Genomic DNA, 56,826 nt, shown 5'->3' with positions numbered 1-56,826 from the left:
CAGGGAAAAGAATTAATTTTCTTTTCTTTGTTCTGAAAAAATATTTCATCTTCATTTGCGATTCCTGACTCTCGCATTTATTAATTGAATTCAAGTTCTTTTTGAATCTAGTTTAGAAAAAGAAGCAAGCGATTTACAGAGTAACTTATTAAAATTTCAATTAAAACCAAAAAAAACAACCCAAATAAGTTTTATTGTGAGTGATGAAAAAGGGCTTACTACCAAGAATATTGAAGTTAAAAAACCTAAAGTAAATCTAGATCTACATTATAATGATGATTTCAAAAATATACATCAGTTAATTGTTAAGAATTTAAAAAAAAGAGATACTAAAGGTTTATATTTATTTCATGGATTACCTGGTACAGGAAAAAGCACTTATATAAAATACTTAATCCATCAACAAAATAAGAAGGTAATTTTTTTATCTCCTAAAATTGCGGGTAATTTAGATGATATGTCGTTTACCAAGTTTATACTAGATAATCCAAATTGTGTTTTGGTTATAGAAGATGCAGAGGATTTAATACTTTCAAGAGATAATCATCATAATTCCAGACTTTCATTCTTACTGAACTTGACAGATGGTCTACTTGCAGATAGTCTAGGGATTCAAGTAATCGCTACATTTAATACTGATTTAAAAAATATAGATATGGCTTTACTTCGAAAAGGGAGACTAACTTCAATTTATAATTTTAAATTACTTGCAACAGATAAAACTAACGTGCTTTTGGAAAAGTTGGGTCATGATATTGTAGTAGAGAATTCCCTATCATTGGCGGATATATTCAATTTTAGAACGGATCTAAATTATCAATCGATAGCAAGAAAAGCTGTTGGTTTTGGGAATTGATTAGATAGTTCAAAAAATATTGCTAGTATATCATATATTTGGATAATATTAAAAAATTAAAAATTTGCTTCAAAAACTTTATTAAATAATTATATAAAAAACATCTTTATGACTAATCCAGAAAATAACAAGCAGACACACGAATCTGACTCTTCAGTACAAAGAAAAGTTGAATCACAAGTAAAAATATATCTTCACAAGAAACATGGTTGGAACCTTTCTGCAAACAAAAGAGAATATAGCTCAAAGTATGAATTAGATTTCTGTGATCTTGAGAACAAAATTATGGGTGAAATTTATGCTGGAATTGACAAAGTGAATCCAGCTCAAAAAAATAAAGTAAAAGCCGATCTTTTAAAACTTATTGCTGCTGAAAAGGATTTTGGAAATAAATGGGAAAAGCATTATGTATTTGTTGATAAAAATGTAGAGAAAGCTTTTATAGGTGATAGCTGGCTCGGAGAGGCTATAAAATCATTTGAGATTAAGTTGTCAACTGTTTCTTTATCAGATTTAGAGCCAGGTATTGAAGCGGAATTGCGTGCGGCAAAAGCAAAGCAACAAAGGGGAAATCAAACTAAGTGAAGGCCAGATCTCAGAAAAAAATGAAAGAATAATGTCTAAAAAGCAATTTATAAAACGGCACCATCTTATTATAAACAAACTGCGATCCAATCCTTGTTCGTTTAAGGATTTACTTGAGTATTTAGAAAAGCATTCAATAGATTGCGAGGAGAATTATGTGATTTCAAAACGTACTTTTGAACGTGATGTCCAAGAGATAGGAGAAATTTACAATATTGATATTGAGTATTCCCGTTCGAATAATGTGTATCAAATTGTACAAGATGCCAACGAAGGAAAAACAGATCGATTAATTGAATCATTTCAAATATTTAATGCATTAAATATTTCTGATTCTCTTTCAAATCATATTATTATTGAAAAAAGAAGATCAGTAGGAACTGATAATATGCATGGTTTACTGCATGCTATAAAAAACCAATTTATAATTGATTTTACTCATGAAAAATTTTGGAAAACCAATAACGAAATAAAGATTCGTACTGTTTATCCGTTGGCTTTGAAAGAAGCTAGAAATCGTTGGTATTTGGTTGCTAAAGACTCTAAAGATGGTATTTTTAAAACTTTTGGATTAGAACGAATTACAAATATGCAGATAACAAGTAAAAAATATCCATATCCAAATGATTTTGATGCTAATGAAAAATTCAAATATTCTTTTGGAATAATTACAAATGAAATTCAACCTGAAAAAATTAAACTTTGCTTGTCACATGATCAAGCCAATTATGTGAAGACATTGCCATTGCATTATTCTCAAAAAATAGTGGAAGAAACCGTTAAAGAATGTATTATCGAATTGCACTTGAGTCCAACGGTAGATTTTATCATGGAACTTTTATCAATGGGTTCCGAAATGGTAGTTCTCGAGCCAGAATCACTTAAAATAAAAATCATTGAGACACTTGAAAGAAGTTTAAATAATTACAAACCTCTTTAATGCAGACTACATCTTCAAATAAAAATCCTTAGTCAAGCCAATGTATTCTGGAGTATAGATATGTCTAGCGGTTTCAATAACTAGTTCATCAATAGAGAAATCAACTTCTTTTTTTCGGCTAAAAGCCAATAAGCTACGTTTGATTTCTGTGGTTGGAATGCCTTTTACGCGAGTGATTTTCATGGGGTACAACTCATATTCTTTGGCTATAGCCAAAAATCGATCTTCCTCTTTGAACGGAATGATTACTGAAAAAATACCATTTTCAGACAATAATAAATCAGCAGCTTCAATTAAATCCTCAAAAGGCATCGCATCTTGAAAACGGGCTAAATCGCGTTGTTCGTTTTCTGTTTTGTAATCTTCGCTGTAAAAAGGGGGATTAGAAATAATTAAATCATACTCATCTTCTGGTTCTTCTACAAACTCATCTAAACCGGCATGGAAACAAAATAAGCGGTCACTCCAAGGGGAGTTTTCAAAATTATCTACGGATTGTTCATAAGCTTCTCCGTCAATTTCTAGCGCGTCAATTTGCTCTGCATTGGTTCTTTGTGCCAACATTAAGGCTATGATACCTGTTCCTGTACCAATATCTAATATGCCGAAAGGATTGTTCGTTATTGGCGTCCAAGCACCTAGCAATACACCATCAGTACCAACTTTCATGGCACAACGATCCTGTTCGATAGTAAATTGTTTGAATTGGAACAAAATGATTTTAGATTGAGGATTAACGATTGCAGATTGCAGATTTTTTTTAATAGAATACTAAAAACTGAATACGGATCACTTTTCTAGATGATTAGCGATTGGTGATTGCGTATTTGTTAGACTGAGCACTTTTTTTATAAGTACATCTCAATCAATCCTTCTGGTAAATCCATGATGACTTTCTTATTTTCTCTGTCAATTTTCACAAGAAAATGGTCAATCATAGGAATGAGGATTTCTACTTCGCCATTAAGTACTTCAAAAAGAGGTTGGGCAGTAGTGTCATTTATGGATTGAATTTTTCCAACAACGCCTAAGCGTTTGTCTTCAACTTCAAATCCTATTACTTCGTGGAAATAGAATTTGTTACCAGTAAGTTTTGGTAACATTTTTAAAGGAAGGTAGATTGCGTTCCCTAGTATAGCATCTGCATCTTCTTCAGTATTCATGTCTTCAAAACGAATTCGGAGGAAATCGTTTTTGTGCAGGGAACTGGTTTCAATAAAAAAAGGAACCAAGTGTTTGTTGCATTCAACAAACACTGATTCCAAGTTTTCGTATAACTCTGGTTCGTCCGTGTCTAAATAGGCAAGAACTTCCCCTTTGAAACTAAATTTTTTAGCGATTTTACCTAAGTAGAAACAATCTTCTTTACGCATCTTCGCTTCTTAAATTATGCTTCAGTAGTTTCGTTATTTTCTTCTGCAGCAGGAGTCTCTTCAGCCGAAGCTTCAACTTCTTCCTCTACAGCTGGATTTGCAGCGGCAATCGCATCTGCTTCAGCTTGTGCAGCTGCAGCTAAACGTTTTGCATTTACATCTTGTTCTGCTTTGAAAGCTTTAGCTTTAACATCAGCTTGCGCCTTAGTTAAACCATCTTTTTTAGCATCAACTGTTCCTGTTTTTGCTTCTAACCAAGTCGCTAATTTTGCGTCAGCTTGTTCTTGAGTTAAAGCTCCTTTACGGATACCACCATCAAGGTGATGTTTCAATAAAGCTCCTTTGTAAGAAAGAATTGCTTTTGCGGTATCAGTTGGTTGAGCACCATTGTGCAACCATTTTACTGCGCTATCAAGGTTCAAGTCGATAGTTGCTGGGTTTGTGTTTGGATTGTAAGTACCTATTTTCTCTAAGTATTTACCATCTCTTTTTGAGCGTGCATCTGCTGCTACAACCCAGTAAAAAGGTTTTCCTTTTTTACCGTGTCTTTGTAATCTAATTTTTACTGACATAATCTTGTGATTAAATTTTGAGGTACTCGACCTCGATTAATTAAGGGTGCAAAGATACATTTTTTATTGATAATCGCTAATCCAAGTCGTGTTTTAATGAATGGTATTGGGTTTCGTCTGATTTTGATGGCTATTTTTTTCTACGGAGTTTAATTTTTTAAACTTTAATATCTTATTTTTGTTACTTCAAAATAGGTTTTATGAAAAAATATATCTTGTTTCTTGTGGTGCTTTTTGTAGTAGTTTCGTGTGAGGAAGACGTTAGGTTTAATAATCCTTCTTTTCAAGGTATGAAAAACAATGTGTTTTGGAGAGCCGTGCAGGCTAAAGCGACCTTAGCGTCCGATGGATCTTTATTAATCGAAGCCTACACTGGAACCGAAGTAATGTCCTTGAAAATGACTTCTACCACAACGCAGAAATTCCCTTTGGGCACAAGTAATTCAAAAACGGCTGTTTATGTGATAAATCAAGGAAATAGCGAAATCAAATATACAACAGGCATTGGTATTGGGAGTGGTGAAATAATACTAACCGAATATGATGATCTAAATAGAACAATATCAGGAACTTTTAAATTTAATGCTAAAAATATCGATGACAATTCCTCATCGGATCCGGTATTAAATTTTCAGCAAGGTGTTTTTTATAAAGTTCCGGTAAGTGTTCTTGTTCCTTAAAATATAGGCTTTAAGGTTTACTAATCACATGCGCTTACTGTTGTATCCAGACTACTTTCATTTTTAATTTAAAATAAAATCATAAATAAGCTAATATATAGTAGATTAGAAAAAAAATGCACTACATTTGTTGTATTATTTAAATAAGGACATATGAATATTTTTGTTGGAAGCCTTCCATTCAGTATTGAGGAAGCAGATTTAAGAGAGTCTTTCGAGGCTTACGGAGCAGTTGATTCAGTTAAAATTATTACTGATAAATTTACTGGAAGAAGTAAAGGATTTGGTTTTGTTGAGATGCCAAATGATGACGAAGCTCAAAAAGCTATTGACGAATTGAACGGTGCAACTGTTCAAGGACGTGCAATTGTAGTTAACAAATCTGAGCCTAAACCAGAAGGCGAAAGAAGAAGTTTTAACAATAACAGTCGTGGTGGAGATTCTCGCGGTGGTTATGGTGGTGGAAACAGCCGTGGTGGAGAAAACCGTGGTGGTGGAAACAGAGGAGGATATTAATATTTTTTTCTAGCTATAAAAAAAGGTGTCAATGAAAATTGACACCTTTTTTGTTATTTATTATTTTTCTTAAAGTTGAGTAAAAGCTAAAAAGTGTGTTGTTCTTCAGGTTGTAATATTTAGCTATTACTCAATTTTTAAACAATATAATTTTTTATAATTTACAAATTCGCAACTAACCAGTCACCAACTTCGCTAGTTTTATAGGTTTTAGCATCTTTGGTGGCCAAATCCTCGGTTACAATTCCTTGTTCTAAGGATTTATTCACCACTGCTCTAATAGCTTCTGCTTCTTCTTTTAAACCAAATGCATCTTCAAACATCATCGCTGCAGATAAAACAGTCGCTAACGGATTCGCAATATTCAATCCAGTTGCTTGCGGATAGGAGCCGTGAATGGGTTCGTATAATGAAGTATGTTCTCCCACAGATGCGGATGGCATCAGTCCCATCGATCCTGAAATTACGGATGCTTCATCCGTTAAAATATCTCCAAAAAGGTTTTCAGTAATCAATACATCATAGGAATTAGGCCATTGCACTAATCGCATGGCGACTGCATCTACAAATTCATAGCTCACAGTTACTTCTGGATAGTCTTTTTCCATTGCTTGCACTGTTTCTCTCCATAAACGGGATGTTTCTAAAACATTTGCTTTGTCAACACAGCAGAGTTTTTTAGTTCGGGTCATAGCTAATTCAAAACCTTTTTTGGCTAAGCGTTGTACCTCAACTCTTGTATAAGTACACGTGTCGTATGCGGTTTCGCCTCCATCTAGTCTTCCTTTTTCTCCAAAATAAATCCCACCAGTTAATTCTCTTAGGAAAACCAAGTCCGTTCCTTCGATGCGTTCTCTTTTTAGAGGGGAATTGTCAATTAGCGAAGGAAATGTAAAAGTAGGACGTACATTAGCAAATAAGCCCAATTTTTTTCTCATTAATAACAGTCCTTGTTCGGGACGAACAGGAGCACTTGGGTCATTATCGAATTTTGGATGTCCAACAGCTCCGAACAAAACCGCATCTGCTTTCATACAAATTTCATGCGTTTCGTCTGGGTAAGGAACTCCAACGGCATCAATGGCACAAGCACCTGTAAGTGCTGGTGTCCAAATAATTTCGTGATTGAATTTTTTTGCAATAGCATCGGAAACTTTTACGGCCTCATTGATTACTTCGGGTCCAATTCCGTCCCCAGCTAAAAGTGCGATTGTATATTTCATGTCTTAAAGTTTGATATTTCTGTTCTCAGCCACTTTCGAAGGAAAGAAAGCTGAGATCTAGTAGAAATGTTTTTTTTAGTGTTTCAGTTCTTTTTCAGTTTCGTCTCTCTGTACTTCGAGTACGGTTGGGGAGGGGATGACATTCAACATTTTTTGCGTAGCTATAATTGCTGCCACCGTTTGATCTGAATCTAATCCTCTTGTTTTAAATTCTTTTCCGTTGTTGATCCAGGTAATTATGGTTTCACATAATGCATCTGAACTACTTCCCGGTGGGATTCGTACTGCATAATCAATCAATTTAGGTAGTTCTAAATTTTTGCTTTTGTAAATTTTTGCTAATGCATTCATAAAAGCGTCAAATTGTCCGTCCCCTTGTGCATGCTCTTCAATAACTTCTCCGTCTATTTTTAAAGAAAGCGTGGTGGATGGGCGCATTCCTTTAGCATGGGATAAAATATACGATTCCACTACTATTTTCTCTTCATAGGTCTGGCTGTCTAAAACATCTGATATGATATAGGGTAAATCTTCCTTTGTGACCGTTTCTTTTTTGTCGCCTAATTCGATAATTCTTTGGGTAACTAATTTTAGGTCTTCTTGATTCAATTGTAATCCCAATTCTTGCAGATTTTTCTCAATATTAGCTTTTCCCGATGTTTTTCCAAGTGCGTATTTTCGTTTTCTCCCAAAGCGCTCTGGCAGTAAATCATTAAAATATAAGTTGTTTTTATTATCACCATCAGCATGAATTCCAGCTGTTTGTGTAAAGACATTATCGCCAACTATAGGTTTGTTAGCAGGAATTCTGTAGCCTGTAAAAGTTTCAACCAACTTACTGACAGAGTATAAGGAAGATTCTTTTACGCTGATTTCTATTTCTGGTAAAAAGTCATTGATGACAGCAACTGTGCTTTCTAGAGGGGCGTTTCCAGCACGTTCTCCCATTCCATTTACAGTGACATGAAGCCCCTGAATCCCTGCTTTTACTGCTTCCATCACGTTAGCAATACTCAAATCATAGTCGTTGTGTGCGTGAAAATCAAAATGGGTATTTGGGTATCTCTTTATAATTTTCGAAATAAACGCAAACGTTTCAGATGGAATTAAAACGCCTAATGTATCAGGTAATAAGATTCTTTTAACGGGTTGTTTTGTTAAAAAATCTAGATATTGAAAGACATATTCGGGTGAATCTCGCATGCCATTGCTCCAATCTTCGAGATACACATTAGTTTCAATATGGTGAGCTGCGGCCAAAGCTATCGTTTGGGCGATTTCAGAAAAATGTTGTTCTGGTGTCTTTTTTAATTGATGTGTTAGGTGATTTAGGGAGCCTTTAGTCAATAAGTTTTGAACTTTAGCACCTGTTTTTTTCATCCATTCGATAGAAAGCCCGCCGTCTACAAATGTCAAAACCTCGATTCGGTCGTTGTATCCTTTGGCAGAAGCCCATGCCATAATCCCTTTGACTCCTTGAAATTCGCCTTCGCTAACTCGTGCAGAAGCGATTTCGATTCGATCAACATTTAATTCTTCCAGCAACAATTGTGCAATGGTTAGCTTTTCGGCAGCAGAAAAAGATACTCCAGAGGTTTGTTCCCCGTCACGGAGTGTCGTATCCATTATTTCAATCTTTCTTTTTTCCATTTCTAATTTTGAGGCTATTACAATCTTTTTTCTGTCGATTTTAAACCGTACAATTATATTTTATAAAACAATTAAAGGAGTTGCCGCAGCCAGCACTATTTTCAAACGATAGCAACTCCCTTTTTAGTTTTTTTAGTACGGAAGTTCATTTGCAAATGTGATCACTTCCTCTTTTATGTTTTGTAAATAGTCAATATCATCAAATCCATTGATCATATTATCTTTTTTGTATCCTGAAATGTCAAAAGATTCTTTTTCTCCAGTTGCTTTAAGTATAATGGTCTGTTCTGGAAGGTTGACTTCTATTTCTGTTTTAGGATCTGCTGCTATCGCTTCGAAAATTTTATCGGCAAATGGAGCGCTTACTTGAACAGGAAGGACACCTACATTTAAGCAGTTGTTTCTAAAAATATCAGCAAAAAAACTAGATACTACACAACGGAAGCCATAATCATAAACTGCCCAAGCCGCATGTTCTCTGGAAGATCCAGATCCAAAATTCCTCCCGCCCACAAGGATTTGTCCGCTATAAGTAGGATTGTTTAAAACAAAATCTAATTTTGGTGAATCATCATTATTGTATCTCCAATCGCGGAAAAGGTTGTCACCAAAGCCAACGCGTTCTGTTGCTTTTAGAAAACGTGCGGGAATAATTTGATCGGTATCTACATTTTCTATAGAAAGTGGAACTGCTGTGCTGGTAAGAGTCGTAAATTTATCGTAAGCCATTGTAATTTTTGATTTTTGATTAACGATTTTTGATTTTCATTGAAAAAATAAATCTTGGTCGCCACTATTTTTATATATCTATTAAAAAGCGAAGTTGAAAGTGGAGTAGATTTTCGATATTTGAAATCAAAAATCCTTAATCTACATGCAGCAATCTTTTACAACAACTCTCGTGGATCCGTCAATATTCCCGTCACTGCCGCTGCCGCTGCCATAAATGGACTAGCTAATAACGTTCTGGAACCAGGTCCTTGACGTCCTTCAAAATTCCTGTTGGAAGTACTAACTGCGTATTTTCCAGCTGGCACTTTATCGTCGTTCATCGCAAGACAAGCAGAGCAACCTGGTTGACGCAATACAAAACCTGACTCAGTCAATATATCAAGAATTCCTTCTTCTTTTATTTGTGCTTCGACAACATGTGATCCTGGAACGAGCCACGCTGTAACATTAGCGGCTTTTTGGCGGCCTTTTACAATCGAAGCAAAAGCTCTAAAGTCTTCAATACGACCGTTAGTACAACTCCCTAAAAAGACGTAATCAATTTGTTTGCCTATCATGGCTTCTCCTTGTTGGAATCCCATGTACCCTAAAGATTTGGCATAGGTTTCTGCTCCTTCAACAACATCTTTAGCATTTGGAATACTTTTAGAAATTCCCAAGCCCATTCCTGGATTAGTTCCGTACGTAATCATTGGTTCAATATCTGAAGCTTCAAAGTTGATTTCTTCATCAAATTTAGCATCCACATCTGTTTTTAAGGTTTTCCAGTAGGCTACTGCGCTATCCCAAGCATCACCTTTTGGAGCATATAAACGTCCTTCTAAGTAGTCAAAAGTTGTTTGATCTGGAGCAATCATTCCTCCACGAGCTCCCATTTCGATGCTTAAATTACAAACGGTCATACGGCCTTCCATGGTCATGTCTTCAAAAACTTTTCCTGCGTATTCTACAAAATAACCAGTAGCACCTGAAGTGGATAGTTTTGAGATGATATAAAGCGCAACATCTTTTGGCGTAACTCCTAACTGAAGATCACCAGCGACATTAACGCGCATTTTTTTAGGCTTGGGTTGCATGATGCATTGGGTAGAAAGTACCATTTCTACCTCAGAAGTACCGATTCCGAAAGCAATAGCGCCAAAGGCACCGTGAGTCGAGGTATGTGAATCGCCACAAACGATGGTTGCGCCTGGTAATGTAATTCCGTTTTCAGGGCCCACGACGTGAACGATTCCATTTTTTGAGTTTCCTAATCCCCAGTGGCTAATCCCGTATTCTTTGGAGTTTTCTTCTAAAGCTTTTAGTTGGTTAGCAGATAATGGGTCTTCAACGGGTAAATGTTGGTTTATGGTTGGGGTATTATGATCGGCAGTGGCAAAAGTACGCTCTGGATATAAAACCGAGATTCCTCTTTCTTTTAAACCTAAAAAAGCAACAGGGCTTGTAACTTCATGAATAAAATGACGGTCAATAAAGAACACATCTGGTCCATCTTCAATTTTACGCACCACGTGCGAATCCCATACTTTGTCAAATAATGTAGTACTCATTGTAATATTTTTTTAAGTGTATTTCTTCTTTTACAACTCATATAACTTTAGTAGTTGTAACGGTCAAAGCAAATTTAATAAAAGTAATAAAGGCGTCAATTTGGATTACTCATTATATACGATGCCCAAACTGTTTTTATTGCGTGCTATAGTTGCGTTTCAATAATTATCTTTTTGTGTTCCTTTTGTGTTTTTATTTTGTTCCATGGTAAATGGGCTTAAATTGTTTTTTGCTATTGTTTTAACAAATTATTGATCTGTCTTATTTTGGCCTTTTTTATTCGTTATTATTGATGATGTTACACTAAAAGAGGATTTAAATGATTATTATTTAGTGATTGTTTATAATTAGTTTTTTTTAAGGAATGCCGTCAATTATATTTCATTAAAAAAAAACAATTTTTTTTATTAAAAAAACAATTTTTTTTTAATGAAATACTACGACATCCAATAAACTATTTTCTCTCGCTTTCAGAACTTTTCAAGAGTCACATAGAGATTGTGAATGCACAAGAATATATTGAAATTACCAGTATGTTTTTAAGTTTAAATCTAAATGGTGATCTCTATATGAATTTAAATAGCATTTTAATCACTCACATTTAAAACCACGTAATTCTACGTGGTTTTAAATGTGAGTGAAGTATTAACTTCGCAATGATCATATTAGGAGTAAGTTAGTAATACCTATTATATTCAATTGTTGTTAATGTCCTGTTTTTCATAAGTGTTTTACTATTTAAATAATTAACATTTAGGAACAGCATTTCAAGCAGCTTTTTTATAAAATATGCGGCGGTAAAATGGGTAACTCTATTGTGCCATACATCTGTTAACTCATAAGCTTTGTTAAAAAAAATGAATAGAATTAAATAATTAAAAACATAAAAATGAGAGAAATTTTAACAATTTTATTGTGCTTTTTTTTAGTCCAAATGCATGCTCAAAGTGCATCAAATAAGCTGTTGCTTAGATCTACTACTGGAGTTTCGGGTTCTTCTAACCAAGTAAGTCTAGGCAATCAAAATTACGTTATTCAGCAAAGTGTTGGACAAGCAAGCGTTATAGGTACGTTCGCCAATGGAAGTTTGATATTTCGCCAAGGTTTTATACAACCTAATGTTCTTACAAAGATAGTGGATAAGAAAACACTTTTAAGTCTTGAAGCCATTGTTTACCCGAACCCTTTTATGGAAAGCATCAACATAGTATTTAGCGAGGAAATTACAGATAAAATTTCAGTCGAAATTTATGATATGCTTGGAAGGTTAGTTTTCGCCAAGATATATTCGCCAAGTCAAAATGTTTACGTGATGTTAGGAAGTTCTCCAGTCGCTAATTATATACTAAAGGTGATTGCGAACAAAAAACAATTAGTAAAAAAAATACTTAAAAATTAAATAAAAAATGAAGCACGAAACTCGCAGACAAACTAATACTAAATCAAAAAAATGAAAAAAATTACTTTATTATTCCTGTTAATGATTGCAAGTACGTTTGCAACAGCACAACAACTTTACCTTGAAACAGGGAAAACGATGTCGTCTTTTGATTACACTAATTCTCAAAATGAGAAACTGGGTAATCTTCAGCAAACAGCTCATACTTTTATGGAAATTGGATACCGAGATAGAGTGATATCTAATCAGCAGCAGTTAAAGGGTTCTTTAGGAATACGATATGCCGGATACGGTGCTATTGGTAGTGATAATGAAGTCGGTAATTTTATGGAATGGAATGTTAACTATTTAGAGCTTAGTGTTGGGCTTGATCAACAACTTTTTAAAATTAAGAAAGCTTCAGTTTACTTGAAGGGATCAGCTTCGTATGGTTTTTTAGTTCAGGGAACCCAGACGATCAATAATAGGGTTATTAATTTGAAAAAGATTGAGGAATTTGATAAACCCATATTAAATTTTAGAGTAGGAACAGGTTTCTCACATCCTATTTCAGAAAATCTATCCTTTTATGTTCAATATATGTATGGGAAAAGCGTGGTTTGGGTTGCAAAACCAGAGAAATTGAGAATAGGAAGTAACAATGTAAGTTTTGGGTTATTGGTTAACCTATCTAATAAAACAAGATAATAATATTATGAAAAAATTATTCGTATTTGCTTTCATCTTGTTTGCATGCATCAAACTTACAGCTCAAACAGATGGAATTAGCTATCAAGCCCTAATATTAAACCCTAAAAATCAAGAAATTCTAGGACAAGATGTTAGTGGGAATATCTTTCCAAATAAAAAACTGGAAATTCGGTTTACAATCATCAATGCAGCAGGCGTAGTTGAATATACGGAAGTGCAATCCACAATGACTGATTCTTATGGTATGATTAACCTCGTGATTGGACAAGGTGCTCCTTCTTATGGCGTTTTCACAAAGATTATGTGGGACGGAACCAAGAAGGATTTAAAAGTAGAGATCAATTTGAATGGCAGCTACACAGATTTGAGCAATCAAGCGCTTTTGTTTACTCCATACGCTTATCATAGGGATATTATGGCGACGGGTGATTTATTAGTGGCAGGAAAAGTAGGGTTTTCTGGAGATTTGATTGTCGAGGGAACTACTGATTTAAATAAATCCTTAACCGTGAAAAACGGTTCAGCAACTCAACTTACAGGATCCTTGGATGTTGATGGAGCAGTTGCTATGAATAATGCGGTAACAGTAGGAGGTGCAACTTCCTTAAAAAGTACATTGACAGTTGACGGTGCTATGCAAGTCAATAATTCATTTACTGTAACGGGTCCCGCGGTATTTAATGACCTTGGCGTTAGAACTTTGAATGTAAAAAGTGATAATTCCGCTTTTGTCGCCACCTTCGAAAACCAAAATGGAGGGAACGGAGATGGTTTGTTAATAAAACTAGGAAGAACTCATGGGGCTTGGAATGGCAGCAGTTATTTGAATATTGAAAACCCTTTAGTTAACGCTTTTGATGGCCAAATAAACACAGTTAAAGGCTGGTTGAATGGGGGGTCATTTTCACCTATCCAACTTCTTAATTTAATGCCCGCAACATTTATAGCAGGAGCCATGGCACAAATAACAAATAGCATTACAAGTTCAATAAATGATGGATTAAATTTACCTATTGGTTTTGATGCTGTTGTAGTCCCTAAAACACTAATTCTTCCGGAAGTAGAAATTTTTCCAGGAATAACTATGCCTCCTGGTATTCCAGACATTCCGAAAGTTAGGACTCCAAAAGTGGAACTTCCCTCGTTTGAGATACTTCCTGCGATTCCTAATCTAATTCCAAGAATCCCGAATATTCCAACTGATGGATTACCCAATTTGTCAATCCCAGAAATACCGTCACAGGTAGTAACTAACTCATTAACTAAAGAAAATCAATATGTTACCTTTCAAGATAAAGAGGGAAGGACAACAGGGACCATCAGAGCACAGTCTACAAAAGATTTCAGAGACAACACTATATTAGATAATGTTTATGTGTTAAATGTCGTTGCCAGCTTTACTGGAATTGATTTGTTAGGTGGTATTGCATCAGGTTCTGCGCAAATCTCAAATTTGACGGATAGATTCAATAAGTTAGGAGTAGAATATTCTTCAGGTAACGGAGATTATGCAGAGTGGTTAGAGCGTATAGATCAAAATGAATACTTATCAGCAGGTGATATTGTTGCTGTAAAAGGAGGAAAGATTACAAGGGATTTAAGCAATGCCGAACAAATAATGGCAGTATCTCATCATCCTATTATATTAGGAAATACTCCCGAAAAGGGAAAATCATTTATGGGTAATGATATTGCTTTTATGGGTCAGGTGCCCGTAAAAGTAATGGGGTCCGTACAATCTGGTGATTATATTGTAGCAAATTCTAAAATAAAAGGATATGGAATTGCTATTCATCCAGATAAAATGAAGGCAGAAGATCATGTACTAGCTGTAGGACGTGCTTGGGATAACATGCCTAACGAAGGACCTAAAATGGTGAATACGGTTGTAGGCGTTCACAACGGAGACTGGGCTAAAATTATCACGAAAATTGAAGAGAAACAAAAATTATATGAAGATAAATTCGACAAGATAGAAGCTACTATGAAAATTCTGGATAAAAAAGCAGATAACTTATTATTAATAGACCAAAATAATTAATGTGATCGGTATGAAAAAATTACTATTATTTATGTTGTTCTTGTTTGCTAGTAGCACACTTATGGCACAAACAGATGGAATGAGTTATCAGGCCATACTATTAAATCCAAAAACACAAGAAATACCCGGAGCTGATCCTGGTGGAAATATTTTACCTAACAAGACGATAAAGCTGCGTTTTACTATTTTGAAGTCCGCAGGAGAAGTTTTATACCAAGAGGTTCATAGTACATCTACTGATGCCTATGGGATGATTAACGTGGTCATAGGCCAAGGATTAGCGTTTTCAGGTATTTACACAAATATTGTTTGGGACGGTAGTCTAATAGATTTAAAAGTAGAGATTAACATAGATGGAGAGTATACAAATTTCAGTAATCAATCTCTATTATTCGTTCCTTATGCTTATCATAGAGATGTTTTAGCGAGTGGAAATTTAACAGTGGCAGGGAAAGTAGGGTTTTCTGGAGATTTCATTGTCGACGGAACGGCTGTTTTAAATAAATCATTGACTGTTAATAATGGCTCAGCAACTCAACTTACAGGATCGCTGGGTGTTGATGGAACAGCTTCGATAAATAATACGTTAATAGTGGCAAGTGCAACGGTATTTAGAAATACAGTAGCAGTTGATGGAGCTACTCAAATCAATAATTTAGTTACTGTAACAGGTTCTGGCACCTTGAATGATCTTGCGATTGGAACAATAAATATAAAAAGTGACAATCCAGATTTTGTAGCCACCTATGAAAACCAAAATGAAGCAAATGGAGATGGTTTGCTGATAAAATTAGGACGGACCCACGGAGCTTGGAATGGAAGTGGTTATCTTAATATTCAAAATACTTTTGCACAGGCCTACGACACTCCTATAAATACGGTCAAAGGGTGGCTTGATGGAGGTTCATTTTCACCTGAACAGCTTTTCAAATTAATGCCTGCAAGTATTCAAAAGGGAGTCATGGCTCAAATAGGAAACGCCTTAATCAAAGTCATAAATAGCGGTTTGCAATTGCCAATTGGTACTCCTGAAATCTTTATTCCAAAAACAAAATTAGTAAATAAAATAACTTTCTTCGCAGGAGGAAGAGGGTGTTTACCTGAGGTTTGTTTTCCGGAAATAGGGATATGTCCAGTTTGTACTCCAGAATTTTGTATTACAATATGCACACCAGAGATTCCAAGTATTGTTACTCCGGAGATAGTTTTTCCAAGAATTACACTTATTCCAGCGATTCCAGAGCTATTTCCAACGATTCCAGAAATTCCAACTGCGGGATTACCAAGTTTGTCAATACCAAATTTCACATTTTCAACGGTTACTAATTCATTAACTGTTGAAAATCAATATATTACATTTCAAGATAAAGATGGGAGGGCAGTGGGAACGATTAGAGCTCAGTCTACCAAAGATTTCAGAGATAACACGGTATTAGATAATGTGTATGTCCTAAATACATTGAGTAGCTTTGTTGGACTTGATTTAGCGGGAGGCGTTGCATCTGGTGTTGCACAAATCTCAAATCTAGTCAATAGTTTCAACAAAATAGGCGTTGAATATTCTTCAGGACACGGTGATTATGCGGAGTGGTTGGAGCGCATTGATCAAAACGAATACTTATCGGCAGGGGATGTCATTGCTGTGAAAGGCGGTAAAATCACAAAAAATTTGACTAATGCTGAACAAATAATGGTTGTTTCTCATAAGCCAATTATCACCGGAAATGTTCCTGACGAGCATAAATTAGAGATGGGCAATAATGTAGCTTTTACGGGGCAGGTTCCAGTAAAGGTAACAGGGCCAATACAATCTGGAGATTATATTATAGCAAGTTCAGCAATCAAAGGGTATGGAATTGCAATCCATCCGAAGGAGATGACTTCTATACATTTTTCTTTAGTAGTGGGGCGTTCTTGGGAAAATCAATTAAATGCTGGACCAAAAATGGTAAATATTGTTGTTGGTGTTCAAAATGGAGATTGGAATTTGCAAGTAAGTAAAATTCAGCAACAACAAGAACAATTGGATGCTAGAATCGAAAATTTAAATACAAAACTGAATCGCATTGCTATAAAAATAAATAATGAAAAAACTAATAAAACCAAATATGCTAGTAGAAATTAGAAAGTTAATGTTAATTACTGTTGGTAGTTTAGGAATATCGCTAACCGCATCAGCTCAGGATTTTGATAAGGTAGGGAACACTAAAGAGGTTATTATTACAGCAGAACAGGCAGAAATCCTTAGTAATAATGAAAAAGAGACTAAAAAATGGATAGATGAACTTCAAACGCCTGGTGTTATAGTTGACGGCAATCAGATGAAATTTAGCAAAGAAGCTTTAAGACTTATTAATGATCCCGAATATCGAATAGGAGTATATAAAGAAGTGTATGACTTTAATGATATAAAGGAAACTCTTATGAACGCGGAATATTTAAAGGCCTTTTGGCAATTGATATCAATTTATCCGAAGGACAAAATATCTGCCATGAAATATATTTATGCTTTTGATAAGGCATTACCAGCGGATAAAATGGTAGTAAGTGCCTTTTATACTTATGCTTTTTTTGATCCTAAAATCACCTCTATTGAAAATGGAAAACCGAAGGTTTATCGTCCTGATATTTTTGAGGAGTATTTAAGACGAACCAAAGAAATTGTTTCTTATATTGCTTATTTTAGAGAAGAGGCGATAAAAGAAAAGGAAAAAAAAGCCAGTATTAAGGAATGAAATTTATCATTACCATTTGGTAAGTAGACAGTTTTGATAGTTTCACTATTCCTTGTGATTAGGGATTGATTAGTAAGTAATATAGGGCCTAGAATTTAGGCCTTTTTTTATTGTCTTCGTTCAGTGTTAGCAATAGATTTATGATAATTATCTGATTATTAGAGTAACATCTTTAACTGATGATCATTGGATTTCATTCCTATAAATATCCATTAAAAATAAGATTATACTACTAATTAAATAAATTAGAAGCGAATTCTGGATATGATAGAATTTTTACTAAATCTGGTTTAAAAATTTTACAGCAGTACCTTTTAATGAAGTCTGTACTAAATGTTGATTTTATAAAACGCTAGTGCTTCCAATACTATTTTTTTTTCAACATAAAAGCATTTTCTTTTGATTTTATGCTAAGTTCTAAATTAGAACTGGTTATCAGATACTGTTAGAAGAATCATTCGGGAACTTTTTTGGAAAAGTAATGAAATTAAGCCATTTCATTTTGTTCATGTGGTGTTTATAGATTTTTATAATCATCAATACAAGAGGTTTTTTAATTAATAATTTTTCCTTTAAGCGTTTGTAAATCCTTTGTAAACAAATGTAACAGCCAATTATTTTTTAGATTTTAACAGTAGAAGCACTTGTAATAATGTAATTCTGATGCCGTTGTTTTTTGTGCTGTTAAAGACATGTTGGAATGCTCCCTATCAAAGATTTCTGAAGTTTTGACTTTTTTGTAGCAGCAACTTCCGTTTTATTATTACTACCACCTTTTGCTTGAAATGAAAATTTGTAAAGTAGTATTGTTCCCTTTCTCAGCGTCTTTATAAATTTGAACAATCTTTTCGAGCGTACTTTTTATTTACTCAAATATTAGAATTAAGGCACTATGTAATTCGCTTAGCGAGAGGCTTTCGAAGCTACTTGAATTATTTGTTTCATTAGCTTTACATAGAGACAGTCGGTTTGATTATATATTCTATTTATGGTAGTTTGTTGCTTATTATTTGGATTTAATAAGACGGTATGAAAGCGCTCCTTTTTTCTCCAAATGAAGGCAAAACAAAACATCCTGATTCAGAACGTACCGCTTATTTTTGCTATTTTACTTCGTGCAATGACTTTGACAAGCGGGAGTAGGAATTGATTCTATATGTTATTTAGTTCTTTTGATAGCTTTGGTTATCCCATCTAAAGGTCTTTCAAAACTTTTTTAATTCGCTGTATTTCTGGATTTTAATAATGGTGAAAGGAGACAATGATAAAACGTATAAAAATTATTTATGTTTTGAATAATAAATATAAATAAAAATTTATGAGTTTAATGTGTAATCTTTGTACCCGAATTAAATGCCTAGACACTAGCAAACCATGCATGTGTACAAACGGATTAAAATCATCGAACAGAAATAAACCAAAAAATTCAATTGATAGAACGAACTTTTAGTCCATTTGAATCTTTAATAAAATTGCCTCTTCAACGGTGAAGAATTCAAGTATGTTGAGACACCAAAACTTCTAATGAGACTCAGTTGAATCAGTTGTGGACCAAATCTACATTAACAAAGAAATGCAGTTGAGCAAGAATTTATTTTGAGTGCAAACAGGCGAAAAAACAAATTAAGTGTAAATGAAAATCCTCAAATCAAAAATTGTAGACAATCAAAATTAAAATCTTAAAAAATGACATTTAAAAAGGATCAATTCCAAGCTATTCCTCAGCTTATTCATTACGCATTATGGTTGCTGTTTATAATTAATTTGACTTATTTAGTATATAACTTCGCAAACATTCCCGAATGGCATTATAAGAATGTTTTAAAAATTAATGGTTTCACGGTTCTTATTTGGACGCTAGTAACATTTTTTAGTGCACTCATAAGCAGTTTCGGAATAAATTATTTGCGGGGGTTTAAGTATCATGCCAAATTTTCCTTGTTGTGTTTAGGGTTCACGTTCTCTATTATGGTTTTTGTAATGTCTAATCACGTATCGCTTTTACTATTGATGTGGCTATCAATGGGTGTTTTTATGTCTCGATTAATAGGTGTAGATACGAAATGGGGTGAAGCAAAAGAAGCCTCTAAATTTGCCCTAAAGTTTTTCGTAGGAGGGAGTTTTTTCTTAACTGTAGGAGTACTATTGTTGGCTTTTCAAACGGAAGCTTTCACTTTAAGTGGTATTATTTCGAATTTAAGTGCTGTGCCTCGGGGTATTACCCTTGTCGCGGGTTTATGTGTCATCACGGCCGCGATTATTCAATCCGCAATTTATCCCTTCCATCGTTGGTTGCTTTCCGCTATGACGGCGCCAACACCAGCATCGGCTTTAATGCATGCTGGATTTGTAAATGGTTCAGGAATTTTATTAGCTTTGTTTTCTACGGTTTTATTTGCCTCAAATACTTTGATTATTCTTTTTATCATAGGAGGTTTAACGGCTGTTATAGCGCAATTCGCTAAGCTTCTTCAGGTAAATGTGAAGCAAAAATTAGCCTGTTCAACTATTGCCCAAATGGGTTTTATGATTATGCAATGCGGGTTGGGATTTTTTAATGCAGCTGTGGTTCATTTAATACTTCATGGGTTTTATAAAGCATATTTATTTTTATCTGCAGGGGAGGAAATAGGACTTTCGAAACCGCAAAAACCAACACCAATTAAAATCAAACCATCACAGGCTATACTTGTACTTTTCTTTGGAATTCTGGGAGCTGTTTTGTTTTCATATTTAACGGGGAAAGGAACAGAATTAAACAGTGGTATTTTTCTAACACTTACTGTTGCCATTACTATTGGTCAGGCTACTTACAATATTGTAAAAGAGCAGTGTCTTGGCTTTTTCCAAAAATTAATTGTACCTCCATTTTTATTTCTTTGTGGTATCGTGACTTACGCCTTAATGTATAAGGGTGTAACAATGTTAATGAGTGACATGCCGATGGTGGATGAGCCAATAGCACTATCTGCAATTGAAATAGCGTTTGGTATCCTTTTTTTAGCTGGATTTTTTATAATGAAGTTGGGTATCTATCGCAACTATCCTTGGCTCTTTATGAAATTGCTGAACCTATCTCAACCCTATAAAAAAACTGTTTTAATGTATAAAACAAAATCATTATGATCGATCCAATCATTCAAAAAAGTATAGATGAAGCTGCCTTAGTTATAGGAAAAACATGGCCTTTGTATTCATTTGTAACTTCAAATCCGTTATCAGGTTATGAGAGCGTCCCTTTTGAAGAAGCGGCAAATCAGGCACGAGAATTTCTAAATGCGACTGTATTTCCAGAAACTACTTTATTTAGACAAGCATGGAAAAAGGGCGAAATTGATAAGAACGTTCTTGTAGAATTGCTTAAAGAGAACAAACTTTCAGAATCTCCAGAGTTTTATTTGCAAGAAATGGCATCTCATAAAAAAACAACTGCAAAAAATGGTCATCATGATTTAGATAGAATCATGGCTAAATGGCTTGCTGCATTCATGGATGAAGGTTTGGCTGAATGGGAAATGCCAAATAAAAGCGAAGGGTTTTATAACGCATGGCGTAAATTGGCGGTGTATGATACTGAGATGCCAAAAACAACCGCTGACGAGATACCAAAAACAAGCGCTGCAGCACTAACAGTTCTTCTTGATGGTTATGCAGCAGCCGATTTTACTAAAATATTTACTTTTCATTTGGCCGCATTACCAGGCTGGACAGGGTATATAAATCATAGAAATAGCTATCATTCGCTTTGGCAACAAGAATATCCCATAACATTAGAGGATTATCTAGCGGTTAGACTTTGGGTGGCCAAAAAAATAGATGCGGAGATCTTTCCTGAATATATGGCAAGGTCAGGAACATCATCGCTATCAAAGTTGCAGTACATTTGGTTACAAGCATGGGAAAAAAGCTGGCAAAACCAACTTTTACAAGTAGTAGCAGAGCAACAGTTAGTTAGTCAAAAATCGGTTCAAGAAAAACAAGTTCCAGAGGCTCAAATGGTGTTTTGTATTGATACTCGATCAGAGTTAATACGAAGACATGTTGAAAATAAAGGGCTTTATGAAACTTTTGGGTACGCAGGTTTTTTTGGGATTGCTATGGATTATGAAAGTTTAGATGATGGCTTAATACGTAAATCGTGTCCCCCAATTTTAAACTCTGCCTACCAAGTTTCCGAATCTCCGCAACGGAATAATACTGAAAAAGTACAAGTTTACCGGCGAAAAAAGGAGATTTCAAACTTTACGGAATATTTTCTAAAAAGAATGAAAAATATGCTTCCTTCTGCTTTTGGATATGTAGAAGGTTCGGGGTTTTTTTACGGCCTGTCATTATTAGCAAGAACACTTATGCCTGGGTTTTTATATAAGTTGAACAAAAAAAGCATCACGAATTATGAATCTATTTGTGAACCGCAGATTAGTAATATTGGTGCTCCTGAGCACACACACTTTGAAATTACACTAGCAGAAAAGGCAGCGATTGTAAAAGGGGCTTTTGATTTAATGGGATGGAAAAGTTTTGCTCCATTGGTTCTTTTTATAGGTCATGGAAGCCATTCTGCGAACAATCCCTTTGGCTCTAGTTTAGATTGTGGTGCCTGTGCCGCAAGTCCCGGCAGACATAATGCAAGAATGCTTGCTAAAATAGCAAATATCCCAGAAGTCCAAAAGTTCTTGAGAGAGAATCATTCTATTGCTATTCCTGAAAACACTGTTTTTATTGGAGGGGAACATAATACGACTACGGATGAAATTTTACTGTTTGATTCAGAAGTTCCCGATTCTCATAGCGAGCAATTGCAAAAGTTGAAATTGAATTTACTGAAGACGCAACAAACGGCCACTCAAGAAAGACTGTATATCGCTAATAACAGTGTAGCTTTTGCACATAAAAAAGCGAATAACTGGGGAGAAACGAGACCAGAATGGGGCTTAGCTAAAAATGCAGGATTTATTGTTGGCCCGCGAGAATTAACAAAAAATAAGGATCTGGATGGACGATGCTTTCTACATTCCTATGACTGGGAAACCGATGAAAGTGGGAAAGCGTTAGAAGCCATTATGCAAGGTCCTATGGTAGTGACGCAATGGATAAACAACCACTACTATTTTTCAACGGTGGATAATGAGGTTTTTGGAGGAGGTTCAAAAATCACCCATAATATTACTGGTAAATTTGGCGTGGTGCAAGGCAATGGAGGAGATTTAAAAATGGGACTTCCGCTGCAATCGGTAATGGAGTCTGACCTAGAAATGTATCACCAGCCTTTACGATTGTCAGTACTAATACAAGCGCCACGATCAAGGGTCAGCACTATTCTTGCAAGAAATGAACATCTTAAAAATCTTCTAGATAATAAATGGATTTATTTAATGGTTATGGATCCATTACAAGCCAATAAAATAATTCATTATCAACACAAGTTCAATTGGGTTGTTGCTAATCAAGAAAGTGCCACTAAAAAAGAGGTGGAGATGATGACTGTTTAGATACTACGCTATCACATAGAGAAAGCTATTTCATAATTTGAAGCAGCTTTCTTTGTTTTCAACGATTCCCTTTCGCAATAAAAGTACAGATCGGTTTCGAGCCGTAAGTACTTTTATACTTTTAATTGGTGGTTCGTCAATCCTAATAATAGGATTTAAAATTCTTTTGGTTGTTGATAACTTACCTCAATATGTACCTCAAAAAAAACTAAATTTGAACTTCTATTTTTGTAATTACTACTAATTTTAAAGTGTTTAAAACCAGTTAAATGCACGGTCTGATGTTTTTATAATCAGGCTCCATCCCTTTCGGGGAAGGTTGGGAAGTGGACTTATGTACTTAATATTCGATACTGAAACTACAGGATTACCAAAGCGTTGGGGCGCTCCCATTTCTGATACGGACAACTGGCCAAGATGTATTCAAATCGCATGGCAGTTGCACGATGACATGGGGAAACTCATCGAGCATCAGGATTATTTGGTCAAGCCTGAAGGTTTTAATATTCCGTATGATGCGGAACGAATTCACGGAATTTCGACAGAATTGGCGGAAGCCGATGGAATTTCTTTGAGTGAAGTTTTAGAAAAATTCAATATTGCTTTAGGCAAAGCCAAATTTATTGTGGGTCAGAATCTAGGTTTTGATATCAATATTATGGGCTGTGAGTTTTATAGAATGGGTGTTGAAAGCCAAATGAGTTCTATGCCTATTTTGGATACATGTACTGAAGTTACTGCATCATTGTTAAAATTGCCAGGTGGTCGTGGAGGGAAATTCAAATTGCCCACGTTAACAGAATTGCATTCTTATCTTTTCAACAAACCTTTTGGTGAAGCCCATAATGCAACCGCCGATGTCGAGGCGACTACACGTTGTTTTCTAGAGTTAATTCGACGTGATGTTTTTACCAAAGAAGAGCTGGATGTACCTGCTAGCTATTTTCAAGATTTTAAAAGTAAGAATCCAACTGAGATAAAACTCATAGGGTTAAAACATATCAATCTCAAGGAAGCTTCCGATAAAATTCGTCAGCAATTTGGAGAGAAGCAAGATCCAGCGGTTTCAAAGGCAGCACTTTCTGAGAATAAAAAAGTACTGGTGGACACGCCTTTTGTTCATTTACACAACCATACGCAGTTTTCAGTTTTGCAATCTACTATTAGTATTGCGGCATTGGTAAAAGCAGCAGCGCAACAAAAAATGCCTGCGGTAGCCATGACGGATCATGCCAATTTAATGGGAGCTTTCCATTTTGTTCGGGATATTTTATACCATAATAAAGCGGCTGAAGCCAAAAATAAAGCGGCAATTGAAAACGGCGAAGAACCTACCGAAGTTCCGATGAAACCTATTGTGGGTTGCGAATTTTTTGTTTGCGAAGATCATAAAAATAAGTCGGTTAAGGATAATGGTTACCAAATCGTGCTTTTGGCGAAGACCAAAAAAGGCTATCATAATTTGGCTAAAATGTCTTCGATTGCTTACACAGAAGGGTTTTATTATGTACCCAGAATCGATAGGAAAGTTATTCAGCAATACAAAGAAGATATTATTGTTTTGTCGGGAAACTTGTATGGTGAAATTCCAAATAAGATCCTCAACATAGGTGAAAATCAAGCTGAGGAAGCACTAATTTGGTGGAAAAACGAGTTCAAAGAAGATTTTTATATTGAGGTGATGCGTCACAATCAAGAAGATGAAAATCGCGTAAACGCCTCTTTAATTTCATTGGCAAGAAAACATGCTGTTAAGATAATAGCAACCAATAATACCTTTTACATAGACAAAGAAAACTCGAATGCACACGATATTTTACTTTGTGTGCGTGATGGTGAAAAGCAAACTACGCCTATCGGTCGCGGCCGAGGCTATCGTTACGGATTACCCAACCAAGAGTATTATTTCAAGTCGGGAGACGAAATGAAGCAACTCTTCAACAATTTACCAGAAGCGATTTCGAATATTTCAGAGATTGTCGATAAGATCGAAATTTTTGATTTGGCACGTGAAGTTTTGCTGCCAAAATTTGAAATCCCGGTGGAGTTTAATAATCCTGAGGATGAAAAAGACGGCGGAGTACGAGGCGAAAATGCCTATTTAAGGCATCTTACTTTTGAAGGAGCTAAAAGGCGCTATGCTGAAATTACGGAAGAAATACAAGAACGGCTGGATTTTGAATTACTGACTATTTCTAATTCGGGTTATCCTGGATATTTCCTAATTGTACAAGATCTTATTGCAGAAGCAAGAAGCATGGGCGTATCGGTAGGACCAGGAAGGGGTTCGGCAGCGGGCTCTGTGGTGGCTTATTGTTTGAAAATTACCAATATCGACCCGTTGATGTACAACCTGCTTTTTGAACGTTTCTTAAATCCGGATCGGGTGTCACTACCCGATATTGATATTGATTTTGATGATGAAGGACGTAGCAGTGTCATGGATTATGTGATCAGGAAATACGGGTCTAAACAAGTGGCGCAGATTATCACGTATGGGAAAATGGCAACAAAATCAGCGATTCGAGATACGGCTCGTGTACTGGATTTGCCGCTATTTGAAGCCGATAAAATTGCGAAATTAATTCCGGGGATGATGCCTTCTAAGTGGAATTTGGCTCGTTTTTTAAATGAAAAAGAGGATGTAATTAAGAAAGCAGTTCGTCCCGAAGAATACGATAAAATTAAAGAATTAATAGGTCTTGCTAATGAAGATGATTTGGGTGGAGAAACCATTCAGCAAGCTAAAGTTTTAGAAGGAAACCTAAGAAACACAGGGATTCACGCTTGTGGAGTGATTATTACACCAAGTGATATTACTGATTTTGTACCTGTGGCAACTGCCAAAGATTCCGATTTATATGTGACTCAATTTGACAACTCGGTAGTAGAAAGTGCCGGATTGTTAAAGATGGACTTCTTGGGTTTGAAAACCCTGACTTTAATCAAGGATACGGTTAAATTAGTAAAATACAGAACGGGTATTGATCTGGATCCGGATACCTTTCCTATTGATGACTTGAAGACATACGAACTGTTTCAGCGTGGAGAAACAGTAGGTATTTTTCAATATGAATCTGCTGGAATGCAGAAATATATGAAGGAATTGAAGCCGACAGTTTTCCCTGATTTGATTGCCATGAATGCACTGTATCGCCCTGGTCCAATTGCTTATATTCCTAGTTTCGTCAAGCGAAAAAATGGGGAAGAGGAGATTATTTATGACTTAGATGCTTGTGAAGAATTACTGAAAGACACCTACGGAATAACTGTTTACCAAGAACAAGTTATGCTTTTGTCCCAGAAACTAGCAGACTTCTCCAAAGGGGATGCCGACGTTTTGCGTAAAGCGATGGGGAAAAAGCAGAAAGATGTTTTGGACAAAATGAAACCTAAATTTATCAGTCAGGCTGCCGCCAAAGGGCATGCCGAAGATAAACTGGAAAAAATTTGGAAAGACTGGGAGGCCTTTGCAGAATATGCTTTTAATAAGTCACACTCTACCTGTTATGCTTGGATTGCCTACCAAACCGCTTTTTTGAAAGCCAATTATCCAGCAGAATACATGGCAGCGGTTTTGTCTAATAATATGAGTGACATTAAACAAGTTTCTTTCTTTATGGAGGAATGTAAACGGATGGGGCTGCAAGTTTTAGGTCCAGATGTTAATGAGTCCTTTTACAAGTTTACCGTAAATGATGATTATGCCGTTCGTTTTGGTATGGGAGCTATTAAAGGAGTTGGTTCCGGAGCCGTGGCGACGATTGTAGAGAATAGAAAAGACGGAAAATATAAATCGATTTTTGATTTGGCCAAACGAATTGATTTGCGTGCGGCCAATAAGAAAGCGATTGAAAATTTAGCTTTAGCAGGAGGTTTTGATTCGTTTTTAGGAACTACGAGAGCGCAATATTTTCATGATGATGGGGACGGAATTACGTTTTATGAAAAAGCAATTCGGTATGGCTCAAAGTATCAGGAAAACGAGAATTCCTCGCAAGTAAGCTTATTTGGGGATGCGAGCGAAGTACAAATTGCAGAGCCTATTGTACCACCTTGTGAAGATTGGAGTACAATGGAAAAGCTTGCCAAAGAGAAAGAGGTGGTTGGTATTTATATTTCGGGACATCCGTTGGATGACTATAAATTTGAAATGAAATATTTTTGTAATGCCAGATTAGATGCATTGAGAAATATGGAATTACATCTGAGTAAAAATTTAACTTTTGGGGGAATTATCAATAATGTTCAACATCGTGTGGCCAAGAACGGAAAGGGTTGGGGGATGTTTACTTTAGAAGGGTACGATGAGAGTTATGAATTCCGGATTTTTGGTGAGGAGTATTTAAAGTTTCGTCACTTTTTTATTCAAAATAATTTCACATTCATGAAAGTATTAGTGAAAGAAGGTTGGACAGATCGAGATACAGGAAAAAAAGGAGAGCCGAGACTGCAATTTGTAGAAGTAAAGCAGTTGCAAGATGTTTTGGAAACTTTTGCCAAGAAATTGATTTTGCTACTTAATATATCGGATTTAGAAACCGATTTTATTCATAGACTAAGTCGTCTTTTTCAGGAGAATAAGGGAGATAATACGGTGTCTTTTGAAATCATGGAATTGGAAAAAATAAAGAGACTCGTTACTGTTGCTCCCATTGAATTAGAAAATGATGAGGTTGGTTTTGTTGATGTTAGTGAGGATGATCCTGAAATGGAAGTTCTGGAAATTCCAGGGAGTACTAGTGCTGTAGCAAAAGTGGAAGAAGTTGAAGAGATAAAGGTGGTCACTAAATTGACGATGCCGAGTAGGAAATTGAAAATTAAAATCTCAAATGAATTATTAGTTGAGTTAGAGAAAATGCAGATTAACTTTAAATTAAATTAAAATCATAATTTTTAATAAGATGAAAAATTTGAGAGCGTAAAAATGGATGATTTTGAAAATTATTTGTAAGGTGTTTGTTCTAGCAATTCCATCACAATTTATGCTTCAGGTGTGTAGTTTTATTTTTATACCTAAACGTTTGCAATAGCTTGACTATTAAACTTTAATCATTTTTAACATATAATTGACTGTGTTTGTTATTAAATTTTAAGTAAAAATGAGTTATTTTTGTATAAATGATAATAAACGAAATTATGAAAAAGCAGTTATTTTTACTAGGATTTATGATTTGTTCCATGACGATGATAGGGCAAACCGAAAAAAAGGAAAGTTGGTATTTTAAATTGGGCGGATCTTATTTTATGCAGACTGCTGCAACTGAATTTCCTACTGTAGGCGGACAAGCAGCATTAAGCAAGGTTTTTGTGGGTGGAAATTTAATTTCAGAAGAAAGTATTACAGGTTCTTTTGGGGAAGGTTTTAGAACTGGAGCTGGAGTGGGTTATCGTTTTACAGATCGTTTGGGTGTAGAAATGGGGATTAATTATTACAATAGTAATGACAAGACCATGGTGAAAAGAGTAGATGACGGGGCAGTAACCTTGAGATCTGTGGGTCAGATTAGAGCTTTTGATTTAGCTCCAGCTATTGTGTTATTTTTAGGTGAAGTGAAAGGATTTGAGACTTACTCAAAAGTTGGGGTGATTGTTCCTGTGCATGGTGATTTGACCATTAAAACAAATGCAGTTGCTGCACCCGGTGTAAATGTGTTTAGCAAAGATGTTATCAAACCAAATCCTACTTTAGGTTTTCAAGCCGCATTGGGGACTTCTTATAAACTGGCTAAAAACCTTTCTGCTTTTGCAGAATTAGAATACCGTAACTTTACCGTTCATGGAAAAGATAAAGAAACTACTGAGTTTACTGTTAATGGAACAGATCGATTAAATACGCGTACCACGGCACAGATTCATTCTAATTATTCTGATCGTTTGGATAGTAATTCGAATAATTCACAGTTTAATACGATTGATAGTACTAGGCCAACAGATGAGTTGAGTTCTTACGTTGGAATTAGTGGATTGGGATTAACACTTGGAATGAAATACAGCTTATAATAAAATAGTTTTGAAGTATAGATTGAAAAGCTGCCTTTAGAGGCAGTTTTTTTCATTTTGAAAAAAAACACTTTGCTTTTTGAGTTGAGTTTCTTGTAGTGCAAAATGGACTTTGCCTACTAAAATGGAAATTTTTCCACTTTTTAGCGCGAATAGCACGTGTTGAATTTTTAGGGAGAAGAAACCCATTGATCGGCAGGCTAGATCGCTTTAGAAAAAAAAAGGTATAATTTGTCCAATACTATAGATAGAAATTGGCAATAGATTAATAGTCAAAACTAATTTGTGAATAGTGTTTGATTTGTTTTTAATTTCTAAATTTGTATTCTAGTTTGAAACAGTAAAATAATCAAACGATAAACTTTAAATTAAATATTATGGCATTAGCAATAACAGATGCTACTTTTGAAGAAGTAGTTTTGAAATCAGACAAACCGGTAATGGTAGATTTTTGGGCAGCTTGGTGTGGACCATGTAGAATGGTAGGTCCAATCATAGATGAATTAAGCAATGAGTACGAAGGAAAAGTTGTTATAGGAAAAGTAGATGTTGATGCAAATCAAGAATTTGCAGCTAAATATGGAGTGAGAAACATCCCGACTGTATTGGTTTTTCATAATGGAGAAGTTGTAGGTAAACAAGTAGGAGTAGCTCCAAAGCAAACGTATGCAGATAGTTTAGACGCGTTGTTGTAATCGGTAGATTATGATTTATATAGAATCCTTTTGGGTTCAGAGAGAAGGTTTGGCGAAAGTCAAACCTTTTTTTTGTTTAAGCGGAATTGATTTAAGCTTCTTGATTAAGTTTTGTTTAGGTAATTTTTTAAATCATTTAATCTTTTAATATATTTGGTAGATGAAGATCGAATCGCAAATAGAGAAAATTTCTAGTTTCCAGCATCTGGAGTTATTGGCCAATCAGGTTGTGGAAGGTTTTATTTCAGGAATGCACAAAAGTCCTTTTCATGGGTTTTCAGCAGAATTTGCTGAACATAAAGTGTACAATGTTGGCGAAAGCACCAAGCACATTGATTGGAAGTTGTTTGCCAAAACGGATCGTTTGTATACGAAACGGTTTGAGGAAGAGACAAATTTGCGTTGTCATATTATTATCGATAATTCGTCATCGATGCACTATCCAGTATTAACGAAAAGCCAGCCGTTTTTTGAAAATAAGATAGGGTTTTCGGTCTTGGCTTCGGCGGTTTTAATGAACTTGCTGAAGAAACAACGTGACGCTGTAGGCATGAGTGTGTTTTCGGATACTTACGAGTACTACGCGCCTGAAAAAGGCAGTGATCGCCATCATCGAATGATTTTAAATGCTCTTGAAGGACTGCTAATAAAACCTGTGGTCCAAAAAAGTACCGATACGATTACATTTTTACATCAAATAGCGGAAAAGATTCATCGACGCTCTATGATTATCTTATTTACGGATATGTTTCAATCTGGAAATGAAGAAGCACTGTTTAATGCATTGCAACATTTGAAACACAATAAACACAAAGTAGTCTTATTTCACGTCGTAGATAATAAAACAGAGTTAAATTTTGATTTTGATAACGCTCCAAGGAAGTTTGTTGATGTTGAAACAGGCGAGGTAGTAGCTGTTTTTGCCGATACTATAAAAGAAGAATATGAAAAACAGATAGAAAGTTACTTTAAAAAGTTGGCCCTGACTTGTTCTCAGAACAGAATAAAGTACATTCCGGTGAGTGTGGATGAAAGTTTTGAAAAAATATTAATGACATACTTGGTTGAAAAACAAAACTTTGGATAAAACGGGGAATATTTATCAAATATTTTTTCAAAAAACGCTTGTGCAAACGGAAATCTATTGTATCTTTGCCACCGCAATAACGCAGAGGTTTGGTAGTTCAGTTGGTTAGAATACATGCCTGTCACGCATGGGGTCGCGGGTTCGAGTCCCGTCCAGACCGCAATATTGGGGAAAGCCTTTCGTAACAGAAAGGCTTTTTTGCCCCTTAAGGTTTTTAACGTTAGTTGTGTTGTTTGCTACGAATTTGTAACTCGTAGCGGGTTTAGTAGTTAGACCAATGAAAAGCTTTTCGCCTCGGCGAATAGCTTTTTTGATTTAAAATAAAGGATGTTGGTTAGTAAACATGTCAGTCATCTCGATGTTAGGGTGGAGGCAGTTTCCGAAGAATTCTTGGAAAAGAGCATTAAAGCGTTGCAGTTTAAAAAAAAATACTGGTTTGGTAGTTCAGTTGGTTAGAATACATGCCTGTCACGCATGGGGTCGCGGGTTCGAGTCCCGTCCAGACCGCTAGTAAGAAAAAAGTCTTTCGTAACCGAAAGGCTTTTTTGTTTTTGATAACTTTAGTAAACAGGAATGGTAACGAATACGGATGAAGTACAAAACTTTCGGATTTGGATATCAATCTAAAATGCAAAAATCAATGTTTTAATATTTCTCGAAAATTTTTAAAATTGATCCAAATTTACTAGATTAAATAGGTAAAAATTATCTTTTTAAATTCGTACCTTTATAAACCATTTTTACACTTGCAGGTTCATCATAAAAAAAAGGACAATCATTACAATAGTTCCTGTTTTGTTGATTGTTCAATGTAAATAATACATTTAATCTTTGTTTGATTTTAAAATTAATAGGTATGGGTTTTATAATTATTTTTTTAACTTTTTGGGGAATGGAATTTATGGCTTGGCTTACACATAAATATGTAATGCACGGTTTTTTATGGAATTTACATTTTGATCATCATACCCCCAATAAGGAAGTCTTTTTTGAAAAAAATGATGCTTTTTTCCTAATTTATGCGATACCATCTTGGCTTTGCATTATGTTAGGTTCAATGTACGGGTACTGGACAGTGATGTATGTCGGTTTTGGTATATTAGCGTATGGACTAGCTTATTTTTTAGTTCACGAAGTTTTTATTCATCAAAGATTTAAATGGTTTAGAAATACTGAAAATGTTTATTTAAAAGCGATCCGTAGAGCACACAAAGTGCATCATAAACATAGAGGGAAAGAGGAAGGCGAGTGTTTTGGAATGTTGATTGTTCCCTGGAAGTTTTTAAAACAAGAGCTTAAAAAAGTAAATGTTTAAAATGGGAAGTTTATAAAATAGTACTCAACAATTTTTTCTTAGCTTATCTTTTAAATCATAAATATTTTCAACAGAACCGCGGTTTCTAGTCTGGAAAACTAATCGTCAAAACTATCTTTTTTATCGACATTTTTTTAATAGTAAAACCTTTATGAAGCAGGCAATCATTGTTGGTTCTGGAATTTCGGGACTAGCCGCGGCAATTCGGTTACAAAACAAGGGTTACGCTGTTCAAGTTCTTGAAAAAAACTCTTATCCTGGTGGAAAACTAACCCAAATTAGTGGGAATGGTTTTAGGTTTGATGCTGGACCTTCGCTTTTTACAATGCCTAATTTAGTTACCGAACTTTTTGATCTCTCTGGAAAAAAATCGACTGATTATTTCAATTTTGATCAACTTGATGTTTTATGTAATTATTTTTATGAGGATGGAACACAGATAGTAGCAAGTTCAGATATCGATGCTTTTGCAGCAGAAATGGAACGAAAAACAACTGATTCTGCCGAAAAGGTGAAGAAGCATCTAAATAAATGTGCCTTTATTTATGGTGCTACTAAAGATCAATTCCTTAACAAATCACTTCATAAAATAAATTCATTTCTTTCTTTTTCGACTTTAGTGGCTATATTCAAAATGCCGTTTTTGAATATTTTTAATACAATGAATCAGGTCAATGAAAATACCTTTACCGATTCGAAAACGATTCGGTTGTTTAACAGATATGCCACCTATAATGGATCAAATCCATATAAAGCGCCGGGAATATTGAATATAATTCCGCATCTGGAGTTTGGTCTTGGTGCTTACTTACCTCGAGGCGGAATGCACGAGATTACTAATAGTTTAGTAAAACTAGCTAAAGAAATTGGTGTTGAATTTCATTTTAATCAAGAAGTTATTGCGATTGGAACTGAAAATAATGTGGCAAAAAGCGTTACTACAGCCTCTTGTATTTACGCTGCTGATCTTGTTGTATGTAATGCTGATATTCATACTGTTTATGAAAAATTAATTCCTTCTGCAAAAAAATTAAAAGAGGTAGATAAACAAGAACGATCGAGTTCTGCACTTATTTTTTATTGGGGAGTTAATAAAGAATTTCCGCAATTGGATGTGCATAACATTATGTTTACAGAGGATTATAAAGCCGAATTTGATCATATTTTTGAAACCAAAACAATCTACGAAGATCCCACTATTTATATCAATATTACCAGTAAAAAAAATGAAGGAGACGCTCCCAAAGGAAAAGAAAACTGGTTTGTAATGATTAATGTCCCGTCCGTTTACGGTCAAGATTGGGATAGTTTAATTGCCGAGGCTAGAAAAAATATTTTAAGCAAAATTTCAAGAAATTTAGGTGAAAGTATAGAGGATCTGATTCAATTTGAGCAACAATTAACTCCACAACTCATACAAGATAAAACATATTCGTATAAAGGATCGCTATACGGGACATCAAGCAACAATAGGTTTGCCGCTTTCTTTCGCCACAAGAATTTTTCTTCGCAGTACAATAATCTGTTTTTTTGTGGTGGTAGTGTACATCCAGGTGGTGGAATTCCTTTGGCCTTATTGTCCGCAAAAATTATTGATAAACTCGTAAAATGATAAAAACCATATCAATAGAAAATCGTTGGATTGGAATTTTGCTCTTGTTCTATTTTTTTGGAACACTCGGAATAGCGCTGCAAGAATATAAAAATTTCTTTTTGCCGCTCACACCTCTTAACTTACTACTAACGCTATATGTTTTTTACAAAGTTAATAATGATTTTAGTAAAAAGTTTTTAATCCTATCGTTGCTAATTTTTTTGATAGGATTTACAGTTGAGGCAGTTGGAGTAGCGACAGGCGTGTTATTTGGGAGCTATTCGTATGGTGATTTGTTTGGATTTAAAGTTTTTGAAACACCGCTAGTCATTGGTGTCAATTGGTTATTTTTGTCATTAAGTTCTTATGGTGTCGTTCAATATTTTACTAAAAAGCCATTTTTATTAGTCATTTTCCCTTCTATGATAATGACTGCCTTGGACTTTTTCATTGAACCTGTTGCTATGAAATTGGGTTTTTGGGGTTGGGAAAATAGTGTAGTTCCATTTCAAAACTACGTGATGTGGTTTGCTACCAGTAGTTTTATTCATGGGTTGATTTGCTTTTTTCGTCCTAAAATAAATCCTAAAATTAGCGTGGTTATTCTACTTGCACAATTTGTCTTTTTTGTTGCATTGTATTTTTTAATCACTTGAATCTAAGTGTCGAATAAAAAAGCATTTGCAACCTATATTCCTAACTTCCAACTATAATTAATTAGAAATTATTTGATCATGAGCAAACAAATTAGTACAATTACCTTTTTTAGATATGCTTCGTTTAACGATAAAGCTTGGGGCTTTGGGATGATGCAATTCGCTAATAAAGATTTAAAAAAAGTAAACGGTTTGACTTTTTACAGATTGATGGGCAGTGGAAAAGGAAGAGGTTTTAACCCTTTGCCTGATTGGTCTGTATATTGTTTACTACAAGTTTGGGAATCAGAAGAAGCAGCTCAAACCTTTTTTACGTCTTCTGATTTAATGAAACAGTATGAGAAACATACAGCGGAACTATATACACTTTATATGAGAAATATTGCAGCAGTTGGGACTTGGGTTGGTAAAAATCCTTTTGAAAAAGGGGCGGAACTAGAACAAAATTCACCAATTGCAATTATTACTCGAGCAACCATAAAATGGAACTGGCTTATAAAGTTTTGGAAATACGTTCCCACTTCTGAAGAGGGTTTAGACGGAAATGAAGGCTTGATCTACACTAAAGGAGTAGGTGAGGTTCCCATTATTCAGATGGCGACTTTCAGTTTGTGGAAGGATTTTGACTCGGTAAAACAATTTGCCTATAAAAGCAAGCAACATCAAGAAGCCATTAAGAAAACACGCCAATATGAATGGTATTCAGAAGAACTTTTTTCTAGGTTTCAACCCTATAAATCATCCGGAACTTGGGAGGGTAAAGATCTTTTAAGTTTATAAAATTCGTTAATTTGGTGTTGCAATTACGGTCATAATGCCGAGAGATGATTTCTTTTCCATCCATTTTTTGGGCATGAATTGTACCATTCCAACCATAAAATTCCAAAATTCGTCTTCCATATTTTTATCCCACTGTATTCCCTTTTTTTCCATTTCACTCATCCAATAAAGCAGGTAAGGATCCATGGTCCCATGAGTTAATAGTTTGGTGACTTTCCATCCGCTTTTATTAAGTAACAATTCTATGTTGTTAGGCGAAAACAATGAAATATGACGCGGTGTGTGCCAACCAGCCCAATTTTCGTTGTGTTTTTTTCGACTGGCAGAATCGAAATTGGGAACTTCAATAACAAGTGTTGTTGATGGTTTCGCAAAAGATTTTAAATAGGTAAGATTTTCTAATGGAGTGTAGTCGTGCTCCAGATAATGCCACATCGTGATAACATCGGGTCGCAAATTACTTGGTAACTCTTTAATTTCTGCTACTCGCAAATCTAATCCTTCAAAGCTGGCCTCTTGCTCTTTCCATCCTTCGTCGCTAAAGTCAATCCCCATTGTTTGGCAATGTAACTTTTGCTGACACGCTTTCAAAAAAGATGGTTTACCACAACCAACATCCAAAATTAACGACTCTGATGAAATGAAATGAGCATCTTTTACCCGCTGCACTCGTTTTAAATCTAACTTTTGCTGGCTTCCTTCAACTAATTTTTCAAATTTCCCCCACGCTTCAGAACCCCTGTAAGGTAGGTAATGAGAAGTGTAATAGTTTTTTAATACGTCTAATTCTACTCTTGGGTTCAAAAAAACCAGTTGACATTCGGCACACTGATCAAAATTAAACAACTCTTTGCTTGAATGCATTTGAGCTGTCGTTTGAATAAAAGAATTAATAGTCTGCGAGTTGCAAATGGGGCAATTGTGAAGTTGGTGCATGATATAGTCCGTAATTTTTTATAGATTTAATTGATATTTTTGAAAATTAAAAATTGTATCGCACGATAATTTGAACTTTTAGGATAAAAAAAATTTATCTTAGTTTACTAAAAGTATCATTTTGCAGATAAATTAATGTTTCTTTTTTTTTAATGTTGAAATTTAAAAAAGCTAGTATAGCACGTTACATTGGTCAAAGTTCAAACTTAAACTTCGTTATTTTAGTTATTAAAGACAATTTATTATTCATCTAAATTAGCAATAAATTTTATCTTGATTACTAAAAAGGAAAGCATTCTATCGTAGTTGGTGATTTCGACAGCTATTTTTCTGATAGAATAATATTTAGCATGATTAAAATAGTAATCTTCAATTTTTTTTATCACAAGTGGACTAAAAATAAAGTAGGTAAGGAAACTTTTGTCGCCTTATAAATAGTGACACCTCCCTTTTTATAAGCTGTTAAAATAGTTCAGATTTATAATGCCAAACAATCGAGCCGTATAGTCCCAGAAAAAGTACACAAATCAAAAACTTCATAAAAGTAGACGCTAGAAACCCAACAAAGGAACCTGTAGCGGCTTTCAACGCTCTGTTGTGGTCTTTGTAATCAAAAATAAGTTCTCCTATCAAAGCACCCACAAACGGACCTATAAGGAAGCCAAAAGGAACGGGAGCAATAATCCCAACAACTAAGCCAATGTTTGTCCCCCAAATACCGTAAGAACTGCCTCCAAATTTTTTAGTGCCTTTAGCTGGAATCACGTAATCCAAAACGGATACAATTACAGTAATAACCAAAGTAATCCCAAGAATCCAATAATTAGCAGGAACAGCATTTGTAAAATAGAGTAGTGCTAAACCAATCCAGCTCATACTTGGCCCTGGCAAAACTGGTAAAAAACTCCCTAGTAAGCCTACCATAATGCACACGAAACCAAGAATTAAAAGTAAGATATCCATAAATTTATTTTTAGTAATTTTGACAACATCAAAGCAACACGTATGTATCAAATAAATGGAATTAAATTAATACAATTATTGACATTAACGCTTTTCTTTTCTATTTCTTCACTAAAGGCTCAGGAAAAAAAGGAAGCCGATGCCGACATGCTCTTGAAAGAGACCATTTACAATGAAAATAGGGTAAAAGTATTAAATTTTTCACTGAAAGAGTTTGATGCACTTTTTTTTGAATTTTTTGACAAAAAAGCCAGTACTGATGTAGTTTTGACAAAGCAGGAGTACTATAATTATACCATTCAAATTGCGATTTTTTCAGACCGACTTGCGGCTTTGTACCCAGATCAAAAGGAAATCGCTTACAAAAATAAAAAGAAATGGTTCGCTGAATCCTACGAAGATTATTTAATTTACAAAGCATCTCAAAAAAAATAATTGTATTTTTATAAAATATTAGTTCCATTGAAAAATAAAACCTTGAAGCACTATTACCTTTTTTTAGTAATTATACTTTTTAATTCCTGCCACTATTTCGAAAAGCAAGTGCCTTCAGAAAAGGAATTGCTGCAAAAGGAACTGAAATCAATCAACTGGAAAGAAGTTGATGAATACCCATCCGTTGTAGATTGTGAAAAAATAGACAATAAAGCGCAACGTCAGCAATGCTTTTTTGAGGTTTTAACGCAACTAATTCAAGAAAAACTAAGCGTTGATACCCTTTCAGTTCTTTATCCGGAATTAGATACCATTGAAGTGAAGGTTACAATTTTCCCTAACGCTACCATGCAATTTGAACCACAATTCCCCAGAGATTCGGTGGCTTATGACACGATTAAAATTGATAGTATCTTGAAGGCACGTTTGATTGATTTTCCTAAAATTAATCCCGCTTTAAAACGCGGAATTCCCGTAAAAACGCAATTTATTCTTCCTGTAATTCTTAAAGTAGAATAGTTTTGATTTCAGATTAACTATTTTTATTTTTAAATTACGTTATCCATACACTTTTAGATCCCGTTAAAAATTGTGATTTCTGTAACCATATAGGGATTTTTAATAATGATGTGCTGGAAATGAGTGATTGTGGTTTTTTTAACTCGTTAACACCTTAAAAATCTGCTGTCTAAAATTTTCTTCCTTTCCATTCATAACTTCCAAATAACGAATATAAACCTACAGCAGTACTAAAAAAAGGATAAATTAAACTGCTAAGTACTACGTAATGCATTTTGTTATTTGTTAGAAATTGATTCGATTTGTAAAGTAAAAAGAAGTCAATAAAAAACTTAACAATTAAAATAAAAAGCACGTTTTTTAGCGCAACAAAGCCCACCGTCCAGAGACCAAAACTTACAACGATAGCTAAATTACCCCCAAAAACAATTAATCCCAAAGCCTTCCCAAAACTACTTTGATACGAACTTGTTTTTGAAGCCCAACGTACTCTTTGCTGAAATAAAGAGTTCCAATTATCCAGCGGTTTTGTGTGTACAATGGTGTTTTCCGACTTCAAATAATGCACTTTTTCAGGAAATTGTGCTATCGCTTTTTGCAACAGGAAAACATCATCTCCACTAGCGATTGAATCATTTCCTTGAAAGCCATTTAGTTTTTGAAAAAAAGATTTGGTATAAGCAAAATTAGCGCCATTGCACATAAATCCTTTCTTAATGCCAAAACTACCGATGGTCGCACCCTGTAAACTCGCTAAATCCAATTGCTGAAAATGATGTAAGAGCGAAGGAGCACAATCATAGGTAACGGCCCCAGCAACCATGCTTGTGTCATGAAGCTGAATGTAATTGTCCAAGGTCAACAGCCAATTTTTAGTCACCCTACAATCTGCATCAGTGGTGACAATCCAGGGAGTATTAACGATTTGCATTGCGGTTACTATTGCATCTTTCTTGGGCGATTTTGAAACCCGAGTGTTTTTTACAATACAAACTTCGTATTTCGTATCGGGAACTTCATATCTTTCGTCGGATTCATCATCGACTAAAATCACTTTAAACAATTCTTTTGGATAATCTAATTGGGATATACTGTTCAATAAAATAGGTAAATTTTCGGCTTCATTCCGAAAAGGAACAATAATCGAGAATTTTGTTTTTGGCTTTAAGCCAGTATAATTAATTGTATTTACTTTGGTAAATCCATAAATTAATAGTCCAATTGAAATGGAATAAATAGCAAGAATCATAAATAAAATAACTGTAATCATAATTACTTTATAAAGTGGCTTCTCTTTTTCCATCGAAGATGGATGGGATGAGGATTTTAAAATTTAGGACATAATAGCTACCAATTATAGCAGGTAAAACTACATTTAAAAACCACATCAATGTAGAAATAAAAATTACAATCCATTCATTTACTCCAAGGATTCCAAAGAAATAAACGGCAACACTTCCTTTTACGGCAAAGTCTAAAAATTGAAAAGTAGGTATGGAGGATGCAATAAAATAAACGCTAGTTATTGCCGACATTACTATTAGATAGGGTAAATCAACATCAAAAACGAGGAACAAAAAATAGTATTGATGGGAAAAAACCAAATAGCGACAAATACTCAAATAAATGTTTTTTTTGTGGATTTGTTTTGGAATTTCATTTATTTTATGAATCAGTTTTTCAATAGAATAGCCTTTGATTTTTATTTTTTTAATCGAAAATAAAACAATAAAAGCAAGCGTCAGAATTGCAAAGAGGATTATAACTGTTCTCGTCGTAATTACATGGAATTGCGTGTTAAAATACAACAAACCAACGATCCCAATGACAACGGTTACAATCATTTGGATTTCGTTGCAAATTAAGTTTAGGAAAATTACTTTTTTAGTTTCTGATTTATCAAAAAACAGTGCTTTTCCGGCATATTCGCCTATACCATTTGGAGTGAAAATCCCTGCTGTTTGCGCTGCAAGAACTTGTTTTGTAGCTTCATCTGCAGAAATAGGTTTGAGAACAGAAGCCAAGTTTTGCCATTTTAAAATTTCAAAATACCTATTGAGTACACTTAATACTAGAATGAAACTAATTCTAATTACCGACTGATTTTTATTGAATAGTGCTAGAAACTGGGCCCAATCGAGCTTGTCATTATGCATCAGCTGGTTGTAAATAAAATAAAAGGCACCGCCTACAATCAGAAGTTTGATTAGAAGTACGAGGAATTGCTTAGTTTTGTGAGGAATCGAAATCATTATTACAAAGAAAAGAAAACTATTGTAATAATGCTATTTCGCAAAGATTCGCCATCGCTTTGTAGTAGATGATAGGTTTCCGGAAAGATTCACAAAGTGAAAGCAAAGCTGGACTAAGATTTTAAAGTAATTTTGCGAATCTCTGAGCCTTCTTTGCGAGGCTCTGTGTAATAATAAAAAAATGCATAAAAATAAAAATGGCAAACGAACGCATTATTTTAGGAATTGATCCAGGAACAACGATAATGGGTTTTGGTTTGATACGAGTGGTCAATAAAAAAATGGAATTTATTCAATTGAACGAATTGCAATTGAATAAAATGGATGACCACTATATGAAATTGAAACGTATTTTTGAACGCACTATTGAACTAATTGATACGCATCATCCAGATGAGATTGCTATTGAAGCGCCTTTTTTTGGTAAAAATGTACAATCGATGTTGAAGTTGGGACGCGCACAAGGTGTAGCAATGGCAGCAGGTCTTTCGAGAGATATTCCCATTACCGAGTACGAACCGAAGAAAATAAAAATGGCTATTACCGGAAACGGAAACGCCAGTAAGGAACAAGTCGCTAAGATGCTACAACAACTTTTAGGGTTGAAGGAATTACCTAAAAACCTTGATAGTACGGATGGTTTGGCAGCTGCTGTTTGTCACTTTTTTAATTCTGGAAAGGTCGTTGGAACGAAAAGCTATACTGGTTGGGATGCTTTTGTCAAACAAAATGAAGAGAGAGTGAAGAAGTGATCAGTATGCAGATTTTTAGTGGTCAGTAAGGACTGTAAAAGAACAATGATCAGTGATCAGTTGTTTAGTAGTCAGCCGAAGTAATTAAAAAATAGTATTCAGTTTATAAAATGTAAAGATGAGATTTCAAGATTTATTAGCTTATAAAAAATCATTTGCATTAGCAATGAAGGTTTTTGAAATTACAAAATCATTTCCAAAAGAAGAAACCTATTCATTAACAGATCAAATTCGGCGATCATCTAGAAGTGTTCCTGTTACAATGGCTGAAGCATATAGAAAAAGAATTTACCCAAAACATTTCTATAGTAAATTAACTGATTCTGACGGAGAAAACTCAGAAACACAAGTTTGGTTAGAATTTGCTTTGTCTTGTAAATATATTTCAGAAGATATTTATAAGGAACTTATTTCTGAAAGCATTGAGGTTGGAAAACTAGTTAATTATATGATTTTAAATCCTGAGAAGTTTGGAGTAAAAAAAGAGTAGTTAGTAGATGCAGCTGAATACTTAAATTCTGCTCTCTGAACACTTCTAAATAACTGAACACTAATAAACTGACCACTGAATACTAATTATGAGCGGAATCTACATTCATATCCCATTTTGCAAGCAAGCGTGTCACTACTGCGATTTCCATTTTTCGACTTCCATGAAGAAGAAAGAAGAGATGGTTTTGGCTATTGCCAAAGAAATCCAAATGCGCAAAAGCGAATTTGAGCTTCTCGACGGCGCTCGAAGTGACACCCAAATTGAAACTATTTATTTTGGCGGAGGAACGCCCTCTGTTTTGCAGATTTCTGATTTGAAATTTCTGATTGATACGATTTATGAAAATTACACTGTTGCTCCAAATCCCGAAATCACACTTGAAGCCAATCCTGATGATTTGACTACTTTGTCAGTTCGAGCGCAGTCGAGAACAATTTTTGAAGAGTATCGTTCTATCGGAATCAATCGACTTTCCATCGGGATTCAATCGTTTTTTGAAGATGATTTGAAGATGATGAATCGCGCGCATAATTCAGAGGAAGCCCAAAAATGTTTAGAAGAAGCCACCAAATATTTTGATAATATTTCACTTGATTTGATCTATGGCGTTCCGGGGATGAGTAATGAAAAATGGAAGCAGAATATCGAAAAGGCCCTTTCGTTTGGGGTGCCACACATTTCGAGTTATGCTTTAACGGTCGAACCCAAAACAGTAATGAATAAAATGATTCAAACCGGAAAAATGGAAGCGCCCAAAGACGAAGTGGCTCAGGAACATTTTATGATATTGGTTGAGATGCTTGAATCGAAAGGGTTTATTCACTATGAGTTGTCAAATTTTGGAAAAGAGAATTATTTTTCAAAAAATAATTCGGCGTATTGGTTGGGAAAAAAATACATGGGCATTGGCCCTTCGGCGCACAGTTATGACGGTGTTTCTAGAAGCTGGAATATTGTGAATAATTCCCTTTATTTAAAATCCATTCAAGAGAATAAATTACCAAACGAAATGGAAACGTTATCAGAAGCGGATCGTTATAATGAATATATTATGACCGGTTTACGAACGATTTGGGGTGTTTCACTGGATCGAATTCAGGCTGAATTTGGACAAACCTATTTGGATTATTTGATGAAACAAACTCAGAAATTCCGAAATGATGGGTTGGTTTCTATCGACAATAATGTTTTGAAACCAACAAAAAAAGGAAAATTTCTGACAGATGGGATAGCGAGTGATTTGTTTTACTTAAATTTGGAATACTAACTTAACCGTACATTACGCAAAGATTTGTGCAAGGTTCAAAAAGTTGCCTTTAGCATTAAAAATGAAGCAGTAGACTTGTGTTTGATTGCGCTTTAAAATTTAAAAAAGCAATTAATCTTATACTGTGCGCCAGTGCCTACGAAGCATGCTCTTCCAATAAACTGAAAAAATCTAGTGTAGATATTGAAAACCCAAAGTCCCTGCTCTTGGTTTATGAAGAGGTTAATTTAGATGTTGGACACAGAACTGCTAGTATTGTTGAGAAAAAATTGATTTTGGAAATAAATTCAGTAGAAGCATTAAGCGATAATCCTGTTGTTCGATTAGTGACGTATTTGAAGTTGACTAATTGTAAATTAGGTTTGCTAATCAACTTCAATGTTGTTTTAATAAAAGATGGAGTAAAAAAGAATTACTAAAAATTTGAACTAAATCATCGCGCCCGTAGCGGTTAATAACTATGATAGCAACTATAAATAATTATCAAGTAGATTTATCAAAACCCATTGATATTTCGATTCCGTTATCTAACACAGATGCGAACCCTATTGCTTGGTATATCGATAAGCCAGAAATTGAACCCGTTCGTTTTGGAGAATGGATTGGCAAGGTGTCCTCGGGAATGTCATCTACCAATTTCAATTCGATACTTTTTAATCCACATGGACATGGAACACACACGGAATGCCTTGGTCACATCACCCGTGATTTTTACAGTGTCAATCAATCTTTAAAACAATTTTTTTTTACTGCTGAACTGGTTTCGATAGAACTGGAGGACCATCAAGGAGATTTTATTGTTACTAAAGAAGCGCTTTTTAATGCTTTAGATGGAAAATCACCGGAAGCAATTGTTATTAGGACGTTACCAAACGACACGACTAAATTGTCTAGAAAATACTCTCATACAGATCCTCCTTTTATGACTGAAGATGCAGCGTTGTATTTACGCGAAAGCGGGATTCAACACTTGCTAATTGATCTTCCAAGCGTAGATAAAGAAAAGGACGAAGGAAAACTTTTGGCACACAAAGCTTTTTGGAATGTGACTGACGTAAATACTTTAAATTCGGATGCCCGAGTAGAGGCGACGATTACCGAAATGATATACGTGCCAGATGCTATCCCAGACGGGAGTTATTTGCTGAACCTGCAAATTGCTTCTTTCGAAAATGATGCAAGTCCGAGCAAACCCGTTTTGTACTCCATGCGAAATATCTAATTTGAATCGTATGAATTTAGAAAGCTATTACGAATATTGTTTGTCTAAAAAAGGAGTGACAGAACATTTCCCTTTTGATGAAGATACTTTAGTTTTTAAAGTGGGCGGCAAGATGTTTGCCTTGTCGTCTTTAAGTCAATGGGAAAAAGGAAACCCCTCGGTTAATTTAAAATGTGATCCAGAGCGTGCTGAGGAATTGCGTGCTGAATATGATGACATTCAGCCGGGCTTTCACATGAGTAAAACCCATTGGAACACAATAGCTATAAATGAGTCAGTTTCGGATGCCTTGGTCAAAGAGTTGATCAACCATTCCTATGATTTGGTTTTCAAAAGTTTAACAAAGAAATTGCAAAACGAAATTCTAGAATCAGAAAATTAGGTATTACTTTTGCGATGGAATTTAGATATAAATAATAAACAGGTACTGAAATAAATTCAGCATAAAAATGAAAGAACAATTTAAGAAGTTTTTAAACGAAGAACAAGATCCAAAAGCCATTGAAAAAATAGCTTCAAAATTGAGTGATTTATTGATGAAGAATGAGGAGATAGGATATATCGCGGTTCAAAAAAAACCAGCGATTACTGTTTTGCCGGATAGTATTGTGATGACGAATAAAAGAATTATCATTTGTCAGCCCAAAAATCTGGGACTTTCCATGAATTTTATTGATTACACTTGGGATGAGATAGAAGGAACTTTTGTAAAAGAAAATATTTTGGGTTCCGAGTTTTCATTTACAACTCGAACTAATATGGAGGTTTCGATTGATTATATTCCAAAAATTCAAGCGAGAAAGATTTTTACGTATGCTAAAGAACAATTGGATATATTGAAAAGTGGTTCCGTATTAAATGCGACAATTATTGATGAAGTTCCTGTGATTTCGATAGAAGAAGAGGAGATTATTGAAGAAATGGAGACGGAGGAAGTGACTAGTTTCGCTGGAATAATGACCATTGCACCTCCACCTTTTAATTTGAAATCCGAGGAGCTCAATGCACCTGCTGATTTTCAAAAAGAAAATGGTTTGCACAACTTGTCGCAGGATGCACTTTTTGAAAAACTACAGAATTATAAAAAATTACTAGATAACGGTTTGATTTTGCAAGGAGAATACGATGCTTTCAAAAAAGAAATTTTGAGCTATATGTAAGTTATTTTAAAGTGTTAGAGTCAAAAGTCTTAGGAAAGCAAGTCTTGTGCTGATTTTTAAGACTTTTGACTTTAAAAATATCAGATTAAAGTGTTCTTTTCTGTTTTTCTACAAAATTATTAGATTGTAATTTTAATAAATCAGAAGCGTTTTTGCGTTGTAAATCATACAAATTTTTGTCGTCTACTATGTCTCCGTAGATTTTATCGTGCATGGTTGCACTAGTTTTAACCAACAAAGTACGTTGGTATTTGTCTTGTTCAATTGTTGCTTTTAATGCTGTTTCCAGATCTTCTAATTTATAATCGTATTCGCCTTTTGGAGATAGCAATTTAGCAATAATAGGAGACGTTTCAATGGCTAGAAACAAGAGCATGATAAAAAAAGAAGGCAGCCAAGGTAATTTATCCAAGGCGTTGATTCGTGCCATTAAACCATCAAATCCATCAATAATAGGTTGGGTTTCGTTAACTTTCTTGTCTAAATCGGTTTGCAGCGTTTTGGTGTTTTTTTCCATTTCAGCAATTTTAGCCAAGTTGGTTTTTTGTAAGGTGTCCAGTTCTTTTTTGGCCAAATCATGTTTGGCAATTTTTTCTTTAAAAACAGGACCTTTACCTAATTTTTTGGTTCCTGCGGTTCCTTCGGCTTCGGTGATGTAAGTTTCATAAAGCGTATTTACTTCTTTCTCTTTGCTTGTGATTTCTGATTTTAATTTATCGATTTCCACTTTGTTTTTATCCAAATCCGATTTGAAATAATTCGCCACTTCTTTTTTGTTATTCAAAGCCATCGCATTTTTCTCTTTCAATAAAACGGTATTAATTTCTTTCTCGAAGATTTTAATTTCTAATGGTTTCGAAATTACAATAGCGATAATTACCGCCAAAATAATTCGAGGAGTTGCCTGTAGAAATTCACTTCCAAAGCGATCTCTTTTTCGAATGGTAGATACAATAAAACGATCTAAATTAAAAATAAGTAAACTCCAGACTAGTCCAAAGAGTAATGCGGGAAACACATTATCAAACACAGTGAACAGCGCATAAGAACTGGCAATAAAAGCCATTACGGCGGTGAAGAAAACAGTGGCGCCAATACCTACATATTTGGTTTGTTCACCTTCGGAACATCCTTCAAGAAGGTCCTTGTCTGCTCCGGAACAAAGGATAAAAAATTGTTTTAACATGATTGATTTTTTGATTGCTTCGCCAGTTCGCTATTCTGACTCGGGTGATTGATTCAAATTTAACGCCAAAAAATGAATCTTGGTATAAATAGTTGATTTGTTTTTAATTACTGTTTTGTACAGACAAAAAAAGAGCCGCTCTTTACGAACGGCTCTATAGTTTATTGATTAGTAGTGGCTTACGCTTTTGGAGCTCCCGCCATAATTTCGTCATTTGCAAATTCTTCAAATTTGGCGAAGTTAGCTTTAAATTTTTGAGCTAATTCAATGGCTTTTTTGTCGTATAACTCAGGATCTTCCCAAGTATTTCTAGGATTTAATATTTCACTAGGTACATTGGGACAGGTTTGTGGTTTGGCTATTCCAAAAACTTCATGATTCTCATACCCCACTTCGTCTAATTCTCCATTGAGAGCGGCTGTAATCATAGCACGCGTGTACTTTAATTTCATTCTACTCCCTATTCCGTAAGGACCTCCAGTCCATCCAGTATTGATTAGCCAAACTTTTACGTTAGCATCTTTGATTTTTTTACTTAACATCTCAGCATATTTAGTGGGATGCAAAGGCATAAAAGGAGCACCAAAACAAGCAGAAAAGTTAGGTTGAGGCTCTGTAATTCCAGCTTCGGTTCCCGCTACTTTAGCTGTATAACCAGAAATAAAGTGATAAGCAGCCTGTCCAGGAGTTAGTTTAGAAATTGGAGGTAAAATACCAAAAGAATCGGCTGTTAGGAAAAAGATATTTTTTGGATTTTTTCCAATAGAGCCTGGCTGGATGTTGTCTATGTGGAATATTGGATAACTTACCCTAGTGTTTTCTGTTATCGAAACATCTTCAAAATCAACTTCTTTGGTGTCTGCATTGACAATTACATTTTCTAAAAGCGATCCTTTTTTTATTGCTCTGAAAATATCTGGTTCATTTTCTTCTGAAAGATTGATCACTTTTGCATAACATCCTCCCTCAAAATTAAAGATAGTATTTTCATTTGTCCATCCATGTTCATCATCTCCTATTAGTTTACGATTAGGATCTGCAGATAAGGTAGTTTTTCCAGTTCCTGACAATCCAAAGAAAATTGCAGTATCTTCATTTTGCCCTACGTTTGCGCTGCAATGCATTGGCATTGTATTTCTAAAAACGGGCATTATAAAGTTTAAAGCAGAGAAAATTCCTTTTTTTATTTCTCCCGTATATCCAGTGCCACCAATAAGGACTATTTTTCTAGTAAAATTTAAAATCGCAAAGTTGCTTTGACGCGTTCCGTCTAATTCAGGGTCTGCGAAGAAACCTGGTGCAGATATTAAAGTCCATTCTGGCGTAAAATTGGCTAATTCTTGTACTTCAGGTCTTAAAAACATGTTGTAACAAAATAAATTAGACCATGCGTTTTCTGTAACCGCTCTAATATTTAATCTGTAATTGGGATCTGCACATGCATAAGCATCTCTAACGAAAACTTCTTTGTTCGATAAATAAGCAGTCACTTTGTTATACAAGGCATCAAAGGCCTCTGGAGCAAAAGGAATGTTGACATTTCCCCACCAAACTTTGTCTTCGGTGATGCTGTCTTTTACGATGAAACGATCCTTTGGAGAGCGTCCCGTGTATTCGCCAGTGTTTACCGCTAATGATTCTGATGAAACCTCTATTCCTTGACCTGATTGTATTGTAATGTCGTGTAATTCTTCAGGGGATAACTGGTAATGAATTTTTGCATTTTCAATTCCTAATTCTTTTAACGAAATCGATTGCGTGAAAAGTGTGTTATTGTCCATAAATCTATTATTGTGTGGTTTCTTTTTATAGACTGCAAAAGTAGAAATTAATTTTCAGTTAGCGTTTGATTCTGCTAGTTTTGTGATTTTTTATTTAATACGCGCAGTAATAAAATGCCCCAAGCCACAATTAGCAGCAGTCCTCCAATGGGAGTTAAGAATCCAATAATTTTAAAATCAAAAGCGGACAGGTCATTTGTGGCTAATAAATAAATAGAGCCAGAGAATAATAGAACACCAAAAACGATCAATAAGTAGATTGCTTTTTTAGTTTTTAGGGAGAGGTCTTGCGTTAGACCAAGAAATAATAAAAAGATGGCGTGGTACATCTGATAGCGTACGCCGGTTTCAAAAGTGGCTAATTGTTCAATAGTCAGTACTTTTTTTAAAGCATGTGCGCCAAAAGCACCCAGAATTATAGCAATCATTCCTAAAATTGCTCCTGTTGAAAGTATCTTTTTGTCCATGAGATTAGTGATTTTATTGCAAAAGTATTTCATACCACCTCAATTTAAAAGTATTTGGACCGATACTTTCGATTTGAAAGGTAGAATCGCGGAAGTTTCCCTTTTCGATTTTTTAATTTCTAAATTAGCTGCAGTTATTTTGTTATAAATACAACATTTTTGTATGTTTGTGTTATAAATGTATAAAAATGAGAACAATTTTAATCGTTGGGGCAGGAAGATCAGCATCCTCTTTAATTCAGTATCTTTTAAGTAAATCTGAAAAAGAAAACTTACATCTTGTTATTGGTGATTTGTCATTGGCATTAGCCCAAAAAAAGACAAATAATCATACGAATGCTACGGCAATTGCTTTGGATATTTTTGATGAAAATCAAAGAAAAGCTGCGATTGAGAATGCCAATATTGTGATCTCAATGTTACCAGCTTATTTGCATATTCAGGTGGCCAAAGATTGTATTATTTATAAAAAACATTTAGTTACCGCCTCTTACGTCAGTGATGCGATGCAAGTATTAGACGCTGCCGCAAAGGAAAACAATCTGATTTTCATGAACGAAATTGGACTGGATCCAGGAATTGATCACATGAGTGCGATGAAAGTGATTGATGCCATAAAAGATAAAGGCGGTAAAATGCTTCTTTTTGAATCTTTTTGTGGCGGATTGGTGGCTCCAGAATCCGATACGAATCTTTGGAATTATAAATTTACTTGGGCGCCGCGCAATGTTGTGCTCGCTGGTCAAGGAGGAGCTGCTAAGTTTATTCAAGAAGGAACTTATAAGTACATTCCGTATTGTAATTTGTTTCGCAGAACCGAGTTTTTACAAGTGGAAGGATATGGTCGTTTTGAAGCGTATTCGAATCGAGATTCCTTGAAGTACCGCAGTGTGTATGGTTTAGATAATGTGCTTACTTTATATAGAGGAACGATCCGAAGAGTAGGTTTCTCTAAAGCGTGGACTATGTTTGTTCAATTAGGAATGACGGATGACAGTTACATCATGGAAAATTCGGAGAATATGAGCTACAGGGAGTTTGTGAATTCGTTTTTGCCGTATCACCCCACAGATTCAGTAGAAATCAAGACCCGTTTGATTCTAAAAATCGACCAAGATGACATCATGTGGGACAAGTTATTAGAATTAGATTTATTCAATCGCAATAAAATTGTAGGTTTAAAGCAGGCAACACCCGCTCAAATTTTAGAAAAAATATTAACAGACAGTTGGACCCTGCAAGAAGATGACAAAGATATGATCGTCATGTACCACAAATTTGGGTATGAACGTAACGGCAAAAAAGAACAAATAGATTCCAAAATGGTTTGCATTGGTGATGACCAAACGTATACCGCTATGGCAAAAACAGTAGGACTGCCCGTTGCAATGGCAACATTATTGATCTTGAACGGTAAAATTACCACCCCAGGAGTGCAGTTGCCGATTCGTAAGGAAGTGTACGAGCCTATTTTAAAAGAATTAGAGGAGTACGGCGTAGTTTTCAAAGAAATTGCCATGCCGTATTTAGGGTACAATCCCGATAAAGAGTTTAGTTATTAGTTTTTTTAGATTTTAGTTTGCCAAATCCGCTCCTGTTTTCAGAGCGGATTTTGTTCTTAAGAACGCTTTTGTTTTTGAATGCATTTGGGCGTGTCCCTCCGTAAAAACTTCGGGTCGGGCTATGCGCTGCAATCTTTGTGTTTTTAAAGAAAAAACACAAAGGATTTGCGCTGCTATCCCTCACGCAACCCGCGATAAGTAAGATGTTTTTTCTGCTAAATTGTAAGAAAATTTTAATATATTTGAAAATATAAAATCGAAACAGACCTTCGCTAATCTATCTGGATCTAGGTGTATATACGGAGGTTTGTTAGTTTATAGAGTACTTAGGTAATAGATAAAAACTTAAAATAAAATTATGGGAATAGATATTTTAAATCTTTTATGGAATATTTTTATTGGAGCTGGATCTGGAGCTGGAATTACTTTTTTGCTAAGAGCCTACTTTAACGAAAAAATAAAGAATTCTGTTAAACATGAATACGATATAAGAATTGAAAGTTATAAGTCTGAATTAAAAAATGTGATTGATAAGGATTTAGAATCTTATAAAAGTAACATTAAAGAACTCGAATTAAAAAACCTTGACAAATGGAGAATAAAAAGAGAAGCTTGTCTAGAAGCATTGAATCTTGCTGACTCTGCTATGTCAAATATGGATTGGAACGGTGATATGAAAAATGGAATTGTAAAGAGCGAAATCGACACAATAAATGTAAGGAATTGCTACAACCAACTTGCCTGTTCTTGCGATTTACCGGAGACTCTTTCTGAATTTAAAAGAGTATTAGGATTGTTAGGTCCAATTAACGGTGACACAATTGTTGACTTTAGGAATGCTATAAGAAAAGAGTTAAACTTTGGTGAAGAAATTGATGTTGACCGTGAAAAAGCATTTATTGGTAGAATACATGGTGATGTAAGATAACTAAACGCAACAGTCATTTTGAATTAGTTCTGGTTTAGTGGCGTTACTGTTTCACATCAAGTTTTCGTTAAACCAAAAACTGAGCGTTTATGATCTTTTAGCGATCTCAAAGTGGTAAAACCTTGGTGGCAGACATAACATAAAGGAGCTTAAGAAATATTAAACTAAAAATATGCAAATCGATTTTATAGGACACGGATTTAATAAAAATAACAAATTAAATGTTGGTGACCAGATTGCAACATCTTTAAAAAGTATTCATTTTGATAGTTTTACTGCATTTGTAGCATTTACTGCGTTATCGGGAGTAAATAAATTACTGCCATTTTTAAAAGAAGCTAAAAATAAAAAAATAACTTTTTTCGTTGGAGTTGATAATAGAGGAACCTCTAAACAATCGTTGGAAATGCTTCTTGAAAATGATATTGAAACATATATTTATCATCAAAATGAAGAATTTGTTACTTATCACCCTAAACTTTTCTTGTTTGAAGGCAAAGTAAATTCTCGCATAATTATTGGTTCTACGAACTTAACTAATTCAGGTTTTTTAAGCAATATAGAAGCAAACATTCAATTAGATTATAGAACAGAAACAGACAGACAAGGTAAAAAGTTATTAAATGAGATTAAAACATATTTTGAAGATATTATAAATTTATCCAATCCAAATCTATTCAAATTAGATAAAGAATTAATTGAAAAATATGACAAAATGGGTTTGTTATATTCTCAACTGAAATTTGGAAGTGAAGTCCAACCAAATGATGGAGAAAACCCAGATGAAAAACATATAAAAAATGAATTTTATGAAAATGAATTTGGTAATGGAATTGAGCCTAATAATACACATTACAATAAAAGAGTTTCATTCAGTCAAAATGATTTTGACGTTTTTCCAATTTTCTTAGAAAAATATATAATTTACAAATTAAATGTAAAAAGTACTGGAGCAGTAAATAAAAATACGGAAGAGAAGGATCTATTTAATTGGTATCGAAGAATGAAAGATTTGATTAAGGAAGATCTTCTACCCTATGAATTAGCTAGTCAATTAATAGATGCAGGATTCCCATTTGACAACGCTAGGGAAGGTCAAATAAGATTTATTTGGAATAAAAATTTTGACAAATTATTGAAGTTTAAACAAAAAGAACAAAATCATTTAGATTTTACATACGTACCGAATACAAAAAACAAATTATCGCCGTATTATGAATTAGGTTCTTGGTGTGTTAGACAAAAAAGAAGAAGAAATAATTTAGATACACCAGTATGGGACTGGGATTATGAAGAAAAAAAGATGAAATCTATAAATTTTCTTTGGGAAGTTCCTGAAAATTTTGGAACATCAAGTATTGTAAATGATGAAAAATGGACGGATAGATTATTAGAATTAGAAGAATATTATGAAGATAAAAAAAATGCTAGTACTATTCCTAAACAAAAAACTGATCTTGGCGGGTGGCTAAATGAACAGATAACTTTAAAATTAACTGGTTCTAGAGGTAAAAATAAAAGATTCTTACATCCTATTCGAGAGGCTTTACTTGGAGAAATTTTAAAGAAAAATAATATTGAATGGGAAAGACAAAAACAAATTGAAAGAGAAAGTATTATAAGATTAATAGAGAATTGGAAAAAATTAGAACTATGGGACAGCAAACCTCCAATTGAACAAATAAAACAAAGTGAAAAATTAAAAAAGGAAATCAGTAAAATAAGACAAGATATTTCTTCAACAAAGTTCAGAGCGAAAAAATGGAACAAGAAAGATTCATCTTGGAAAATTGAAATGTTTTTAAAAGCTGGTTTTACTATTTTAGAAAATGATAAAGAATAAAATGCCAACCACCACGAGCCACTAAACCCGATCGCACCGATATACCACAATAGTTAGCGCAGTTTTGTAAACTGTGCCCACCATAATAAGCAAAAAATACAAATATCATAAAAAATGTATACAAAATATAAAGCTACAACAACCCAAGATGCTTGTTTTATTACTGTAATTATAATGGGTTAGGTAGATATTGTACACGATTAAATCAAAAATAAATTAGTCTTCAGGTAGTTACACTATTTTCAAAAAAACAAAGGCTTAGAAATTATGGGTATTGTATTATCCGATGTGATGCGTGATTTTAAGAAATATACATTTAAAAAAATTATTCAGACTAGTATAGAACAACCAGAAAGCAGAATAGAATGGATGTTGGATTATTTTAAAAAAGCTTGTCAACATTTAAAACAAGAACATCAATACAAAGTTTAGCAAAACGATTATCATGTGGAACATATTTATAGCAATACATTTATAAAACATAAAATGGATTACATGCAAAACAATCCTATAAATGACATAATTCTAAAAATTCCGGAAGATTATTATTTTAGTTCTGCAAGAAATTATGCTGTAGTAGAAAATGAATTAGAGGTGGTTTTATTAGATTTGTTTTAGTTGCCAATTGGCAACGGGCACAGTTTGCAAAACTGCGCTAACGATTCTTTGTAAATAAGAGCGATCGGCTTTTTAATAACACGAAAAAATTAAAAATTATGAAAGTTGAAGATTTAAATAAAGCAAAAATACCCATAGTGAAAATTAATAAGAAATTGGAAGAATTTAGAGGAAAAATATTGTTTCCTGAAAAACTTGAATTGGCTAATAAAATGCTTGAAAAAGTTAAGCTTCCAGTAGAAACGTCGAAATAACCTTCCACTAATAGTAAAGGCTTCGTTGCATGCGCAGCACGAACAATGAAGCCGCGGTTGAATCCTCCACGGCGGACAGGTTGGAACCAGTTAAGAGTCCGCTAACACTATGGAGTTATCGTAAAATTATCAGAAGGAGTTTTAGGAGGTTATCACGCCTCTTTTTTTTGCAAATCCTAAAATTAAATAGTTACAAACCATATACCATCTCAAAGAGCTTTGGTGTTGGTTTAAAAAACAAATCCGCTTCTTTTGAAGCGGATTTTGGTTTTATTAGGACTTACCAGATTGTATCGTTATTGGTAAACTGTATAACACTCTAACAGGAACACCATCCATTTTACCTGGTATCCATTTCGGACATAATTTTAAAACACGTACGGCTTCATCACCAGTTCCGTAGCCAATATCGCGAATGTTTTTTACGTCGCTAATACTGCCGTCTTTTTCAATGATAAACGTGATGTATATTTTTCCTTTTAAATTAGGTTGTTCTGGAGTTTTAAAATTGTTGCCGACAAATTTGTAAAATTCCATAATTCCTCCCGGAAAATCTGGTTTTTCTGTTAGTCCAGCTGTATTGTAAATATCCCCAAATTCATCGCTGGCTGTTAATTTTGAAGCTTCAGCCTGATAGTCTTTTTCTAAAATAGTTATGGATTTATTATTTATTTTTTCTCCACTGCTAGTTACTCTGAATCCGGATCTGTTGTAGTATTCCCTTGTTTTATCTTTTGTGACGTAAAAATGAACTTCATTGTTGATGAAAATATATCCCTCTTTTGCAGGATTGCCGGAAATGTCTATGGAACCTTTATCATTAAAATAGAGACTACCAATTTTAGTATACTCTTCATTTTTAATTTTTACGACGGCTAGTTTTTTTCTTTTTACAGTATCGTTTTGCTTGACCGACTTTTCAATGTGTTGTAAAACACTTTTGGCAGTTGCAATCTTCTCATTTAAAATTGGTTGCTGTTCAAGGATAGGATTGTTTTTTTCTTTGGCAACCGTTTTGATGCAAAAGGCAAATAAAAGTACCGATAGAACAGGAATAATTGTCATTTTCTTGACAAGTGAAAGCGTTTTTGATGTGGTTTTTGTCATCATGAGTAATCGTTTTTTAGTTATAAAATAATTCAAATTACTGGCCAAGTAAAAAGTGTGGTTCTCGTTTGCTTTCGATAGTAATAAAGATTGATAGAACGGAACGTTATTATAAGATTTTACTACATTCTCGTCAGCAAGAAATTCGTGATTGAGTTGTATTGCTTTTTTATAAAAAATAAAAATGGGGTTGAACCAAAATACAGTCTTTAAGATTTCGATAAATAGAATGTCTAAAGTATGTTTTTGGGTGACATGCGTGAGTTCGTGCGTGTACAATTCCGCTTCAATTTTGCGGTTTTTGTATTCAGTTTCGTTGATGAAAATAGTATTTAGGAACGTGTGCGGTAGTGTTTTTTCAGGGACTAGAATTAATTTGGCGTTCTTAAAAGTAATTGGAGAATTTGACTTCATTTTGCCCGAAATCTTGATGATGTTGTAGGCAAAACGGAGGGCCAGAATTAGCGTTGTCACGGCATATACACTCCATAATCCTATAACTGTATAGTTTGTTTCTTCTGCCACTACAGCACTTCCTTGCATTATTTGTATATTTCCTAGATTGACTGGACGTGAGGTTATTTCCTGAATTACTTCAATGGTTATAAAGGGAAGTGTCAGCGAAAAAATAAGGCTAAACAACAAGTAAAACCGATTGAAACGGTGCATTTTTTCTTTTTCAAGAAACAAATAATACACTGCTAGCAAAGCTATTAAGCTGATGGATGATTTAATTAGAAAGTCGGTCATTTTTTCTTTTTTAGAATTTCACTGTCTATTATTTTCTTGAGTTCTTCCAGTTCGGTTTGAGATAAATTGGTTTCTTTGGTAAAGAAAGAAGCAAATTGTGATGCCGAATTGTTGAAAAAATTACTAATCAATCCGTTGACGTGTTTCGAGAAATAATCGGTTTTTTTGACCAACGGATAATATTCACGGGAGTTCCCAAATTCGGTGTAAGCCACAAATTGTTTGTCGATCATTCGTTTCAGTAAAGTGGCTACCGTTGTGGTAGCCGGTTTTGGCTCTGGGTACGCTTCCAATAAATCTTTCATAAAGGCTTTTTCAAGTTGCCAAAGGTGTTCCATGAGTTGTTCTTCTGAATTTGTAAGTTGTTGCATTTTTATTTTATTTTTATTTCGGAAAGTAATACTCCGTTATTGTATTTTCTAATTGTTGTTAGTTTTCCATCGTCATTATAGTAATTCCAATCGCCAAAATAAAACCAGTGTGCATATTTATCAGTTGTATCTAATTTAGACATTCCTCTAGATTGTATTTTTCCATTTTCATGATAAAATATTGTTTTGCAAATGCTACGGTTGTATTTTTCCCTTTTAATGATTTTACCATTCAAATAATACCGCCATTTTTTTACAGGATCTCCTTTTTTATAGGTTCCAATGGATTTGTAGTTTGCGCTATCTTGTGCGTATTGCTCCACCCAACGACCGGTTCGAAATTTATTTTTCATTTGATTGGTTTTACAACCAAATAAAGAAAGGGTCAAAACTAGTATGATAAATGAATAGCGCATAAAGTGGTTTGTCTCTACAGATTAAAACATTGCTCTACAAATGTAGAATAAAAAACGAAATAAACAAGTTTTTCGGTAAAAAATAGTTGTTGGTCAGTTAAATAACTCCTAATTGCTTGGTTTTTTTGGTGGTGGCAGGTTAGCCACAGATTCACAGATTTCTCATTTGATTCAATAATTGGTGTATTAGTGGCGTAAAAGTGAACACCGCAAATTCGCAAATTTTTTATTTGAGTACTTGGTGTAGTCTTGGTGTAAAAATTAGCCACAGATTCACAGATTTTTTATTTGATTCAATAATTGGTGCATTAGTGGCGTAAAAGTGAACGCCGCAAATTCGCAAATTTTTTATTTTATCACTTGGTGTAGTCTTGGTGTA

At 34.5% G+C, this 56,826-nt stretch carries 51 protein-coding genes and 2 tRNA genes; 36 read left to right on the top strand and 17 right to left on the bottom strand.

The window, feature by feature from the left end; all coding sequences use genetic code 11:
- Positions 1 to 196 precede the first annotated feature (196 nt).
- The 3 genes from IWX83_RS12865 to IWX83_RS12855 all read left to right on the top strand — a co-directional run bounded on the left by IWX83_RS12865 (position 197) and on the right by IWX83_RS12855 (position 2,381).
- Complete coding sequence (locus IWX83_RS12865; RefSeq protein WP_196830176.1) at positions 197 to 856, top strand: AAA family ATPase; 660 nt, start codon at positions 197 to 199, stop codon at positions 854 to 856.
- A 108-nt stretch (positions 857 to 964) separates the two neighbouring features.
- The gene (locus tag IWX83_RS12860) at positions 965 to 1,441 is read left to right on the top strand and encodes a hypothetical protein (RefSeq protein WP_196830174.1); all 477 of its coding nucleotides are present in this window, start codon (positions 965 to 967) and stop codon (positions 1,439 to 1,441) included.
- A gap of 31 nt (positions 1,442 to 1,472) precedes the next feature.
- A complete protein-coding gene (locus tag IWX83_RS12855) occupies positions 1,473 to 2,381 on the top strand; it encodes a YafY family protein (RefSeq protein WP_196830172.1) in 909 nt (302 codons plus the stop codon).
- Positions 2,382 to 2,387: 6 nt separating this feature from the next.
- On the opposite strand, the gene IWX83_RS12850 is transcribed toward IWX83_RS12855, so the two are convergent.
- From IWX83_RS12850 to IWX83_RS12840, 3 genes are all read right to left on the bottom strand, one after another.
- Positions 2,388 to 3,095 carry a tRNA1(Val) (adenine(37)-N6)-methyltransferase gene (locus tag IWX83_RS12850; RefSeq protein ID WP_196830170.1) on the bottom strand — a complete coding sequence of 236 codons (708 nt, stop codon included), beginning with the start codon at positions 3,093 to 3,095 and terminating at the stop codon, positions 2,388 to 2,390.
- A gap of 134 nt (positions 3,096 to 3,229) precedes the next feature.
- A complete protein-coding gene (gene rimM / locus IWX83_RS12845; protein ID WP_196830168.1) occupies positions 3,230 to 3,754 on the bottom strand; it encodes a ribosome maturation factor RimM in 525 nt (174 codons plus the stop codon).
- A 14-nt stretch (positions 3,755 to 3,768) separates the two neighbouring features.
- Entirely contained in the window at positions 3,769 to 4,326 is a 558-nt protein-coding gene (locus IWX83_RS12840; RefSeq protein ID WP_066079544.1) for a 30S ribosomal protein S16, read from the bottom strand.
- 200 nt (positions 4,327 to 4,526) lie between these two features.
- On the opposite strand from IWX83_RS12840, the gene IWX83_RS12835 reads away from it, so the two are divergent.
- Positions 4,527 to 5,006: a DUF6252 family protein gene (locus IWX83_RS12835; RefSeq protein ID WP_196830165.1), complete on the top strand. Its 480-nt coding sequence runs from the start codon at positions 4,527 to 4,529 to the stop codon at positions 5,004 to 5,006.
- A 153-nt stretch (positions 5,007 to 5,159) separates the two neighbouring features.
- Positions 5,160 to 5,522, top strand: a complete 363-nt coding sequence (locus IWX83_RS12830) for an RNA-binding protein (RefSeq protein WP_066079550.1) — start codon at positions 5,160 to 5,162, stop codon at positions 5,520 to 5,522.
- 161 nt (positions 5,523 to 5,683) lie between these two features.
- On the opposite strand, the gene leuB is transcribed toward IWX83_RS12830, so the two are convergent.
- The 4 genes from leuB to leuC form a co-directional block, all read right to left on the bottom strand.
- Positions 5,684 to 6,745: a 3-isopropylmalate dehydrogenase gene (leuB, locus tag IWX83_RS12825; protein ID WP_073353596.1), complete on the bottom strand. Its 1,062-nt coding sequence runs from the start codon at positions 6,743 to 6,745 to the stop codon at positions 5,684 to 5,686.
- Positions 6,746 to 6,820: 75 nt separating this feature from the next.
- Entirely contained in the window at positions 6,821 to 8,395 is a 1,575-nt protein-coding gene (locus tag IWX83_RS12820; protein WP_196830163.1) for an alpha-isopropylmalate synthase regulatory domain-containing protein, read from the bottom strand.
- 132 nt (positions 8,396 to 8,527) lie between these two features.
- Complete coding sequence (gene leuD / locus IWX83_RS12815) at positions 8,528 to 9,124, bottom strand: 3-isopropylmalate dehydratase small subunit (RefSeq protein WP_196830161.1); 597 nt, start codon at positions 9,122 to 9,124, stop codon at positions 8,528 to 8,530.
- Between the two features lie 158 nt (positions 9,125 to 9,282).
- On the bottom strand, positions 9,283 to 10,677 hold the full coding sequence (gene leuC / locus IWX83_RS12810; RefSeq protein WP_073353599.1) for a 3-isopropylmalate dehydratase large subunit: 1,395 nt from the start codon (positions 10,675 to 10,677) through the stop codon (positions 9,283 to 9,285).
- A gap of 890 nt (positions 10,678 to 11,567) precedes the next feature.
- Here leuC and IWX83_RS12805 point away from each other — a divergent pair.
- The 17 genes from IWX83_RS12805 (at position 11,568) to IWX83_RS12725 (ending at position 35,165) form a co-directional block, all read left to right on the top strand.
- Positions 11,568 to 12,077: a T9SS type A sorting domain-containing protein gene (locus IWX83_RS12805; protein ID WP_084129593.1), complete on the top strand. Its 510-nt coding sequence runs from the start codon at positions 11,568 to 11,570 to the stop codon at positions 12,075 to 12,077.
- Between the two features lie 51 nt (positions 12,078 to 12,128).
- Entirely contained in the window at positions 12,129 to 12,764 is a 636-nt protein-coding gene (locus IWX83_RS12800) for an outer membrane beta-barrel protein (RefSeq protein ID WP_196830160.1), read from the top strand.
- A 7-nt stretch (positions 12,765 to 12,771) separates the two neighbouring features.
- Entirely contained in the window at positions 12,772 to 14,808 is a 2,037-nt protein-coding gene (locus IWX83_RS12795) for a hypothetical protein (RefSeq protein ID WP_196830158.1), read from the top strand.
- A 10-nt stretch (positions 14,809 to 14,818) separates the two neighbouring features.
- Positions 14,819 to 16,933 (top strand): hypothetical protein, encoded by a 2,115-nt coding sequence (locus IWX83_RS12790; protein ID WP_196830156.1) that lies wholly within the window; start codon positions 14,819 to 14,821, stop codon positions 16,931 to 16,933.
- Positions 16,893 to 17,543: a hypothetical protein gene (locus IWX83_RS12785; protein WP_196830154.1), complete on the top strand. Its 651-nt coding sequence runs from the start codon at positions 16,893 to 16,895 to the stop codon at positions 17,541 to 17,543. The genes IWX83_RS12790 and IWX83_RS12785 overlap by 41 nt, the downstream gene beginning before the upstream one ends.
- A gap of 1,686 nt (positions 17,544 to 19,229) precedes the next feature.
- The gene (locus IWX83_RS12780) at positions 19,230 to 20,669 is read left to right on the top strand and encodes a proton-conducting transporter membrane subunit (RefSeq protein WP_196830152.1); all 1,440 of its coding nucleotides are present in this window, start codon (positions 19,230 to 19,232) and stop codon (positions 20,667 to 20,669) included.
- Positions 20,666 to 23,035: a DUF2309 domain-containing protein gene (locus IWX83_RS12775; RefSeq protein WP_196830150.1), complete on the top strand. Its 2,370-nt coding sequence runs from the start codon at positions 20,666 to 20,668 to the stop codon at positions 23,033 to 23,035. The genes IWX83_RS12780 and IWX83_RS12775 overlap by 4 nt, the downstream gene beginning before the upstream one ends.
- A 334-nt stretch (positions 23,036 to 23,369) precedes the next feature.
- A complete protein-coding gene (dnaE, locus tag IWX83_RS12770; protein ID WP_196830148.1) occupies positions 23,370 to 27,920 on the top strand; it encodes a DNA polymerase III subunit alpha in 4,551 nt (1,516 codons plus the stop codon).
- Positions 27,921 to 28,174: 254 nt separating this feature from the next.
- Positions 28,175 to 29,038 carry an outer membrane beta-barrel protein gene (locus tag IWX83_RS12765; protein WP_073353613.1) on the top strand — a complete coding sequence of 288 codons (864 nt, stop codon included), beginning with the start codon at positions 28,175 to 28,177 and terminating at the stop codon, positions 29,036 to 29,038.
- 377 nt (positions 29,039 to 29,415) lie between these two features.
- A complete protein-coding gene (gene trxA / locus IWX83_RS12760) occupies positions 29,416 to 29,733 on the top strand; it encodes a thioredoxin (RefSeq protein ID WP_066083169.1) in 318 nt (105 codons plus the stop codon).
- Between the two features lie 160 nt (positions 29,734 to 29,893).
- Positions 29,894 to 30,820: a DUF58 domain-containing protein gene (locus IWX83_RS12755; protein ID WP_073353614.1), complete on the top strand. Its 927-nt coding sequence runs from the start codon at positions 29,894 to 29,896 to the stop codon at positions 30,818 to 30,820.
- A gap of 86 nt (positions 30,821 to 30,906) precedes the next feature.
- Positions 30,907 to 30,980 (top strand) — tRNA-Asp (locus IWX83_RS12750).
- Between the two features lie 273 nt (positions 30,981 to 31,253).
- Positions 31,254 to 31,327 (top strand) — tRNA-Asp (locus tag IWX83_RS12745).
- Between the two features lie 349 nt (positions 31,328 to 31,676).
- Positions 31,677 to 32,135 carry a sterol desaturase family protein gene (locus tag IWX83_RS12740; protein WP_073353616.1) on the top strand — a complete coding sequence of 153 codons (459 nt, stop codon included), beginning with the start codon at positions 31,677 to 31,679 and terminating at the stop codon, positions 32,133 to 32,135.
- A gap of 151 nt (positions 32,136 to 32,286) precedes the next feature.
- Entirely contained in the window at positions 32,287 to 33,747 is a 1,461-nt protein-coding gene (crtD, locus tag IWX83_RS12735; protein WP_196830146.1) for a 1-hydroxycarotenoid 3,4-desaturase CrtD, read from the top strand.
- Positions 33,744 to 34,385 carry a carotenoid biosynthesis protein gene (locus tag IWX83_RS12730; protein WP_196830144.1) on the top strand — a complete coding sequence of 214 codons (642 nt, stop codon included), beginning with the start codon at positions 33,744 to 33,746 and terminating at the stop codon, positions 34,383 to 34,385. The genes crtD and IWX83_RS12730 overlap by 4 nt, the downstream gene beginning before the upstream one ends.
- A gap of 78 nt (positions 34,386 to 34,463) precedes the next feature.
- Positions 34,464 to 35,165 carry a DUF3291 domain-containing protein gene (locus IWX83_RS12725; RefSeq protein ID WP_196830142.1) on the top strand — a complete coding sequence of 234 codons (702 nt, stop codon included), beginning with the start codon at positions 34,464 to 34,466 and terminating at the stop codon, positions 35,163 to 35,165.
- 6 nt (positions 35,166 to 35,171) lie between these two features.
- Here the strand turns inward: IWX83_RS12725 and IWX83_RS12720 are convergent, their stop codons facing one another.
- Both IWX83_RS12720 and IWX83_RS12715 read right to left on the bottom strand, forming a co-directional pair.
- Positions 35,172 to 36,029, bottom strand: a complete 858-nt coding sequence (locus IWX83_RS12720) for a class I SAM-dependent methyltransferase (RefSeq protein WP_231380008.1) — start codon at positions 36,027 to 36,029, stop codon at positions 35,172 to 35,174.
- A gap of 534 nt (positions 36,030 to 36,563) precedes the next feature.
- Positions 36,564 to 37,064: a DUF456 domain-containing protein gene (locus tag IWX83_RS12715; protein ID WP_073353624.1), complete on the bottom strand. Its 501-nt coding sequence runs from the start codon at positions 37,062 to 37,064 to the stop codon at positions 36,564 to 36,566.
- A 42-nt stretch (positions 37,065 to 37,106) separates the two neighbouring features.
- On the opposite strand from IWX83_RS12715, the gene IWX83_RS12710 reads away from it, so the two are divergent.
- On the top strand, positions 37,107 to 37,499 hold the full coding sequence (locus IWX83_RS12710) for a hypothetical protein (RefSeq protein ID WP_073353626.1): 393 nt from the start codon (positions 37,107 to 37,109) through the stop codon (positions 37,497 to 37,499).
- Between the two features lie 42 nt (positions 37,500 to 37,541).
- Positions 37,542 to 38,018 carry a hypothetical protein gene (locus IWX83_RS12705; protein ID WP_196830180.1) on the top strand — a complete coding sequence of 159 codons (477 nt, stop codon included), beginning with the start codon at positions 37,542 to 37,544 and terminating at the stop codon, positions 38,016 to 38,018.
- A gap of 169 nt (positions 38,019 to 38,187) precedes the next feature.
- Here the strand turns inward: IWX83_RS12705 and IWX83_RS12700 are convergent, their stop codons facing one another.
- Both IWX83_RS12700 and IWX83_RS12695 read right to left on the bottom strand, forming a co-directional pair.
- Positions 38,188 to 39,321 carry a glycosyltransferase gene (locus IWX83_RS12700; RefSeq protein ID WP_231380006.1) on the bottom strand — a complete coding sequence of 378 codons (1,134 nt, stop codon included), beginning with the start codon at positions 39,319 to 39,321 and terminating at the stop codon, positions 38,188 to 38,190.
- Positions 39,296 to 40,270 carry a lysylphosphatidylglycerol synthase domain-containing protein gene (locus tag IWX83_RS12695; RefSeq protein WP_196830138.1) on the bottom strand — a complete coding sequence of 325 codons (975 nt, stop codon included), beginning with the start codon at positions 40,268 to 40,270 and terminating at the stop codon, positions 39,296 to 39,298. Before IWX83_RS12695 ends, IWX83_RS12700 begins: the two co-directional genes overlap by 26 nt.
- Before the next feature lie 197 nt (positions 40,271 to 40,467).
- On the opposite strand from IWX83_RS12695, the gene ruvC reads away from it, so the two are divergent.
- The 7 genes from ruvC to IWX83_RS12660 all read left to right on the top strand — a co-directional run bounded on the left by ruvC (position 40,468) and on the right by IWX83_RS12660 (position 45,164).
- Complete coding sequence (gene ruvC / locus IWX83_RS12690) at positions 40,468 to 41,022, top strand: crossover junction endodeoxyribonuclease RuvC (protein ID WP_073353629.1); 555 nt, start codon at positions 40,468 to 40,470, stop codon at positions 41,020 to 41,022.
- Positions 41,023 to 41,140: 118 nt separating this feature from the next.
- Positions 41,141 to 41,512, top strand: coding sequence for a four helix bundle protein (locus tag IWX83_RS12685; RefSeq protein ID WP_073353630.1), 372 nt, complete (start codon positions 41,141 to 41,143; stop codon positions 41,510 to 41,512).
- Positions 41,513 to 41,600: 88 nt separating this feature from the next.
- Entirely contained in the window at positions 41,601 to 42,782 is a 1,182-nt protein-coding gene (gene hemW, locus IWX83_RS12680; RefSeq protein ID WP_196830136.1) for a radical SAM family heme chaperone HemW, read from the top strand.
- Between the two features lie 77 nt (positions 42,783 to 42,859).
- Positions 42,860 to 43,201 carry a GxxExxY protein gene (locus IWX83_RS12675; RefSeq protein ID WP_196830134.1) on the top strand — a complete coding sequence of 114 codons (342 nt, stop codon included), beginning with the start codon at positions 42,860 to 42,862 and terminating at the stop codon, positions 43,199 to 43,201.
- A 41-nt stretch (positions 43,202 to 43,242) separates the two neighbouring features.
- On the top strand, positions 43,243 to 44,004 hold the full coding sequence (locus IWX83_RS12670) for a cyclase family protein (protein WP_196830132.1): 762 nt from the start codon (positions 43,243 to 43,245) through the stop codon (positions 44,002 to 44,004).
- A gap of 10 nt (positions 44,005 to 44,014) precedes the next feature.
- Entirely contained in the window at positions 44,015 to 44,386 is a 372-nt protein-coding gene (locus IWX83_RS12665; RefSeq protein ID WP_073353637.1) for an MmcQ/YjbR family DNA-binding protein, read from the top strand.
- Positions 44,387 to 44,453: 67 nt separating this feature from the next.
- On the top strand, positions 44,454 to 45,164 hold the full coding sequence (locus tag IWX83_RS12660; protein ID WP_196830130.1) for a PH domain-containing protein: 711 nt from the start codon (positions 44,454 to 44,456) through the stop codon (positions 45,162 to 45,164).
- A gap of 85 nt (positions 45,165 to 45,249) precedes the next feature.
- On the opposite strand, the gene IWX83_RS12655 is transcribed toward IWX83_RS12660, so the two are convergent.
- The 3 genes from IWX83_RS12655 to IWX83_RS12645 all read right to left on the bottom strand — a co-directional run bounded on the left by IWX83_RS12655 (position 45,250) and on the right by IWX83_RS12645 (position 48,598).
- Positions 45,250 to 46,350, bottom strand: a complete 1,101-nt coding sequence (locus IWX83_RS12655; RefSeq protein WP_073353640.1) for a DUF4407 domain-containing protein — start codon at positions 46,348 to 46,350, stop codon at positions 45,250 to 45,252.
- Between the two features lie 179 nt (positions 46,351 to 46,529).
- Positions 46,530 to 48,131 carry a phosphoenolpyruvate carboxykinase (ATP) gene (gene pckA / locus IWX83_RS12650; RefSeq protein WP_196830128.1) on the bottom strand — a complete coding sequence of 534 codons (1,602 nt, stop codon included), beginning with the start codon at positions 48,129 to 48,131 and terminating at the stop codon, positions 46,530 to 46,532.
- Between the two features lie 74 nt (positions 48,132 to 48,205).
- A complete protein-coding gene (locus IWX83_RS12645) occupies positions 48,206 to 48,598 on the bottom strand; it encodes a DUF423 domain-containing protein (protein WP_196830126.1) in 393 nt (130 codons plus the stop codon).
- Positions 48,599 to 48,786: 188 nt separating this feature from the next.
- On the opposite strand from IWX83_RS12645, the gene IWX83_RS12640 reads away from it, so the two are divergent.
- The 5 genes from IWX83_RS12640 (at position 48,787) to IWX83_RS12620 (ending at position 53,803) form a co-directional block, all read left to right on the top strand.
- Complete coding sequence (locus tag IWX83_RS12640; RefSeq protein WP_196830124.1) at positions 48,787 to 50,160, top strand: saccharopine dehydrogenase family protein; 1,374 nt, start codon at positions 48,787 to 48,789, stop codon at positions 50,158 to 50,160.
- A gap of 358 nt (positions 50,161 to 50,518) precedes the next feature.
- Positions 50,519 to 51,088, top strand: coding sequence for a hypothetical protein (locus tag IWX83_RS12635; protein ID WP_196830122.1), 570 nt, complete (start codon positions 50,519 to 50,521; stop codon positions 51,086 to 51,088).
- Positions 51,089 to 51,260: 172 nt separating this feature from the next.
- A complete protein-coding gene (locus IWX83_RS12630; protein ID WP_196830098.1) occupies positions 51,261 to 52,931 on the top strand; it encodes a phospholipase D family protein in 1,671 nt (556 codons plus the stop codon).
- A 447-nt stretch (positions 52,932 to 53,378) separates the two neighbouring features.
- On the top strand, positions 53,379 to 53,549 hold the full coding sequence (locus IWX83_RS17275; RefSeq protein WP_231380004.1) for a hypothetical protein: 171 nt from the start codon (positions 53,379 to 53,381) through the stop codon (positions 53,547 to 53,549).
- A 98-nt stretch (positions 53,550 to 53,647) separates the two neighbouring features.
- Entirely contained in the window at positions 53,648 to 53,803 is a 156-nt protein-coding gene (locus IWX83_RS12620; protein ID WP_196830096.1) for a hypothetical protein, read from the top strand.
- Positions 53,804 to 54,076: 273 nt separating this feature from the next.
- On the opposite strand, the gene IWX83_RS17270 is transcribed toward IWX83_RS12620, so the two are convergent.
- Genes IWX83_RS17270 through IWX83_RS12605 form a run of 3 tightly spaced genes read right to left on the bottom strand, consistent with a single transcriptional unit; the run spans position 54,077 to position 56,384 of the window.
- On the bottom strand, positions 54,077 to 55,660 hold the full coding sequence (locus tag IWX83_RS17270; protein ID WP_231380002.1) for a M56 family metallopeptidase: 1,584 nt from the start codon (positions 55,658 to 55,660) through the stop codon (positions 54,077 to 54,079).
- Complete coding sequence (locus IWX83_RS12610; protein WP_073353650.1) at positions 55,657 to 56,031, bottom strand: BlaI/MecI/CopY family transcriptional regulator; 375 nt, start codon at positions 56,029 to 56,031, stop codon at positions 55,657 to 55,659. Before IWX83_RS12610 ends, IWX83_RS17270 begins: the two co-directional genes overlap by 4 nt.
- Positions 56,032 to 56,033: 2 nt before the next feature.
- A complete protein-coding gene (locus tag IWX83_RS12605) occupies positions 56,034 to 56,384 on the bottom strand; it encodes a hypothetical protein (RefSeq protein WP_231380001.1) in 351 nt (116 codons plus the stop codon).
- Positions 56,385 to 56,826: the final 442 nt, after the last annotated feature.

This window comes from Flavobacterium sp. CG_9.1, from assembly GCF_015751645.1.
GTDB classification, from domain to species: Bacteria; Bacteroidota; Bacteroidia; order Flavobacteriales; family Flavobacteriaceae; genus Flavobacterium; species Flavobacterium xanthum.
Note: the sequence above shows the minus strand (reverse complement) of the source record. Positions and strands in the feature narration are given on the sequence as shown.

Bases quoted from the DNA above. Each gene is read 5' to 3' on its own strand.
- IWX83_RS12730 (WP_196830144.1), top strand. From the start codon at position 33,744: ATGATAAAAACCATATCAATAGAAAATCGTTGGATTGGAATTTTGCTC.
- leuC (WP_073353599.1), bottom strand. From the start codon at position 10,677: ATGAGTACTACATTATTTGACAAAGTATGGGATTCGCACGTGGTGCGT.
- IWX83_RS12725 (WP_196830142.1), top strand. From the start codon at position 34,464: ATGAGCAAACAAATTAGTACAATTACCTTTTTTAGATATGCTTCGTTT.
- rimM (WP_196830168.1), bottom strand. From the start codon at position 3,754: ATGCGTAAAGAAGATTGTTTCTACTTAGGTAAAATCGCTAAAAAATTT.
- IWX83_RS12685 (WP_073353630.1), top strand. From the start codon at position 41,141: ATGAGATTTCAAGATTTATTAGCTTATAAAAAATCATTTGCATTAGCA.
- hemW (WP_196830136.1), top strand. From the start codon at position 41,601: ATGAGCGGAATCTACATTCATATCCCATTTTGCAAGCAAGCGTGTCAC.
- IWX83_RS12835 (WP_196830165.1), top strand. From the start codon at position 4,527: ATGAAAAAATATATCTTGTTTCTTGTGGTGCTTTTTGTAGTAGTTTCG.
- IWX83_RS12830 (WP_066079550.1), top strand. From the start codon at position 5,160: ATGAATATTTTTGTTGGAAGCCTTCCATTCAGTATTGAGGAAGCAGAT.
- IWX83_RS12605 (WP_231380001.1), bottom strand. From the start codon at position 56,384: ATGAAAAATAAATTTCGAACCGGTCGTTGGGTGGAGCAATACGCACAA.
- IWX83_RS12785 (WP_196830154.1), top strand. From the start codon at position 16,893: ATGAAAAAACTAATAAAACCAAATATGCTAGTAGAAATTAGAAAGTTA.
- IWX83_RS12635 (WP_196830122.1), top strand. From the start codon at position 50,519: ATGGGAATAGATATTTTAAATCTTTTATGGAATATTTTTATTGGAGCT.
- IWX83_RS12740 (WP_073353616.1), top strand. From the start codon at position 31,677: ATGGGTTTTATAATTATTTTTTTAACTTTTTGGGGAATGGAATTTATG.
- IWX83_RS12765 (WP_073353613.1), top strand. From the start codon at position 28,175: ATGAAAAAGCAGTTATTTTTACTAGGATTTATGATTTGTTCCATGACG.
- IWX83_RS12720 (WP_231380008.1), bottom strand. From the start codon at position 36,029: ATGCATTCAAGCAAAGAGTTGTTTAATTTTGATCAGTGTGCCGAATGT.
- IWX83_RS12790 (WP_196830156.1), top strand. From the start codon at position 14,819: ATGAAAAAATTACTATTATTTATGTTGTTCTTGTTTGCTAGTAGCACA.
- pckA (WP_196830128.1), bottom strand. From the start codon at position 48,131: ATGGACAATAACACACTTTTCACGCAATCGATTTCGTTAAAAGAATTA.
- IWX83_RS12775 (WP_196830150.1), top strand. From the start codon at position 20,666: ATGATCGATCCAATCATTCAAAAAAGTATAGATGAAGCTGCCTTAGTT.
- IWX83_RS12860 (WP_196830174.1), top strand. From the start codon at position 965: ATGACTAATCCAGAAAATAACAAGCAGACACACGAATCTGACTCTTCA.
- ruvC (WP_073353629.1), top strand. From the start codon at position 40,468: ATGGCAAACGAACGCATTATTTTAGGAATTGATCCAGGAACAACGATA.
- IWX83_RS12700 (WP_231380006.1), bottom strand. From the start codon at position 39,321: ATGGAAAAAGAGAAGCCACTTTATAAAGTAATTATGATTACAGTTATT.
- IWX83_RS12645 (WP_196830126.1), bottom strand. From the start codon at position 48,598: ATGGACAAAAAGATACTTTCAACAGGAGCAATTTTAGGAATGATTGCT.
- IWX83_RS12855 (WP_196830172.1), top strand. From the start codon at position 1,473: ATGTCTAAAAAGCAATTTATAAAACGGCACCATCTTATTATAAACAAA.
- IWX83_RS12695 (WP_196830138.1), bottom strand. From the start codon at position 40,270: ATGATTTCGATTCCTCACAAAACTAAGCAATTCCTCGTACTTCTAATC.
- trxA (WP_066083169.1), top strand. From the start codon at position 29,416: ATGGCATTAGCAATAACAGATGCTACTTTTGAAGAAGTAGTTTTGAAA.
- IWX83_RS12805 (WP_084129593.1), top strand. From the start codon at position 11,568: ATGAGAGAAATTTTAACAATTTTATTGTGCTTTTTTTTAGTCCAAATG.
- IWX83_RS12640 (WP_196830124.1), top strand. From the start codon at position 48,787: ATGAGAACAATTTTAATCGTTGGGGCAGGAAGATCAGCATCCTCTTTA.
- leuB (WP_073353596.1), bottom strand. From the start codon at position 6,745: ATGAAATATACAATCGCACTTTTAGCTGGGGACGGAATTGGACCCGAA.
- IWX83_RS12780 (WP_196830152.1), top strand. From the start codon at position 19,230: ATGACATTTAAAAAGGATCAATTCCAAGCTATTCCTCAGCTTATTCAT.
- IWX83_RS12755 (WP_073353614.1), top strand. From the start codon at position 29,894: ATGAAGATCGAATCGCAAATAGAGAAAATTTCTAGTTTCCAGCATCTG.
- IWX83_RS12660 (WP_196830130.1), top strand. From the start codon at position 44,454: ATGAAAGAACAATTTAAGAAGTTTTTAAACGAAGAACAAGATCCAAAA.
- IWX83_RS17270 (WP_231380002.1), bottom strand. From the start codon at position 55,660: ATGACCGACTTTCTAATTAAATCATCCATCAGCTTAATAGCTTTGCTA.
- dnaE (WP_196830148.1), top strand. From the start codon at position 23,370: ATGTACTTAATATTCGATACTGAAACTACAGGATTACCAAAGCGTTGG.
- IWX83_RS12840 (WP_066079544.1), bottom strand. From the start codon at position 4,326: ATGTCAGTAAAAATTAGATTACAAAGACACGGTAAAAAAGGAAAACCT.
- IWX83_RS12655 (WP_073353640.1), bottom strand. From the start codon at position 46,350: ATGTTAAAACAATTTTTTATCCTTTGTTCCGGAGCAGACAAGGACCTT.
- IWX83_RS12800 (WP_196830160.1), top strand. From the start codon at position 12,129: ATGAAAAAAATTACTTTATTATTCCTGTTAATGATTGCAAGTACGTTT.
- IWX83_RS12620 (WP_196830096.1), top strand. From the start codon at position 53,648: ATGAAAGTTGAAGATTTAAATAAAGCAAAAATACCCATAGTGAAAATT.
- IWX83_RS12665 (WP_073353637.1), top strand. From the start codon at position 44,015: ATGAATTTAGAAAGCTATTACGAATATTGTTTGTCTAAAAAAGGAGTG.
- IWX83_RS12710 (WP_073353626.1), top strand. From the start codon at position 37,107: ATGTATCAAATAAATGGAATTAAATTAATACAATTATTGACATTAACG.
- IWX83_RS12670 (WP_196830132.1), top strand. From the start codon at position 43,243: ATGATAGCAACTATAAATAATTATCAAGTAGATTTATCAAAACCCATT.
- IWX83_RS12795 (WP_196830158.1), top strand. From the start codon at position 12,772: ATGAAAAAATTATTCGTATTTGCTTTCATCTTGTTTGCATGCATCAAA.
- IWX83_RS12820 (WP_196830163.1), bottom strand. From the start codon at position 8,395: ATGGAAAAAAGAAAGATTGAAATAATGGATACGACACTCCGTGACGGG.
- crtD (WP_196830146.1), top strand. From the start codon at position 32,287: ATGAAGCAGGCAATCATTGTTGGTTCTGGAATTTCGGGACTAGCCGCG.
- IWX83_RS12715 (WP_073353624.1), bottom strand. From the start codon at position 37,064: ATGGATATCTTACTTTTAATTCTTGGTTTCGTGTGCATTATGGTAGGC.
- IWX83_RS12630 (WP_196830098.1), top strand. From the start codon at position 51,261: ATGCAAATCGATTTTATAGGACACGGATTTAATAAAAATAACAAATTA.
- leuD (WP_196830161.1), bottom strand. From the start codon at position 9,124: ATGGCTTACGATAAATTTACGACTCTTACCAGCACAGCAGTTCCACTT.
- IWX83_RS12610 (WP_073353650.1), bottom strand. From the start codon at position 56,031: ATGCAACAACTTACAAATTCAGAAGAACAACTCATGGAACACCTTTGG.